We start from the raw sequence: 57,671 nt of genomic DNA, 5'->3' as shown, positions 1-57,671 counted from the left end.
ACTATGAGGGCGCATAATCATGGCGACCAAAGGTGGGTTAGCCCCAAGGTGAATAACCGAGCTTACAATCGACAAGTTGGTATTGCCGAGTAAGTCTTGCGTGCCAATTAAATTAGCGCTTTTAAAACCCGAAAGAGAATTAATTAAATGTGTACGGGTATGTTTTTCAAGTGCGTCTATACGCGCTTTAGTAAAATGCATTAAAAGTCCTTACCACGGTATGGTTGAGCCTTGCCAGTCTAAATAAGCAGGCTCACCGTTTAGTTTTAAATCAGGGTTATTGTTTGTTAATTCAAATAGTTGCTTGGCTACAAATTCAGGGGTAAATAATTTACCTTCAGGTACATTCTTTTGAAAGGGCTTTGAAAGTGCTGTATCGGTAGTGCCAGGGTGAAACAGAATGAGTTTGGTATTTTTAGCACGACGAGCAAGCTCTATAGCAGCGGTTTTAAATAGCATGTTAAGCGCCGCTTTAGATGCGCGGTAAGTATACCAACCACCTAATTTATTGTCGTTTATGCTGCCTACGCGCGCACTTAATGCAGTAATAGTACACTGCGTTTTGTGGGTTAACAGCGGCAAAATACTCTGCAAGCAAAGTAGGGGAGTTAGGGTGTTTGAATTTAGAAGTTGGCTAAAATACTCAGCGTCTAAATCCTCCATCTTTTTTTCAGGCATATGGGTTTCGTTGTGCAGTGTACCATTGAATATAATAACTTGTTGTATATCGGCATTTTGCTCTTTTAGGTAATTAGTAACGCGCGCTAAACTTTGTTTTGTGTAGTCAGTATGCAGGTGGACAACACTTGAGCCAGATTCAATACTTTTTGAACTAATACAAACGATCTGATGAGTAGGCGTGTTTATTTGTAGATGTTCTATATATGCATTTGCTATGGCACTGCTTGCGCCGAATAAAACAATAGTTTTCATTTATCACCTTTTGCTTTTAGTCCACATTGGCCATTACTGCACTGAGTATTTGGCATTAAAAAGCGACTGATGGGGTGCCGATACTTAGCAAATAATAGGTATCCGCAGTCAGCGAAAAAGCGAATTATTGGCAAGCGAAAAATTTTCAACCAGCTGTGTTTACCCACTATTTTCCATGCTTCGTAAGTTACATCAAGCCCATAAATCATTTCACCTGATTGCTTTTGAGCTTGAAGGTAGTTCATTGCTTTGTCTTTATCAATATACGGGTAGCGCTCACTGAAGTCGCTCGCGTTAAGATCTTCAAGCGTAATTAAGTTTTTGTTATCAGCGTGTTTTAGTTGCTGCATTTCGGTGCTACAAAGAGGGCAGTTACCATCGTAAAAAATGATCATGTGAATGCTTTGTGATTATTTTATATATACTTTTTTACGACAAGACATTGCAAATGGATCTATTAAATATCTCTTCATGATGATATTAATAGTGTCCTACGAAAAAATGGAGACTGATAAATGAGTGAACAATACGCCGCCTTGCGAGGTAATGTAAATTTACTAGGGCAACTACTAGGACAAACAATCAAAGATGCCCAAGGTCAAGCGATTTTAGATAAAGTGGAAGAAATTCGTGCTTTATCAAAATCATCTCGCAGTGGTAACGAAGACGACAGACAAGCGCTTATAGATGTTTTACATGCGCTTAGTGATGAAGAGCTTTTACCGGTTGCCCGTTCATTTAATCATTTTTTAAACCTTGCTAATGTAGCAGAGCAATTTCATACCGTTTCGCGTTTTAATGACGTTGGCCTTGGTCAACAAAACCCTCTCACTCAAACATTAAAAACGTTAGCTACAAAAGCAGAACAAGGCCAGTTAGACAGTAATCACTTGGCCGAAACACTCTCAAAACTCCACATAAACTTAGTATTGACCGCTCACCCAACCGAGGTTACGCGCCGTACTATTATTAACAAACACGTTGAACTAAGTGATTGCTTAGCGTCATTAGAGCGAAAAGATAACTTAGTGCAAGAGCGGGACAATATTTTAAATCGTATTGAACAGCTGATTAGCCAAGCTTGGCATACCGACGATATTCGTCGCTCTCGCCCAACGCCAGTTGATGAAGCCAAATGGGGCTATGCAGTAATAGAAAATAGCCTTTGGCATGCCGTTCCGCGCTTTTTACGTGAATTTTCAGCGAATGTTAAAGACCAGTTGAGCTTAGAGTTACCAATAGATTACAGCCCAATTGAGTTTACATCGTGGATGGGTGGAGACCGTGATGGTAATCCATTTGTAACATCGCAGGTAACAAAAGAAGTGCTTGATCATGGTCGTTGGATGGCACTTAACTTATACATTCAAGATTTAAAAACGTTGTGCGCTGAACTCTCTATGTCAGATGCCAGTGATGAGCTTGTTGAGCTTGCAGGGCAAGAGTTTGAACCATACAGAGCGGTGATCAAAAAGCTTAAAAATCAGGTTGCAGAAACAGTGGCGCACTTAGGTGCTAAAATTAAAAATAAGCGCAGCGATTCACAAGATTTAATTACTAATATTAATCAGCTTAAGCACCCAGTTGAAGTGTGCTATCGCTCGTTATTAAAGTGTAATATGAAAGTAGTTGCGGATGGTTTATTACTTGATTTACTGCACCGTATAAATAGCTTTGGTTTACGTTTAGCTAAACTTGATGTGCGCCAAGATTCGTCTCGCCACGGCGATGTGTTTTCAGAACTGACTCGTTATTTAGGTTTAGGCGACTATAACCAATGGCAAGAGCAAGACAAACAAGCATTTTTACTTGCAGAGCTTAACTCGCGCAGACCGCTTATTCCAAAACATTGGCAACCAAGCCCTGATGTACAAGAAGTACTTGATACCTTTGATGTAATTGCCAAGCAAGACGAAGCAACATTTGGTTTGTATATTATTTCGATGGCACGAACAGCGTCAGACATTTTAGCAGTACAACTGTTGCTAAAAGAAAGCGGCTGTAGCTTTGATTTACCAGTAGCACCGTTGTTTGAAACACTCGACGATTTAAACGCAGGCAGTGATGTAATTACCACATTGCTTGATAATGTTTGGTATCGCGGGCACATTAAAAACACCCAAAACGTAATGATTGGTTACTCTGATTCAGCTAAAGATGCCGGCATGATGGCAGCAGGTTGGGCGCAGTACGAAGCAATGGATAAGCTAGTACAGCTTGCTGATGCACGTGGTATTGAGCTTGTTTTATTCCACGGACGTGGTGGTACAGTAGGACGTGGTGGTGCACCCGCTGCACAAGCGCTGCATTCACAACCGCCTGGCTCATTAAAAGGTGGCTTGCGTGTAACCGAGCAAGGCGAGATGATTCGCTTTAAATTTGGTTTACCCGATGTAGCACTGCAAAGCTTAAATATTTACGCAGGCGCAGTTCTGCAAAGTAACTTATTACCGCCACCAGAGCCAAAACCGCAGTGGCGCGAAGTAATGAAGCTAATAAGTGAGGAGTCATGTGAGCATTACCGTAATGTAGTTCGTCATGATGAAAACTTTGTACCTTACTTTAGAATGGCAACACCTGAGCTTGAACTGTCTAAGTTACCGCTTGGCTCGCGTCCTGCAAAACGTAATCCTAATGGTGGCGTTGAAAGTCTACGTGCTATTCCATGGATTTTTGCGTGGAGCCAAAACCGTTTAATGCTTCCTGCATGGCTAGGTGCGTTAACAGGCTTAAAAGCTGCGCTTAATAAGTACGGCGCAGAAACCCTAAACGAAATGAGCTTACAGTGGCCGTTCTTTAGATCGCGCCTAGAAATGCTAGAAATGGTATTTAGTAAAGCCGATTGTTGGTTGAGTGAGCATTATGATAATGCGCTGGTGGAAGATATGTACAAACCACTGGGTGTAACACTTCGTAAAGAGCTTCAAGAAGCCATTAGTTTGGTGCAATCACTTAGCCCGCAAAAAAGCCTACTAGCCGAGCAACCTTGGATTAAGGAGTCGATTAGTTTACGTAACCCGTACACCGATCCACTTAACTTACTACAGGTTGAGCTTTTACGCCGTGCTCGCTCAGAGGAAAAACGCAACGAAGGTGACATTGATAATGCATTAATGATCACGATGACAGGTATTGCAGCAGGTATGCGTAATACCGGCTAACACTTTATTTTGTTAGGTATACCTATTGGTATTAAAAGGGAGCACGCGATGTGCTCCCTTTTTTTGCGTTAAATAGGCTGGTATTTAACATCCTAACCTTTTAAACTACTTAGCCATTGAATAATTAAAAAATGTTATGGCTTCAGCAACTTTTACTGTACAGCAAGATACAGCACTTACAAATTCGCACATCACATTAAACGTAGCGCAAACAGCGTCATTACGTAGTCAATTAAAATCACAACGTGGCATATTAAATTCTAATAATATTAAGCAGTTATGCGCACAACTCAATGTGTCTGATGATGCATTATTACAAGGTTTAGTACCTTTGGCTTCTGAGTATGCTGTTGCGCCGATATCAGATTTTCATGTAGGCGCAATTGTTAAAGCACTTGATGAAAACGATGAGGTAAACTTTTACTTTGGTGCAAATGTAGAGTTTGATCATCAAGCATTGAGTTTAGTGGTTCATGCAGAGCAATCGGCTATAAATAACGCCTGGTTAAACGGCGCCAAAAAAATAGTTAAAATAGCGATTAGCGATGCACCGTGTGGATACTGCCGCCAGTTTATGAACGAACTCGCTGATGCGAAAGAGTTTGATATTTTATTGCCAGAGCAACACTTTAAATTGGCAGAATTACTGCCGCACTCGTTTGGCCCTACCGATTTAGGCAACGCGTTTAGCTTGTTTAATCCAGAGCCTCACCAGCAAGTATTTGCAAATGCTCAACTAGATGAAAAACTAGCAAGTACAGCATTAAACGCATACGTACCCTATAGTAAAAACTTTAGTGCAGTAAAAATTAGTACATTTAAAAATGGTGATTTTTACGGAAGTTACGCAGAAAACGCAGCGTACAGCCCAAGCTTGTCGCCACTACAAAGTGCACTTAGCCAATTATTTATCGCAGGGCTTAGCTTTAACGAAAGTACAGTAAAATCAATTACACTTTTAGAAACTGCAGGCCATGAAAACCAAGCGGGTGTAGCACGTGCTGTACTTGCAAGTTTTAAAAATCTACCGGCAATAGGAGTAATTAGCGCTCAGCTAAAATAACCTCTTAAAAACAATAAAGCACAGCCAGAGCTGTGCTTTATAATTTTATCTATTGAGTTTACTTGGTATTAATCAAGTAATACTTTAGCCGCTTCTAATACTACCGCTACAGATTTACGCTCAATTTCACCATGGTCAACATTTGGTATTTCTTGGCGAGTACGATTAACAAGTACGCCTGCTACACATGCAGCTTGTAAACCAAGGGCTGCACACATAGTAAATAATGTTGCTGATTCCATTTCGTAGTTCATCACGCCCAGTTTTTGCCACTCTTCGCAGCTACCTTGTAGTGATTTAGGAACGTAACCAGAATGCGTATCGTAACGCTCTTGTCCTGGATAAAATGTATCGCTTGATGCAGTAATACCAATATGAAAATCGATATTTAAGTTTTTACATGCTTGTACCATAGCTTGTGTTGCATAAAAGTCAGACACAGCAGGGTAGCTAAGAGGAGCAAAATGCTGGCTTGCACCGTCTAAACGTACAGACGCTTGGCTAATTAAAATTTCGCCTTCGTTGATATGTGGCTGAATCGCACCTGTTGTACCAATACGTAAAAATTTACGCACGCCAAGTTGTGCTAATTCTTCTACTGCAATCGACGTAGATGGACCACCAATACCCGTAGAACAAACAACCACCGAATGGCCGTTTAGTTGACCTAAGTAAACATGAAACTCACGAGTTTGAGCAAGGCAGGTTGGGTTGTCTAGGAATTGTGAAATGCGTGCAGCACGATCTGGATCGCCCGGTACAATCGCAAGTTTTGCACCTTTAAGATCGTCAATACATAGTCCTAAGTGAAATACCTTTTCCATAGCTAAGCCTTTTTATAATAAATTGTGTCAATCTAGCATCATTGCTAGAAACGTTTATCAAGTACAGGACGATTGTCCGTTTTACCTTAACTCCTCCAATTAAGTCTTAATAATTTTAAGGATTAATTTGATTTATTCATCAACTATGAATATTCAATCAAGTGCTTATACAAGTAGCCTTGTTGTGCTGTTGACATGTTCAAGCAGACATAATAAGTATCAACCAAGCGCGTAACTACAATTAAATAGTTTATGGTAAATATTCATTAATATTAAATTAATTCAATGGCTTAAATTTGTATTAAGCACGTAAAAGATAACGTGTTTATTTATATTAGGCACAGACTTATTTAGCAAAGTGGAATTTATTTGAAGTTTAGGCACTTTTGGTGATTTTGCATAACTAATCAAAAGTAATTAGCTACGTACAGAATAAAAATCGAAGGAGTTTATTATGAGCACACAATTTGAAGCATTTAAAAACAAAGTTGAGCACTGTTTGTGCGCACCAGGTGATGGCGTATACACAGTAAATACTGCAAAGGAGCGCAAAGCCGCACTGCGTAATAAACTTTATGGACAAACTGAAAACGTTGATAATTTGTGGCGCGAGTCTTTAAATGAATTACCAAATTCTCCACATAAAGCCGTTATGTTAGGTATTAGCTCAGACTGTGGCGGTGGTATTTTACGCGGTGCAAACTGGGGGCCACTGTTTGTGCGCTCAGCTTTAATTGATCAGCAACCGCAGTGTCACTTGTTTGATTTAGGCGATGTACGTGTAATCCCACATTTACTTCATGATAAATACCTAAATGATGCAACCATTTCTAATTGCCAAAAAGCCCTATACGGTAATGAAGATAACGACTATTACGTAAGTCCGTTATCAATCACAGAGGATGTATGCGACAGCTTTTACGCAACATTTAAAGATAAAGGGATATTTGGTATTGGTGGCGATCACTCAATTAGTTACCCACTTACCAAAGCGTACTTAAAAGCAAAACGTGAGCAAGGTAAGCGTACCGCTATTATTCACTTTGACGCGCATACAGATTTACTTGTTGAGCGCTTAGGCATAGATTTATGTTTTGGCTCGTGGTGTACACATATATTAGAGTTTTTACCTGCGCCGCATCATTTAATACAGTTTGGTATACGCTCAAGTGGCAAGCCTAAAGCGCATTGGGAAAATACTTTTGGTATTAAACAGCACTGGGCACATGAAATCATTGAGCGCGGCGCAGCAGCAGTTGCTTCCGACGCTATTGCACAGTTAAAAGCCGATAACGTTGATGAAGTATACGTAAGCTTTGATATTGATGCGCTTGATGCAGAGTTTGCATCTGCCACAGGTACGCCAGAACATAATGGTTTAACACCACAGCATGCACTTGATATTTTATCAGCCATTGCGGATGAGTTCCCGATTACTGGTGCTGATATGATGGAAATAGCGCCATTTACCGACAGCTCTTTAGTGGGTCAATCAAGCTCTGAAACGACACTTAGAGAAGGCGCTAAAATTTCAGCCTTTTTAATTAGTGCGATGAACAAGTAAGCTGTAGGAGCTATAAATACTAGCACTATCAGCGTATAAGTGTGCATTACATGACTAAAAACTAGCAGTTCATAAAGCCTCAGCTATATTTATTAAATACATATAATGAGTTAGTTGAGGCCTCGCTGAATGAAATTATTGATCTTTTTATTGTTCATTAGCTGTATTAAAGTTGATGCAACTGAAATAACAATAGTAACGGAAGTATTTCCGGACTTTCAGTATCTCAATGAAGATAATAAACTCGTTGGCCGCTCTGTCGATAAAGTTCATAAAGCGCTAGAAGGTACTGGTATAAACTACACTATGTTGGCGCATAGTTGGGCCATATCCTACAATGCAGCGCTACGCGATAAAAATACCTGTATATTTTCAATTGTTCGATTACCTAATAGAGAAAGTAAGTTTAACTGGGTAGGTGAACTGGAAAGCTTTGATTCTGCCATTTATGGTCTCAAGTCCAGAGGTATAAAGTTAAATACTCTCAATGATGCTAAAAAATATAAAATAGCAGTACTGCGTGATAACTTTAGTCATCACTATTTGCTTGAGAGGGGCTTTAGTGAGAACAAGCATTTATTACTCATCGATAGCCTAGATAAAATAGATAAACTCATAAGCACTCGTCACCATATACTTGATTTTGTTATCCTCAACAAAAAGCAATTTAACTACCGAGTTAAAACAGAGCCTAAGCTTGAGTTACTCGAACCATTACTAAATCTAAATACAACTCAGTCTCCGTTATTTTTTGCCTGTAATATAAATATGGATCCGGCTTTAGTTTCTCAATTAAAAGTCGCCTTTAATAAAATTTAAGCACTTTAAATTTGCTGTTTTACCTCTCAACCAATTGAAAATTAATAGCTTAAATATATTTCGTAAATATAAATTGCTGCGTTTAAAAAACCGATTATAATCCAGCTGCTTTTTGTTTAAAAAAGCGCTAACTTATTGGAGCGTTAAATGGGTGATTTAATCGGGATTAGCTTATTGATCTTGATCAGTGCGTTGTTTGCTATGTCAGAAATAGCAATTGCAGCGTCGCGTAAAATAAAACTGCGAGTAATGGCAGATGAAGGGAATATAAAAGCAGCAGCGGTACTAAAGCTACAAGAAAATCCAGGGGCTTTTTTTGCCATGATCCAAATAGCACTCAACGCGATTGCGATATTGGGTGGTATTGTGGGCGAGCAGGCTTTATCGCCTTATGTTGAAAGTGTTTTAGTGCTTTTTTATCAAGGTGCACACTTAGAAAAAATTAGCTTTTTATTCTCGTTTTTTACTATTACATCCTTGTTTATATTGTTCGCCGATTTAATGCCAAAGCGTTTAGCGATGATCATGCCAGAAGCGGTCGCTGTTAGAGTGGTTACAATAATGCGCTGGGTAACCTTTGCCTTAACTCCGCTAGTGATGTTTTTTAATGGGGTAACTAACTTTGTGCTGCGCTTATTTAAAGTGCCCGCTGAGCGAGAAGACAACGTTACAACTGAGGACATTGTTGCCATGATGGAAGCGGGTGCTGCATATGGTAGTTTGCAAAAGCAAGAGTATGAACTCATTGGTAATGTGTTTGACCTAGAAGCGCGGTTTTTATCAAGCGTAATGACGCCACGCGACCAAATTGTCTATTTTGATTTAAACGAATCTAGCCATGATATTGCGACCAAAATTATTGACCACCCTCATAATCACTTTTTAGTAGTGTCAGGAAATTTAGATAAATTGCATGGCTCTGTTGAATCTAAAGATATTTTACGACAAGTACTAAAAGGCGAAGCCGCCAATATAAACGATGAGCTGATTGATAAAGATGTTTTTTACTTACCGGAAACATTAAGCCTATCAGAAGCTTTAAATGCGTTTAAAAGCGCAGCAAAGCCATTTGCTGTTGTCGTAAATGAATATGCGCTTTCGGTGGGTATTGTTACGGTAAAGGATTTAATGAAAGGGTTTATGGGTGATTTAATCACTCACCAAGGCGACGAATTAATCATAGAACGCGATAAAAATTCATGGCTTGTAGATGGTTTAACCCCAATTACCGATTTAGCAAAAGTACTTGATATAGAAGAATTTCCTGATCAGATGCACTATGAAACGGTCGCTGGCTTTTTAATTTACAATATGAAGCGAATACCTAAACGCGCGGAGCATTTAACTTTTTCAGGCTTTAAGTTTGAAGTTGTTGATGTAGAAGGAATTAGGGTAGAGCAGTTGTTAGTTTCAAGGGTTATTAACCCGCAGAGTGCTAATATCCTTTAAAATAAGGTGCGCTTTAGTTTTTATATAAATAGCCAAGCTGTATTTGCTTGGCTTTTTTGTATCTGTTAAAAACTTCGTTTCTAAAATGAGAGATTATTTCAATATGTTAAGTTGTTTTATTTTCATACAGTCTTGATTCTATTTTCATCTAATTAACATTAAATGCAACCTAAGACGTATATTGTACTGAGGAGTGTAAGTTTGTGTAAATTTCTTCTAATTAAGATTCATTATCAGCGCGTTTTAATTTAGAATGATCGTTCACTCTAAACTAAAAGGTATTTAACATGCAGCGTTCCCGCATCGCTTTATTTGTATTGTCAGCCCTCGTCGGTTCTGTTGCTTTAACTGGTTGCGATCAGGCTGCTGAGCAGTCACAAGCTTCAGCTCCTAAAGCTGTACCAGTGGGTGTACTTACATTAAAAAGCCAAGCGCTTACTCTCAAAAAAGAACTTCCTGGTCGTATCAGTGCATTTCAAATTGCTGAAATTCGCCCACAAGTAAGTGGTATTGTGCAATCTCGTTTATTTGTTGAAGGTAAAGAGGTTAAACAAGGCCAGGCTCTGTATCAAATAGACCCTGCGACATTTGAAGCAGACTTAGCAGCAAGTGAAGCAAGCGTAGCACGTGCTCAGGCGAGTATTTCAAGTAGTAAAGCTAAAGCATCTCGTTTTAGCGAGCTTTTAAAAATAAAAGCGGTAAGTCAGCAAGACTTTGATGAAGCAGATGCTGCATATAAACAAGCAAAAGCAGAATTATTAACGGCTAAAGCGCAGTTGAAATCGGCGCAAATTAACCTTGATTATAGCCATGTGTCGTCACCAATTAGTGGTCAAATTAGTAAATCAAGCGTAACTGTAGGTGCATTAGTTAGTGCTAACCAAAGTACTGCACTTGCTACAGTGACTCAGTTAGATCCAATTTATATCGATTTAACACAATCAAGTAATGAGCTTACCAAACTTAAAAAAGCAATATCATCAGGTGCTCTAAGTGTTGATTCGACTAGCCAAACTGACGTTGAACTTATTATGGAAGATGGTTCTGTTTATCCTCATAAAGGCACATTGCAGTTTTCTGAAGTGACAGTTGATCCAAGTACTGGCTCAGTAATACTACGTGCTAAATTTTCAAACCCAGAAAAATTATTACTACCAGGCATGTATGCCCGAGCTTCTATTGTGGAAGGTGTTAAGGCGGGTGCTATTTTAGCTCCGCAACGTGGTGTTAGCCGTAATTCAAAAGGCGAACCAACAGCAATGGTTGTCAGCAAAGACAACACAGTAGAAAGCCGCGTATTAAAAGTAGATAGAACGATTGGTTCTGATTGGCTTGTTACTGATGGCTTAATGGATGGCGATAAGTTAATAGTTGAAGGTTTACAAAAAATCCGCCCTGGTGCACCAGTGAATCCATCTGAAATTCAATCGTCTGCTAAAGCCGATCAAGCGCAATAACGGAGAGTTTTAATGTCACGATTTTTTATCGATAGACCGATATTTGCTTGGGTACTCGCTATTGTAGTGATGCTTGCAGGTATTTTGGCGATTAGGAGTTTACCTATTTCGCAGTATCCTTCAATCGCACCACCTGCAGTGAGTATTACTGCAACGTACCCTGGTGCATCTGCACGTACACTTGAAGATACGGTAACGCAAGTTATTGAGCAAAAAATGAAAGGACTTGATGGCCTGCTTTATATGTCATCTACTTCTGAGTCGAGTGGTTCTGCTACGCTTACACTTTCGTTTAGCGCCGAAACAGACCCTGATATTGCACAAGTTCAAGTGCAAAATAAACTAGCGACAGCGACTCCACTATTACCAGAAGCCGTTCAAAGGCAAGGTGTTGTAGTTGCAAAGTCAGCGCGTAACTTTTTAATGGTTTATGCTTTTGTGTCTAAAGATGGCAGCATGACCAATATTGATATTGGCGATTATGTTTCATCAAACGTGCAAGATATTGTCTCGCGTGTTGAAGGCGTAGGTGAAGTGCAGCTGTTTGGTTCTCAGTACGCGATGCGTATTTGGTTAGACCCTTCAAAGTTACAAAATTATAAGCTGACACCTGCTGATATTAGTGCATCAATTAGTGCGCAAAATGCACAAGTATCTGCCGGTCAACTTGGCGGTATGCCTGCCGTTGATGGTCAGCAACTTAATGCAACAGTAACAGCGCAAAGTCGATTACAAACGCCAGAGCAATTTGAACAAATATTGGTTAAAACTAATCCAGATGGCTCTTTTGTACGTCTAGAGGACGTTGCTAGAGTAGAGCTTGGCGGTGAAAGCTACCGCGTTGTTGCTCGTTACGATGGGCAACCTGCATCAGGGTTAGGTATTAAATTAGCCAGTGGTGCTAACGCACTTGATACTGCCGCTGGAGTTAAAAAAGCAATTGAAGAGCTAAAACCGTTTTTCCCTGAAGGGTTAGATGCTGTTATACCTTACGACACAACGCCGTTTGTATCGTTATCTATCGAAAAAGTTATTCACACCTTAATTGAAGCTGTTGTACTTGTTTTTGTAGTTATGTATTTGTTCCTACAAAACTTTAGGGCAACACTTATACCAACAATAGCAGTGCCAGTGGTTTTACTAGGTACGTTTGGTATTTTGTACACCTTTGGTTATTCAATAAATACGCTAACGATGTTTGCGATGGTACTTGCCATAGGCTTATTGGTAGATGACGCAATCGTTGTGGTAGAAAACGTTGAGCGCTTAATGACCGAGGAAAAACTCTCGGCACTTGAAGCTACGCGTAAATCGATGGATGAAATTAAAGGCGCGCTGGTAGGTATTGCCATGGTGCTTTCTGCGGTATTTATCCCAATGGCATTCTTTAGTGGCTCTACCGGTATTATTTATCGTCAGTTTTCTATAACACTGGTATCGGCGATGGGGTTATCTGTTTTAGTTGCTCTTATTTTAACGCCTGCATTGTGTGCAACGCTTTTAAAACCAAGCCATGTACATAACAATGAGACGTTATTTGGCCGATTTTTTACAGGCTTTAACCGTGGTTTTGATAAAACAAATTCAGGTGCACAAAGCTTTGTAGGCCGTATGCTTACGCACTCTAAACGCTACTTACTTATTTATGGTGTGATTGTGGGCGGTATGGTTTATGTATTCTCAAGCTTGCCAACGGCATTTTTACCTGACGAAGACCAAGGTATTTTGTTTAACCAAGTTTCACTGCCAGCAGGCTCTACAACACAGCAAACGCTTGAGGTTGTTAAAAAGGTAGAAAATCACTTTTTAAACGATCAATCTGAAGCTGTGAATGGTATTTTTACCGTTACTGGTTTTAGTTTTGCAGGCTCTGGCCAAAACTCAGCAATTGCCTTTGTTAACCTTAAACATTGGGATGAGCGCCAGCGTGACGAGTTATCTGTTCAAGGTGTTGCAGGTAAAGCGATGGGCTACTTTTCAACGATAAAAGAAGCGTTTGTGTTTGCATTCCCGCCACCTGCAATTGTTGAACTGGGTACTGCTAATGGCTTCAATATTTTCTTACAAGACCGTGTAGGCCTTGGTCATGACGCACTTTTAGCGGCACGAAATCAGTTATTAGGTTTAGCAAGCCAAAGTCCAATTTTAGCGGGCGTACGTCCAAATGGACAAGAAGATATGCCAGAACTACAACTTGATACAGATTTGGCAAAAGCCGAAGCGCTTGGTGTGTCGCAAAACGATATTAACAGTACACTTTCGACAGCATGGGGTAGTAGTTATGTGAATGACTTTATTGACCGTGGTCGAGTTAAAAAAGTGTATATGCAAGGTGATGCACAATCGCGCATGGTGCCTGAGGATCTAAATAAGTGGTATGTGCGCAATGATAATGGCGATATGGTGCCGTTTTCAGCGTTCGCTAGTGCTTACTGGACGTATGGTTCGCCACGTTTAGAGCGTTACAATGGTTTTTCAGCAATGGAAATTCAAGGTAGCGCAGCGCCGGGTTACAGTACAGGCCAAGCAATGGATGAAATGGAGCGTTTAGTTAAACAATTACCTAATGGTATTTCGTCTGAGTGGACCGGTATTTCATTCCAAGAGCGCTCAAGTAGTGGTCAAGCACCTTTACTATATGGCTTATCGCTATTGTTTGTATTTTTATGTTTAGCTGCACTTTATGAAAGTTGGTCGGTACCGTTTGCGGTAATGATGATTGTGCCACTGGGTATATTTGGTGCAATTATGGCAGCGCTAGGCGGTGGCTTATCTAACGATATTTACTTGCAGGTTGGCTTGTTGACCACCATTGGTTTGGCATCTAAAAATGCGATACTGATTGTAGAGTTTGCGATTCATAAAATGGATGATGGGCTTGGCTTAGTTGATGCGGCTATTGCAGCTGTACGCTTACGATTACGTCCAATACTCATGACTTCGATGGCCTTTATTTGTGGTGTTTTACCACTTGCTATTGCCTCAAGTGCAGGTTCTGGCGCACAAAATGCGTTAGGTATTTCGATTATTGGCGGCACACTCGCATCATCAATATTAGTTGTTGTATTTGTACCGTTGTTCTTTGTGTTAGTTCGCCGTGTATTCCCTGGTAAAACTAACGAGACAACAAAGGAGAGCGCAGAATGAGCATTAAAACATTCAGCCTAAGTGCAATTGCTTTATTGGTGCTAAGTGGTTGTCAATTAGCGCCAGAGCAAAAAGACCTTGCTCTACCAGTATCTGATGCTTATGCATCAGGTACTGAGCAAAGCGCTGCGCAGCAATTAAATTGGCAGCAGTTTTTTAATGATGAAAAACTACAAACCTTAATTACGCAAAGCCTTGAGCATAATAAAGACATGCAAATTGCAGTGCTTAATGTGCAGCGTGTGCGTGGTTTGTATCAAATTGAAGACTCTGCTTTGTATCCGTCGCTTGATTTAAATGCTTCTGGTACGCGCCAGCGTTTACCGGCTGATTTGTCGGGTACTGGCGATGCAGCTATTAGCTCGCAATACAGTGCAACAGTGGGCATTACGTCTTACGAGTTAGATATTTGGGGCAAAGTACGCAACCAATCAGCGCAAGCACTGCAAAATTTATACTCTACAGAGCTTAGCCAATACAGTACGCAGGTGTCTTTAATTTCAGAGTTGGCAAATGCGTGGCTTAGTTACGCGACTGACTTACAACTGCTAGAGCTTGCAAAAGAAACGCTCACCTCTCAGCAAGAATCATTATCGCTTACGCAAAAAAGCTTTGATTTGGGTGCTACGTCTTCAATTACCCTTGAGCAGCTTAGAAGTACAGTTGCTACAGCAAAAGTAGACATAGCAACGTACAAGCGTTTGTTAAAACGTGATAAAAGTGCCCTAGATTTATTAGTGGGTAAATCTGTTTCAGCTGATTTGCTGCCTAGTAAAGACCTGACTAACTTGATCAGCATGCCAGAAGTGCCGGTCGGTTTACCGTCTGACCTGTTATCGCAACGCCCTGATATTAAAGCCGCTGAGCATTTAATGCTTGCTGCAAATGCCAATATTGGTATTGCACGTGCGGCGTTTTATCCAAGTATTAGCTTAACAGCCAATGCCGGATCTGCTTCAAGTGATTTAAGTGGCTTGTTTGATTCAGGCTCAGGTACATGGAGTTTTGTGCCGTCAATTAGCTTACCTATTTTTAATATGGGACGTAACCAAGCAAATCTTGATGTAGCAAAAGCTGATCAAGAAATTGCAGTGGCTACTTATCAGCAAAAAATTCAAAATGCGTTTCGCGAAGTTGCCGATGCACTTGCTGATAGAGAAGGTTACCAAGAGCAATTAAGTGCCCTTGATATGCTTATAAATAGCCGACAAGTCACGTTTGATTTATCAAAAATGCGTTACGAAAAAGGCGCAGATAGCTACTTGCAAGTACTTGATGCTCAGCGTACGTGGTACGGCGCTCAGCAACAATTAATTTCGGGTCAGCAAGCGTATCTTGCAAGCCAAATTAATCTGTACAAAGCGCTTGGTGGCGGATGGAACGTAACCAGTGAAACAGCTCAGGAAGAGAAATAATATTTGCGGCTTTTAAAGCCGCATTACATATTTATATAGCGAGACTATTTATAGCTCTTGCTTTACTGAGTTTATGACTTGGTAGTGGAGTTGAACATGAAGCCTAAAGCAAAAAGGCAAACAGATCCCGCAATAGCACTTGCTAGGCGTGAGCAAATATTAACAGCTGCTGCAGAGTGTTTTCGCCGAAAAGGTTATCACGGTGCAGGTATGGCTGAAATATCTAAAACGGCAGGGATGAGTGCAGGCCATATTTATAATTACTTTGAAAGTAAAGAAGCCATTATAGAAAGCATTATTGAAAAAGACATGGAAGAAATGTTCTCCATCTTTCAAAAGTTTGAAGATCACCCTGGTGATGTTTTAGCGGCTCTTTTAGATGGCTTAAATATTGGTGTGCAAAGGCATATGGATACAGGCTCGTGTGTTATTGATTTAGACATGATGGCAGAAGCAGGTCGAAACATTAAAGTAGCAACTCTCTTGCGTGAAACCGATATTCAAGCAAGAGGGCGCATGAGACAGCTTTTAACAAGCGAGCGAAGTGCGCTCAAAGACATTGATGAGCTTGAACTTGAAAGCCGAATTAACGTTATTTTTTCGATGATGGCGGGGTTATTACTCAGAAAGTTACTCTACCCTGAGCTAACCGAAGAAACGGTACTAATAGCGCTTCGCCCTGCGATGAAAACATTACTGATGCCATTTGATGAAGCCCAGTAACGCTCAAAATAAATAACCAAAAGTAAGCTAGCCAATACTTTGGCTAGCTTTTTTATTTTAGTCTATTTAAAAGCGCTCGATTGACCACTGAAGTGCAATGATTGCGATAGCAACGGAGCCCATTGGCATTAACCACTTTTTATACCAAGTGTAGTGTCGTACATAAATGAGTATTGGTAAGGCTACTAGTAAGATACTAAGTTGACCGATTTCGACGCCTAAATTAAACGCCAATATACTAAGCAGTTGATAGTCGCTCGACAAGCCAAGCTCGCCAAGTACGCTCGCAAATCCCATCCCATGTAGTAAACCAAAAGCAAAAGTAAGCCAACCTAAACGAAGTACCAACGGCCACACATTATTTAATGCTGCAAATAAAACCGATATAGCAATTCCAAGCTCTACCCAGCGGCTATTTGGTGAGACTAAGTTCATAGCTGTTGCGGTAAGCGTAATAGAGTGCGCAAGCGTAAACGCGGTTACTATCCATGCTGTGTGTTTAATAATGTGTTTTTTAGAGCTAATACCTTGCCATGCTTTATCGCTGCGTTTTAAAACACAGGTAAGTAACAGAGCGATTAAAAATAAAATATGATCAATACCAATCCAGATATGTAAAACACCCTGATACACGTATTGATTAAACGTACTTAAATAACTTGTTTGCTCAAAGCTGAATGTTTGCTGTGCCTCGTTTATATTAAATACACGAGATACACCGTTAATATTTACGATGGATTTATGGTTAGCATCAGTCTTAAAAAAAGCAGAATAGGAAAGGGAGATTGCTTCATTGTCATTACAGCTAAACAGCAGCGGAATCACCAAATAAGGCTGGTTAAAATGGTTATCTAGTTGATAGATACCTTCACTTTTTAAAGGGCATGATCGCGCGTTTTGCGTGATATTTAAATTTTCTTCAATGAAGTTATTAATTGAGCTGCGTTTTGCTTTTATTTCTGCCCACGAAATTTGCCCGTTTTTATCTAAGTCCAGAGGCACTGCGTGTTCTAAGTCGGCTATATTAATTTGCCAGGTACCCGTGTATTGGTTTTTGTTGGTGTCGTTATTGTTCTCGCTATTTAAGGTTATATAACTTGTACTTAGTTGATGGGCAAAGCTGTAAGTTGAGAAAATACACAGCATTAAAGTGAGTATAAATAGATAAGGCGTTTTCATAGTGTGTCTCGTTGCATCGCTTTTGCTTGAATAAGTAATTGCTCATCGGTGCTCATTTTAGCCTGTTGCCAATTAATATGAGCCCAGTAAAGTGCTTTTTCGCGATTTGGTTGTACATCAAGGTAATATTTAGCTAAGTCACTTGCATGAAAAGAATCATTACGAAGCTCTCGTAGTGTAACTCTTTGCGCCATTGTATTTTGCCATTTTTTATCGCGTTTATTTAGTTTTTTTTCTGCGATTGAAAGTCTTAGCAAAATAGCATCCTCTAAATTACTTTTATCAGGTAGCAGTACGCTTAATGTATTTAATACTTGTTGCGGTTGATTTAGAGCAATTTGAATATCGGCCCATAAAACTATAAGGCTCACAGGGGCTTGAACTAAATCTACACTTTGTAAGTGAGACATAGCTTGTTTGTAGTTGTTTAAACGGTAGCTCATTTCACTTAAAACATGGTTTGTAGCTAGGCTAGTTTGATTATTATTTATAATTTTTACTAATGCTTGGTAGCTGTCTAAAACGCTTTCATGTTGGCTTTGTACATCGAGTACACAGGTGCTAGCAGTAATAGTGCTTACTTGCCCAATTAAGGCGACGCAGTGTTTTTTTGCTTGTGCAAACTTACCTTGAGTCATAAATATATTGGCTAGCAATAAATGGCTATTACTATGTTTTGGCTCGGCAATCAAAACGTTGTTAGCAATATCAATAGCTTCGTCAAAAAGATGCTCTTTTTGTAAAACGCGAGCATATAAGTAACCAATTTGAGATAAGGGTGTTTGTTTATATAGCTGGGCTAAACGGGTTTTAAGTAGCCCCTGTAAGCGCTCTGTTTGGCCAGCATATTGGCTGTTAGTGACTAATGTATTTATTTCGTCAACAGAGAGAGACGCACTAAGCGTTGAATTACTTTTGGCAATAACTGCATTATCTTTTGGGGTAAAAGGCGCAGCGCTTAATGCAAAGGTCGTTAGGCATAAAGTAATAAATGCGACGGACTTAAAAATTGATAAATGCATTATAAATATCCTTTGAAAAAAGCCTTCCATGGCCTGTCAGCTTAATTACTTGGTTAGTTACCGTTTGTTGAAATTAATCCATCAACATCGGTATCTGTGTTTGTAAACACCCGACCGTTAACAGTTAATGGCTCTGCATTTGGGGCTTGATTAAATGCATCGGTTGCAAATTGAGCAAAGTCGACCTGTAGTGCGTCAATTGTAATGTTTACTGTTGCAGTTACTTGCGAATTAACGCCATCACTTACACCAAACATAAAACTATCTGAACCTGTCACTTCTTTATTTGGTGTATAGGTAAAGTTACCATCGCTATTAAGGGTAACAGTTCCGAGAGTTGGCTCACTTGTTAATGAGTAAGTCAGTGAATCGCCATCATTGTCGGTTGCGCTAAGCATATCGGTAATGCTTACTTCAGTTTGTGTAGTTAGCATTGCATCACTTGCGGTAGGCGCTGTGTTTACAACCGGTGTAGGTTGTTTTTTATCGTCATCGCTACTACATGCTCCCAATGTTAATGCACTGAGGAGAACACAAATATGGGTAGTTTTTAAATTACGCATTATTTTACTCCTTATTTAGAGCCAGCAAGCGGTGTTGCAAGGTATGGGAATGATGAATCCATCATTGTTGCATCAATAGGTGCGCCGTCTGTAAATGGCACTGTGCCCGTATTAGCATCCTCTGGTGCACAAAGTCCTAAATCAGTGTCTTCACCATTTACAGGAATAGGATGACATAAACGACCCATCACAACACGAAGTGCAATATCAACCACATCATCACCCGGGCGACGACCATTTGGGAAGCCGGCTAAATCATTACCCGCTACACCAAATGCAGATTGATCAGCTTGCGCTGTTGCTGCAATGTCTGTATTCAAACGTAGCATTTCTGAAGGTGTTACAGTTGCTTGTTGATTAACGCCTGCAAAACCCGTTAAAAATGCAGTGATTAAATCAGTACGGGGGAAGTTTGTGGGTGCCAGTGTTTCTAAGTTTGCGCCAAGAGTCGTATTAACAGCATCTTTAAACAAAATGTTTAATAACTCTGGTAGTGCTGGATGAGATACATAATCTAAAAATTGTGCATCATCTTTAGGGTGAGCAGTAGAGAATGTGTCTTTGTCTTTAATGCCAATTACAAGCTCGTTTACAAGCGGGCTACCCAAGCGTGAAACTTGTGTTAAAGCACCACCATTGACGGCATTATTAGCAAATTTAGCATTTGGGTTTAATACACGTGCTTGAGGTAAGCTTGCTGTTGTCCATGCACCAATTACTTTGTTACCTTCACCGACAATACAGCTTTTAGGTATTTCGATAGCGATTGATGTTACGTTTTTATCTGCAAGGTCGTCATTACCGGCTGATTGCGTTATACCACCTGGAAAACCACCGCCGTCACCAGCACCAGGGGCGCTATCGCCTTCTACAGGTACATAGTTAACTAAATCAAATGTTTTACCTAGGTTAACTACAAATGGGTCTTTACGTTGTCCTACAAAAACTTGTGCCATGCTTTCACAGTTAGGAATTGAAACCTGATACACAAATTGGTCAGCATAAGTTTGGTAATCGCTCATTGAGCCAAATGTTTTATTGCCGACATAATCAAGCGGTTTAGAAAATGTGCTTGAGTTTGATGCAGTGTTGTTTAATACCGTTGTTTCGCCAGTACGCTGCGCGCCACTAATCATGCTTATTGTGTATGATTCGCTAAAATTTGCAGCGCTGTCATCACCGGCAGATACACCGCCTACATTTTTAAGCGGTACAGACACGGTGCGTTGATTACCTTCAGGTCCAACAGTTAATTGCACACCTTGGTTATCATTAGGGAGCATGCTTTTAAAGTTAAATGCAAATGTAATATCTTCAACGGCATCGCCGTCGTTATCTATATGAATGCTGTAGGTAGCATCTGGGTCCATTGCAAAGTAATTAGGACCGCCGTATGCATCTTGCAGCGGGATATAGTTAGCAATTAATGTTACAAAATCATCACGACCTTGCTCGTAACTATTAAATACATAAAAATCGGTTGAATCTAAAGTCGGGAAACGGCTTATATTTGGCGCTTCTCTGTGGCTTGATGCTTCACTTGGTGCACTTACAAACGTACTACATATTACTACTGCGAGTATTGATGGAGTTAAAGCTTTCATGACTTTGTCCTTTAGTTTTGATTGAAGTCATAGCTAATAACGGGGCAGGATTTAAATTGGATGCAAAAAAGTTAAATTATTTTTATTTTTTGTTAAAAAGTTTAAAAGTAGGTTGGCTGCTTTGTGTAAGCAGCCAACTTTGGTCATTATTGTAGGGTTATAAAAGTACTAGCTCTGTGGTGTAAAGCACTTCAGTAGGAGAGCCATTTGGCGAGCCGCCAATAGGTTCTAAGCTTACGGCAAGCAACGCTATGTCGGTTGCGTTAAAACGGTTATCTTTTAATAATATTTTATTGCCTTGCTTGGGAAGTAAACCCAGTGAAATAGGTGCATCTTGCCCTTTTAAAATCATCCACAACTCATAATCTTTATTAGTTTGAGCAACCAATTGGCTACTGGCTTTAATTGAGAGTCCTTGCTCGTTAACATTAATAAACCACAATGATTGTTTATCTTGATTTTGAACCGAAGCAATTTGTTGAGTGTGCATAACATTGGTACTAGGTTGAATAACTAAAAAGGCTAAAACAATACACGCAGCAGTTGCCACAAAAGACCATGTACGCCAAATTGAAGGCTTGGTATGTATGACTGTTTTACTTGTTTGTGGCCTGTTTTCAATACGTTGTAGTATATTTACCCATACATCGTCACGTGGCGTTTGCGGCGTAATAGCACTCGCTAAGTTGTTTAGGTTTTGCTCCCATAGACTTGTTGCTTCACGTGCTTGATTTGAATTAAGCAACAGACGCTGAAAACGCTTACGGGCAAGCCCTCTAAGTGTGCCAAGCACATACTGCCCAGCAAGCGCGTCTAATAGTTCGGGTTTATTATAATTCATAATGTTAAACACCTTTGTAGCTGCATAAGCCCACGCCTGATCCAGCTTTTAACTGTACCTAATGGCGTTTCTATATGATCCACTAGCTCGCTATGACTCAGCCCCTTATAATAAGCTAAGTGAATAGCTTGTTTTTGTTGCGGCTCAAGCTGTTCGATACAATTAACCAGTTTCGTTTCTTCATCGTAATTAACGTCGATACTTTCATTTTCATTTTCATTTTCATTTTCATATTCGTCATCGCCTAACGACTGCTCTTTTCGTACTTTGTGATAGCGCAGTGAGTCAAGACTTCTGTATCTAACTATACTTATCATCCAACTAATAACGGTGCCTTTAGAGGCGTTGTATTCAGATGCGTTATGCCAAATTTTTATAAAAGCATCTTGTAGTGCCTCTTCCGCATAAGCTCTGTTAGTGAGCATATTTAAACTAATAGCAAAAAGTTTGCCGCTAGTTTGTTGATATAAACTTGAGAAAGCATTTTTGTCTCCTTGTGCTGTTGCGCACAGAAGAGGGAGTAAATCATCGTTATCCATAGGGGTCCTGTTTTTCTTATTATCATTGAGTAAACGGTTGAGAGTGTGATTTGGATGCAAAAAATTTAATTGCTTTTTAGATTAGCTGCTTTATACGTTAGTACAAGCAATAACCGATCAGTGTTTGAAATTTAGACGTGTAAGTATAATTTATTCTCATGTTTGTAAAAAATGCACAAAGAGCAGATTGCACTTAAATTTATTTTATTATTAACATTATATATCAATAGCTTATGATTTTAATTTGAATTTAAAATGCCATTTATATGGCGTGATATTTGCAAAAGAGTACATAAAGCCGTTTAAATTAAAATTAGAAAATCGGAATTATTTACACAAAGGAGAGACTATGTGGGCTGCAATTGGTTATTCACTTTTAGCATTACTACTTATTTTTATTGGTTGGGAAGTAAACTCTGTTTACTTTGCTATTGTTTTTTATTGGACTGCGCTGTCACTTTTATTAGTGAGTACCGCATATATTTTTAATACAGCAAAAATATTTAGAAAACGTGAAAATGGGGTGATCCCATTTTATATACGGTGGGCGTTTGTGCCATTTTTATTTGGTGTGCAAATTTATAATGCCTGGTCACGTAAGCACGATAAAGTGCCGCCAATTCAAAAAATAAATGAGAACCTATTTTTAGCTTGCCGATTATTTCCCTCAGACATAGACACATTAAAAGATAACGGAATTACGGCAATTTTAGACGTTACGTGTGAATTCGACGGACTCGAGTGGAGTTCAACACAAGAGAATATAAATTACTTAAACATTCCGGTGCTCGATCATAGTATTCCTACCCATTCTCAGTTAAATCAGGCTATTAATTGGATACATCATCATATTAAAGAAAACCGTCGCGTAGTTGTACATTGTGCTTTAGGCCGTGGGCGGTCTGTTTTTGTAATGGCGGCTTATTTATTGAGTCAAAACAAAAATGCAGATGTACATGAAGTACTTGCACAAATAAAGGAAACCCGCGAAACCGCAAACTTAAATAAGCATCAGCTTCGTCATTTAGCTAAGCGTCATAAAAAAGGCGAGCTGCTGATTAAAAACAAAGCAGTTTTAATTGCAAATCCAGTATCTGGTACACGATTGTGGCAAGAAAAAGAGCATTTAATTGTTGCGCGGTTATCGGCCTATTACGATTTAAAAGTACTTACTACTTCACAAGACGTAAACGGTATTGAGCTTGCTAAACAAGCAATTGCGCAAAAGCCGGACATTATAATAGCGTGTGGAGGCGATGGTACAGTGGCCGAAGTTGCAAGCGTACTTGTAAATACACAATGTAAGCTAGGTATTATACCAATGGGGACTGCAAACGCACTTGCGCATGTATTGATGGGGATTAGCTCTAAATTTATTCCTGTTGAACAAGCCTGTGATTTAATAATTGATGGTCAAACAAGCACAATAGATACCGCTTATTGTAATAATGAATTAGTACTTTTATTAGCGGGCATTGGTTTTGAGCAATCAATGATTGAAAAAGCAGATAGAGAGTCGAAAAATAAATCGGGGCAACTTGCCTACTTAAATGGTTTTTTTGAAGCATTTGGCGAGCAAAAATCACAGCTACTTAGTGTAAAACTCGATGATAATGAGCCGAAAGAAATATGTACAAATAGCTTTATTGTGGCTAATGCTGCGCCTTTTACAACGTTATTGGCTCAAGGTGGTGGGCAGCCAGATCATAGTGACGGGCTTCTTGATGTAAATTGGCTAACACCAAATAATGAAAATTCTACGACAATATTGAGCATTGCAGAACTGATGTTTAGCAGTTTAACGCAAACACATTTAGCTATAAATTCGCATCATACAAATGCTAAAAGAGTCGAGGTGACAGGCGAAGGAGAGCTTAAGTACGTACTTGACGGTGAAGTTAAAACTGCTCACAAACTCGTTATTACTATTGAGCCGGCCTCATTAAATGTGATTTGCAAAGAGCAATAAATCGCGCTACTTACAATCAAAAAAGGAGCTGAATTAGCTCCTTTTTTACATCATTTTTTAATTGATGGCCAAACAAACCCTGTTGTATCCGGCGCTTGAGAAGATGTTTCTCTCGGCGCACTTTTTGGTCTACGAATAGGTTTGTTATTTATAGTGTGAATATAAAGTGCTTCCACTTTATCGCGAGCCCAAGGCGTTTTACGCAAAAACTTTAAACTCGATTTAATGCTCGGTTGATCAGTAAAGCATTTGATTTTTACTTGCTCGCCAAGTGTTCTCCAGCCAAGTCGCTGTTCTAACTCAACAAGTATTTGTTCTAACGTTACCCTATGTAAAGGGTTTTTAGGTTGATTATCCATAGCCATACTACTTATTTAAACTGCGTGCATTGTAGCTCAAATCAGCTTTTAGCGCTAATTCACAGTGATTGTTTTAGGAGCTGTTGGGTAAATAGCATTACCTTGTTTATCTATTTTAAGCCAAATGAGTTGGCTGTTACTGTGCTGGGGTGTTTTAGCACCGCACAAAAGTGTAAATGAGTGAATTTGTATTAATGCGCCTTCGCTATAGCGTTTGTTGTCGTACCAACAGTTTGATTCTTCATTTACAAACTGGTTTGCATCAATAATTGAATGGGTTTTAAGGGTTGTTGCTTCACTAAGTATTGAATACGATAAGCTGCTAAAACAAAAGCATAGAATTAAAAAGTTACGCATTAGAGGCCTTTAAATAGGGAGGGTTAAAAATAATACATTAAGCTAAAAAACGTGCTAGTGTAAAGTACACAAAGTGATTTTAATTATAAACTTAGTTACTCACAGAACAACTTGGATTCAAATAAAAAGGTGCACACAATGCAATTTAATCAAACAATGATCGAAGAATTCACACTATTAGCAAAATTTCCTCGCGACAGTAAAATGCAGGGTATTAAATTACACTCAGACGCAGAGCCAAGCTTACTTAGTGCAGCGCAACGTTTATTTGAAAAAGGGATTATAGATAGCCCAGATGGCGGATATTTAACTGATCTGGGCTTAGATTTAATTGAGCACATTACGGTTATTCATAGTGCGCTACAAAGCTAGCTAATTTGAACTCTGGTTAGTTACTAAACTAGCTTAATTTGCATCGGGTTGATTTTGCGGTGCAGCATCATTAAATGCAGCTAATTTATTACAGTGTTCGTAAATAGCTGCAATTTTTGGATAAGCGCTCATATCTACGTTAAAACGAATTGCATTAAATACTTGCGGCACTAAACAAATGTCAGCAAGTGTTGGTTGGTTACCAAAACAGTAGTCATCATTTTCGTTTAGCATCAGTTCTATTTTTTCAAAACCAACTTCTATCCAATGTCGATACCACTTATTTTTAGCCTCGTTATCAACACCTAATTCGTTCGATAAATACTTCAGCACGCGTAAATTATTAACAGGATGAATATCGCAAGCAATGGCAAAGCTTAAATTTCTTATTTGCGACTTTTGCCACGCAGTTCCTGTAATTAATGGCGATTGCGGATAAGTTTCATCAAGCCATTCCAGTATTGCAAGTGATTGTGCTAAAACACCATTATCGGTTTCAAGTGCAGGTAGTAACCCTTGCGGATTAGTCGCTAAGTATTCTTTCCCAAGCTGCTCCGATTTTAAAAGGTTAACAATAGCAAGTTCATGATCAATTGCTTTTAAGTTAAGCGCTATACGTACCCTATAGGCCGCTGATGAGCGAAAGTAGCTGTATAATTTCATAATTAATCCTGTGAACCTGTAAATTGTTTTTTAATAGTACGCCAGCAATCGGTGTAGTTTGGTTGGCGTTCCCTACCTTCTAATGCATATTTTGTCGGTGAAATTATATAGCGCGACTCAAACATAAAAGCGAGTGTATTTTCGTATTTTTGTGGTGTAAGTTCAGCGTTTGAGGCTTTTTCAAATACGTCGGCTTCAGGTCCATGTGGCGACATACAATTGTGTAAACTTGCACCACCAGGTACAAAACCATGCTCTTTTGCATCATACACACCTTCAATTAAGCCCATAAATTCACTCATAATATTGCGGTGATAATACGGCGGGCGAAATGTATTTTCGGCTACCATCCAACGCGGTGGAAATATCACAAAATCGACATTTGCCATACCCTCAGTAGCAGAAGGAGAGGTTAGTACAGTGAATATAGAAGGATCGGGGTGATCAAAGCTCACTGTATTCATTACATTAAAACGCGATAAGTCGTATTTATAGGGCGCACTATTACCCGTCCATGCAACTACATCAAAAGGAGAGTGCTTAATTTCACAGCTAAATAAATTACCGTTAAATTTAGAAACAAGCTCAAAGTCACCCTCTTTATCTTCAAAGGCCGCTACAGGGTATTGAAAGTCTCTGTCGTTGGCATAACCGTTTGCACCAACAGGTCCTCGCTCTGCAAGCTCTAACGCATGGCCATAATTTTCACAAATATAACCACGGGCTGTATCATCAATTAAATCAACAGCGAACTTAATTCCTCTGGGAATTACAGCAATTTCACCCGGTTTAATGCTTAACTTACCGCACTCGGTGTGAATTAATAACTCACCTTGCTGAGGGACAAACAACATTTCGCCATCGGCATTACAAAAGTAACGCCCTTGCATTGACTGATTAGCGACATATACATGAATGCCAATACCAGATTGCCCATTAGCACTGCCATTAGCTGCCATAGTTACTAACCCATCAATAAAATCAGTAGGCTGTGAAGGCATATCAATAGGATTCCAACGTAGCATTGTTGGTGGTGTTACGGCTTCAGTGATTGGGGCTGTTCTTATTAGGCCGTTATCAATTGCTTGGTAATCACCTTGCACTACAGACGGACGAAGGCGGTAAAACCAAGTGCGACGATTTGAAGCGCGAGGAGCCGTAAATGCAGTCGAACTAAATTGCTCTGTGTATAAATCGTATTTAACTTTTTGTGGGCTAAATTGTCCTATTGGCAGTGCACCGGGTAGCGCTTGTGTTTCAAATTCATTACCAAAACCGGTCATATAACTTAATTGTGTCGCCATTACTGACTCCTGTGAGAGGGGGTTGGTTTAATATTATTTTTATTTCAGTTAAGATACTCTCAAGTGAGACTAATATCAAATGTGCAACTACGCATCCGTGTAAATATTAATGAACACTAAAGTAAGCCTTATAAAGCTGGGATAACTAAAAATGAAAATTGATTTAGCAACGTTTTTACCTTATCAATTAACGAATGTAGCAACACGTGTAAGTAATGACTTTGCCGAGGTTTATCAAACTAAATACGGTTTAAATATTCCGCAGTGGCGAATACTTGCTAATTTAGCGCAGTATGGTCAGAGCAACGCAAAGGATTTATGCACGCAAGCAAATATGGACAAGTCGACAGTGTCGCGTGCGGTAAAAGTTTTAATAGATAAAGGTTTAGTGAAAAGTGAGTTAAATGCACAAGATAAACGCGCAGCATTACTTGTGCTGAGCCAAGTAGGGCAAAACTTATATGAAAATATAGCGCCCGATGCACTAAATTGGGAAAAACAGTTACTGAGCACTTTAACCAACGAAGAATACGAAGTGCTAGTGAGTATTTTTGAAAAGTTAAATAACAAATTAAAGGCATAAAAAAGCCCACCAAAGTGGGCTTTTAAAAGATGTTTTAGGTTACAGTTCTAAATTAGAAAGTGTAACGAACACCTACACGCATTTGCCATACAGATGCATCAGTTTGTACTGATGTATTTGCATTATTTCCGTTAAAGCCTGAGTAAACGTAACGGCCTTGATCATCAAGTGATGTTTTGATCATGCTAGCGCCTACGAAAGGACCTTTCTTAAGTACGCCCCAATCATCGTTTAACAGGTTAGTAAGGTTATCAATTACGAAGAACGCTTCACCTTTGTGACCTTCCATAAAACCAGGAAGCTCTTGTGTCATTTTAAAGTTAAACTTAACAAACCAATCAGAGTTTTCTGCGTTACGGCTAGTCGTTTGACCACGTTCTAAACCATTTGATGCAATAAATTCATTGAATTCATTGATATCAGCAGCACTCATGTCGTAAACAACGTTAGGATCGTTTTCAAGTGGAACATACAATAGTTGGCGGTTGCCATTCCAGTTGTTGTCACCGAAGGTACCATCACTGCCATCGAATGTGTAGCTGTAAGGTAGGCCTTTATATGCTTCACCGAATAGATTAAAGCGAGTAGCAAACCCATCAACAAACTCATGGCTATAACCAAGAGTCATAGTAAAACGATGTGGAATTTCGTAATCAGATGAAGCAACACCTGGGTTACCTGGATCAGTTAGTGCAATGTTACCGTAGTTTGAACCAGCTACAGAGCTTGTCATTGGGTTAACATCATCAGAATCTGTGTAGGCATAACCAAAGTTAACGCTTACACCATTATCAAACATCTTGCTAACCGCTAATGAGATAACAGATGAATCACCGCTATCACCACTTACATTTGTTAGTAAGTATTCGTTAGAACGACCTTCAATTGATTCGTAAATAGGGCGGCCGTCAAACGTAGTTGTACCTGTATCTTGAAGTGCGATGTCACGCATTAACGCAGCATCTTTTTTCTTCGAGTATAAGTAATCAAGAGAGATTACATATTCATTTTCTGTTGTGTACGTTGCACCAAGTGAGTATTTCCACTCTGATGGGATTTCAAAGTCTGGGTCAACAGCGTTTGCTTGTGAATCGCCTGAGCCGATTACAGTGTCAGCTACTGCATCAAATTGAGACTGAGGAACTTCAAATCCTGGAGTACCATTATTTACATTAGGTGTTGCGAACAAGTCGATAGAACCAAACTGGTTTGCACTAATGTTAGTAATGCCGTCGTTTGAGTAAGAGTTAGATAGCCAAACGTTAGGGTTACCGCCTGAGAACAAGCCAACACCTGCACGTACTTCAAGTGCATCTGTCGCGTACCATTGGAAGCCTACACGAGGTTGAATTAAATCAATACCATCAAATGTACTTTGGTTACTGTAGCCATAGCGATCAGTAAAGTTTTGATTTAAGTTAGGTACATCATCACTGGTGTATTTATCGTAACGTAAACCAAACGTAATATTTGCGTCTAAGTCAGTAAACGAATACTCGTCTTGCACGTAAAATGTATGCTGAGCGTACGAAAAACTCGCAGCAGCATCGTTTGGATCATTTGTAGCAGCAGCATTGTTGTAGTAAACAGCACTTGCAATACCATTTTCAAAATCATCAACATTGTTGAAACGGTATTCACCTTCAGTATGCTGAACGAATAAGTTAAATACATCTAACTCTTCAAACTCGTAACCAGCAGTAATTGTGTGCTGATCAAGGTAGTAAGTACCTGCAACTTTAAATGTAGTTGTATCGTAGTCTAAGTCATTAGATTGACGTGAGTCATCTGGACCAATATAAACTGTACCACCATCTTCGGTACGAATTTGCATTTCACCAAAGCTGCTTGCTGCATCTAGTGATTGTACTGTTGCATCTAGCTCAGACTTACCAATACGAACTTCAGTAGAGAAGTCATCTGACCAATCAGAGTAAACAGATGCAATGATTGAAGTGAATTCTGCACTTTGGTCATAAAAGTGATTAGATAGTGATACACGGCTAGAGCCAGTATCTGACTGTGAAACAGTATTACCATCGTTGTAGTTATAGATTAAGTTTGCACGATGATCTTCGTTGATGTTCCAATCTAGTTTAACTAAGATTTTTTCATCTTCAACAGGCATACTTGAAGGCATTCCGCCTACATCGTAACCATATACAGTTTGAGCAACGCTTGTGATACGCGAGATATCATCAGCAGTTACACTGCCGCTGCTTAAACCATCGTAGTTAAACTGTTGAACACCTTCAAGTTTTTCATATGAAGTAAATAAAAATAGTTTATCTTCAATTAGTGGAAGACCTACGTTGAAGCCGTAACGTTTTTCGGTGTAATTACCGTTATCAACGTCATCACCTTCAATTTTATCACCCTTGAAAGAGTCACTAGTGTAATCGTAGAAAACAGCGCCATGAACATCATTGCCACCAGATTTGGTTACTGCGTTGATGTTACACGATGTAAAACCACCGTATTGAACGTCAAACGGTGCAAGTTCAGCTGAAACTTGTTCAATTGAATCAAAAGAGAAAGGGGCGCGAATAGTAGGGTAACCATTTGAGCTTAAGCCGAAGTTATCGTTCATACGAACGCCGTCTAGCGTTAAACTGTTGTAGCGAGGGTTACCACCACCACAGTTAATTGAACCACGGCTGTCATCAATTGTGATACGCGGGTCGATACGAATAATGTCTTTTAAATCACGGTTAATAGCTGGCGTATTTTCAAGATCAGTTAGCGTAAATGTAGACGCCGGACCAGTACCACCAGACATAGAGCTAATTGGCGCGCCAGAAACTACAATTTGTTCCATGCTTGATTGTGACTCAAGAGAAACGTTTACTGGGTAATCGTTACCAATATTAAGAATAATGTTATTGAATTCTTGGTCTGCATATACATCTGAATCAACAACCACTTTATAAGGACCGCCAACTCGCAGGCCTTTAGCTGTGAAATAACCAGCGTCATTTACTTCAGTTGTTTTTACTGATCCAGAAGGCACGTGTAAAATTGTTACTTTAGTGCCGGCTGCTGGGTTGCCGTTAGGCCCCATTACTTGACCTTTAATTGCTGAGGTCGTTTCGTTAGCCATTGCAGCGCCACTTACACCAACACATGCTGCAATAGCAAGTGAAAGAGCTGTTTTGCGTAATTGAGTTTTCATTTAATTTTCCCGTGTAGTTATTAATTAAATTTTTATATTTTTATTTTAAAATTTTGCAAAATAAACAGTTGAAGTTCATTTATTCAAAATCCGTTACTAGTGTACCTTATTTATTCGTTACAAATAAAATACAACTGCAATATATTTTTAATAAATAGTACTATTTTTGTCTATTTGAGTGTTTTTTCGAGCAATAACTCTATATCGGGGTATATATTACGTGGGCTTTATGACAAACATGTGAAATTGGGGTGTGAAAAACAAAAAACCCATTACAATTTTGCAATGGGTTTTGTTAACAAATAACTTAATGTGTTATTACTTACCTATTAAGACTTAAAACTTGTAGCTAATACCAACTTTAGCCTGCCAAGCTGATGACGATGAACTGATTTGCGAGTAATTACGCACATCCGCACCGCCAAAACTGTTGTCTATTTTATATCTACCTTGATCATCAAGACCACCAAAGTCATAAATAGTTTGGTTAGAGTAACCTAAGCGTTTTTCTACACCCCAATCGCTGTTTAGAAGGTTTGCGAAATTATCAATCATTAGATAAACCTCACCAGTGTGACCTTCAGCAAAGCCAGGTATTTCTTGCTTAATGCTAACGTCCATTGTAGTAACCCAAGGTTGCGTTGCTGTATTTTTACCTAAGATCCCACCACGTTGAGATATACCAGCACGCTCTAATAACGGTTCTAACTCAGCCCAAGTCATTTTAGAATCAGCCCAATTTACATTCGGATCATCAGCACCTGTAGGGATATAAGGTAAGTAAGCACCATTAGTGAATAAAGAGCTAGTATCACCTAAGTCTTCATCTTTATACATATTCATTGTGTAACTAAATGGGCGACCTGAACGACGTTCAAAATAAACATTGAACTTGGTTGCATATCCTTCAAAAAATTCAGTGTTATACGCTAAGTTAATTTTAAAGCTGTGCTCAACTTCGTAAAAGCCACGTGCTGCAATATCTTCATTACGATTTACTGTAATATTGTGCTTATAGTTACCTTCTGCCTGAGAAGCTGAACCTGCTGATGATTCTGTAACATCTTGGTGAGCATAGCTTGCCGATACAAACAGGCCATTGTCCCATTGTTTAGCAATACCCGTTGAAATAATAATTGAACGACCATCATCCGATGAATTAGTCATTTCTATGTCAACATTATCGCCACTGTAAATACTTTGATTGATAACACGTTCGCCGTCCGCAGCTAAGCCTACTGGGTTAATAGACGAATTATGCCATACCGCTTCATTCTCTTTTTTATGGTAAGCAATTTCTGCTTGCCATTTAAAGCCATCACCTAATAGTTCAGAATCAAACTCATATTCAAAACCTATTTGAGTACGAATGCTTGAAGGCAATTTAAAATCAGGGTCGATATACGCAACGCTACCAGCACCTTGCTCTAATGTATTTTTTATTTCATCAGGAACCTGAGTAATATCAGCTGTGTTATTTGCATAGTAATCATTAATTACATCGTTTTGTGCTGATACTAAAGTAATGCCATCACTTTGGAATGAATTGTTATACCAAACATTTGGAATGCCGCCTTGGAAACGACCAATACCACCATTAATAGTAAGCGCTTCTGTTACGTAGTACTTAAAGCCAACACGAGGAAGTATAATGTCTAGGCCATCAAGATTTTCTTGGTTAGTAAAGCCATACGTATTAGCAAAGTTTTCATTTAGAGTTGGTTTATCATCAGATGACAAACGCTCATAACGAACACCTGCTGTAACTTCTAAATCATCACCTACATAAAAAGTATCTTCTATGTAAAGCGCTAGCTGGTTACGTCTTACATCATATGCTGTATCAGCTGAATCATTAGTGTAAGCATTTTGATAAGAAAAATCATAAGAACCAATTTTACGGTTTTCAAAATTTTCTAAGCTATCAAATTTCCACGTTCCAAGAGAGTTTTGAGCAAACAAGTTATATAAACGAAGTGACTCGTACTGAGCTCCAAAGTTTATTTCATGCTCATCCATTAAATACGTAGCGTCTAACGTAAAAGTTAGGTTTTGTGTTTCTGAACGGTTTGCATGGCGGTATTGATCTGTACCAAAGTTGTAAGAAGGACCATTTCGACCGTCTTCCTCAACAGTAATGCTTCCTAAGTTAGAGCGAGTTGCGCTATCAGAGGTAACATCTTTATACGACACACCAATTTCTGTTGAAAAGTTTTCAGTCCAATCAGAGTAAAGCTTAGATGAAAAGTTATTAAACTTAGTTACGTATGCATAAGTACTTGAAACTAAGGCTATATTATCACCGCCTGTGCTAGAATTACGCTCATCTTGGTCGTCTTGCCATTGATAAGTGAAATCTAAACGATGGTCATCACTTGCGTTCCAGCTTAATTTAACAAGCAAGTTTTTGTTTGTATCTTCTGGCGCACCGGCTAATGAATCAGTTAAGCCATATTCATTATTTAAGATAGAAATGAAACGATTATAGTTAGCTTCAGAAGTATTAAATTCATTTGAAGCACCAGAACCGTCAAAGCCGTAATCTAGATCTAATTCACTTGACCATTCTGCATAGTTAACGAAATAAAACAGTTCGTCTTTAACAATTGCGCCACCAACGTTAAAACCAAATCTTTCTTCAGTTTTAATCGGCTCTACTTTATTTGTAGAATAAGTTTTATGACCTAGCTCATCAAGATCGTCTTCTTGTACAATATTATCAACATCGCCAGCTATCTCAGGAGTCGATATTTCATAAAAGCCAGAGAATTTAAACTCATTCGTACCAGACTTTGTTACTGCGTTAATAGTACCGCCACCAAAGTTACCTTTAGAAGCTGAGAAAGGAGATACATCAACAGAAACTTGTTCAATAGCGTCAAGTGCTACAGGAGGCTGAGAAGTAGGGTAGCCACCAAAGTTCAAGCCAAAGTCATCATTTTGACCAATACCGTCAACTGTTAAACCGTTGGTACGAGGGTTACTACCTGCAAACGTTAGCTCACCATTACCATTAATACTGGCAAGTGGGTTTAAGCGCGCAATATCTTTAATGTCGCGATTAAAGCTTGGCATATTTTCAATAGTGTCAGAGCCAAATGTACTGCTAGAGCCACCTGATTGTTGAACAATCTTATAACCAGACACTTCAATCTTTTCGATGTTTAGCGGAGCAAGCTGCGAGCTTAAACGGTAAGTTTCACCAAGGTTCAAGTAGATATTTTCAACAGTGGTATCGTTAAACGTATCAGAATCAATGATAACCATGTAAGGACCACCTACACGTAAACCATTAGCGATAAACGTACCACTTTCGTTTGTAGTTAGTTCGCTAATAGTTCCCGTTGGTTGGTGAATTACTTTGATTTTAACGTTTGCAGCACTGCCACCTGAAGGCGTTGTAATTTTACCACGCATTGCAGATGAAGTATCAGCAGCCATTGCGCTTGTAGAAACACCTAGAGCTAAAATTACCGCTCCAGTTAATTTCGAAAGGCGAAGCTTAGTCATAATGTTGATTTCCCGTGTGTAGGTTATATAAATTTAATACAGTTTATTTGTCAGTCGTCATTTTCAGTGCCGTTTCTAACTCTTTTGCAGAAGGGTCAAATAAGGCATTTAGTAATCCAGCTAATCGAATACCCGCTTGTTGTAAGCGTGTCTTTATAATTGGAGTATTGTTATATATGTAGCTATAACCAATTTCGTTGTTGGTATATTTATAAATTTTTGTGGCTAAATTATGAGATTCTTCAACCCATGTCATAGGTGAGCTTTGTAAATACTCAGCAATTAACTCGCTGTTATTTGTATCAATAAATTGTGCGTACTCAGTAAACGATAAATTCTCGTTCTCAACTAACTTTGTATCCCAAAGGCTGTGAAGATTTGTTTCTTCGTTAAAAAATGAAACCTTAATACGGTTGCCACCTCTATCTTCACTTCGACCAGCATGAAATGGTTGGTGACTATCGCCCACCAAATGTACTAAAAAACGTAAACTGAACTGTTTAGCATCTAAGGTGCTATTTTTATCAGTGAGCGTTTGCATTGAATAGTGAATGCCTTCTAGGATATTACTTACAGATTCTTTGTTTTTAGTGTGATCGTGATTGAAGCTGAAAGATTTTCCTGGTGCTGCATTAATATAATGCCAACGAGATGATTGCTTTTGCCAAAACTCGCCAGGGGCAGAGCGCATTTCATCAGGCCACGTTGATATTTGTGCAAGTGATTCACCATCAAGGTAGGGTTGTATTGCCGCTTTAGTTGTTTCGCTTATATGAGATTCTGCAATCTTACCTACAATGCGGTGGCCATTTTGACCCCAAGCATGTGAGTCAGTGCTTGTAAATATTGCACTAATCAAAAGCGCAGAAGATATCGAGTACTTTATATTGCTATGCATTAGAACTTCCTTAATGAATATTTCATGGCGTTGCTACAGGCTAATGCGGTCAATTGTCCTTACTTTTGGTGTTGATAGGAAGGACTCATTAAAATTCATAGTTTCTTATTCACATTACTTTTAAATCAATGGTTTATGTTTAACAGGTAAAATTACTTGTTGTAATAAGTAAGCGAAATTGTTCAAATGCACTATATAGTCTATTTTTGAGTGGCATTGCTTTGAATTTTAAAAATATCGTGTTGCACAAAATGTTAATTGTTACATTTTTGTTTCTATTGTTGGTCGTTACGTGGGTTTGCGGTCAAGTTAGTGTATACAATGATGAATTACACTTTCCAGTTATGATCGAAACCTCAACAGAGTGTCAAACAACTGCAACAAGTAACAAAGGCCAATTAATTGTTTTTACGCAATCAAAAAAAATAGCTAAGTTATTAACACAAAAGTTATGCTCTGATAACGTGGTGGCTAAGCAATATGGCTCTGTAAAAGGGTATTGGGGGTATAGAACGGCAGACAGCTTTGAGTTTGTGGGTAAAGGAATTGCTGACTTAATTTTGGCTAAAAACAATATTATGGCAGCCTTTAAAGCAGAGTCGACATATAACTACCAACCCGTTGTTGGTTTTTCTGACTACACGGCTTTTTTTATATCTTCTAAAGAAAAACCTCGAGTCACTAAACAATACTTTTTAGATAAGCGCATAGGTTTGCTTGATTATCCGACCAGCCGATCAGGGCATATTTTACCAAAGCAAACGTTTAAAGAGTTGGATATTAATTTAGCCAATTTGAAAATCACTTATGCTAGCTCTCATAACGAATTACGTGATTTACTCGCTAATGGAAAAGTAGATATTATTGCTTCGTTTTGGAAAGAGAGCGACGAAAAACGTTTTTCAAAAAACTATATTACGCCATTGAGTAATAATATTTCTGGAACAAGATGGTATTTAAAAATGCAGCAAAACAACACTGATTTATTATGCGCAGTGCAGGAAAATTTGCTTGATATGTCTAAAGATCAAAGTTTGCATTACTATCAAAACGTCCAGCCATTTTGGCGCTGTGGCGCCAGCTTAGTAGGCTTAAAAGAGGAGGCTGGTGATGAGTAAGTATAAGCAATTACTTGTTATTATAAGTTTGTTTTTTATTTTGTCGTCTGTCTTTTATATTTCTGTAACTCAAAAAAGCCAGCAAGTAGCTAAACAAAAAATTACGCAGATAGAAAGGCAAATAGCACTCGACTTACCATTACTCGATTTATCGAATGAGCTGCTAAAGCATTCAGGTAATAAAGATGCAGTTAACAGCTACATTAAAACTTTAAACAGCTACATTAATTCGAACGAGCTCAAAGTTGTTGCTATTGCACCAAAAAACGAGATGGTAACACCTGTAAACTCACACCAAATAATACGTAGTTTGAGCACTAGTAATGGGTTTGTATTAGTTGTATTTAACGTCCAACAAACCCACTTTGCATTGAGTCATTTTATTTACTATTTTATATTTTTAGTGTTAAGTGTGTTGATTAGTTTTTGGGTGAAATTTGCGTTTATTAAACAGAGCAATAAGCAGTTTAATAATGCACAGCATCAATCAATTGCAGAGCCTACGCCGTTGATACTTATTGTTGACCTTAATGATAAAACATTATCAAGTAGTTGTAATACAGAACAAAAAATGTGTTTAGCCAATAAGCCATTGTGCTTTTATTTAGCACTTGTAGAGTATTGTACAAATAACGATGATGTAGCGCTTAGTCATAATAAAGATGTGCCAGAGGAGCTGCTAGAGCTTGCTAACAAGTATTTTTATAGGTTGGTCGAACTCGGCCATACAGTTAGAAAAAGGCCTAACTTTAATAATAGCCTAGAAAAAACCCTGAGCGAAGTACGTGCTGCATTAGATGAAGTACTCAGCGAGTATCCCGAAGAAAAAGAGTTATATTATCCACCTAAAGCATACGGGGAGGGTTCTCGCTCTCGTCTGCATAGTTACGGGCTGACAAATATTAGAAAAGGCAATATTGAAATAATAGGAAAGTAACACAGTTACTTTCCTATTATTATCTTCATTTATTTAGGGGTAAATTCAGCCGCTTTAAGAGGGCTGTTTTTTGATATAAAGTCTTGAAGTGCTTGGGCATCTGTTTCGTCTGTACTAACAAAGCCTTTTTTATTTGTAAGCGTAGGATAACCATCACCGCCTGATGCGTTATAGCTATTTAAGCTCATACGGTAAGTTTTATTTTTGTTCAAAGGTTGGCCGTTAATAACAACATTAACTAACTGATTATTTTTACGCTCAAACGATAGTTTATGGTATTGCAAATAAGCGCCAGCATCCGGTGGGAAGCTCGTTACTGTATTTAAATAGTCCCATAAATCACTGCCTTGCCAATCCATGTAAGTAATACGATTTTTAAAAGGATGTACTTTTAAAATATCTTTATAGCTCACTTCACCAGCCTCTATTGAGCTGCGAATACCACCACCACTTATTAGTCCAAAGTCTGCACCCACTACATCCATTTGAGCTTGAATAATTACGCGTGCAAGATTTGTTTGTTGGTAGCGAACTTTGTTTCTGTCACCTTCTAAGCGAGCATCTACTTCACCAATGGTACCTTCAATTTGTTTAGCGCCTTTAGCTTGGTATACCGCTAAATAAGATTCAAGTTTTGAGTCTGGTTTAATGTACTCGTTTGCTAATACTTCTTTAGTTGAGCCATCAGCTTGTACTTTATCTACATACAAATTAACTGGCATCAGTTTGTAGTCTAGTAACGTTAATTTTCCGTTTTCAAGCTTAAACTCAGCTTTACCAACATACTTACCCCATTCATGGGCTTGCATAATGTAAGTACCGTTTTGTTGGTCTGGTTTACAGGCAAGACCTGGTTTAAAGCTATCGTCATTTACATTTGTATCGCTCATGCATACAGGTTCTTGAGAGTGGCCACCAATTATCATATCAAGGGTGTTTGCAGGAAGTGAGCGAGCGAGTGTTACATCACCGGGTGCGTTAATACCAAAGCTAGCATCAACATAATGACCCATATGAGTCAGGGCGATTGTAATGTCAGGGTTATACTTAGCTTTTATTTCTTTAGCTAGTTTTGCTGTAACGTCAACAGGGTCTTTAAACTCTAAGTGCCCAATATACTGAGGATTACCAATTTTAGCTGTGTCGGTTGTTGTTAAACCAATAACAGCAATAGTTAATCCATTCTTTTTGAATATTTTATAGCTATCAAACGCGTGTTCGCCTGATTCCTTTTCAAATATATTGGCTGATAGAAAAGGAAAGTTCACCCATTTTTGCTGTTGCTTCAATACATCAATAGGGTTGTCGAATTCGTGATTACCCAATGCCATTGCATCGTAACCAATCAGCGACATACCTTTAAAGTCAGGCTCTGCTTTTTGTAAGTCTGACTCAGGAATACCTGTATTTATATCACCACCAGAGAGTAGTAATACTGCATGACCTTGCTTTTGAGCTTTATTGCGTAAAGAGTCAATTAACGTTTTGCGAGCGGCCATACCGTATTCGCCTTTTTCGTTTTGCCAAAAACGCCCGTGGTTATCATTAGTATGAAGAACAGTTAAATATTTAGTCGGGGTAGCGCTAAACACGGATTCAGGAGCAGGAGATGTGCATCCGAGTACACTAAAAATAACCGAAAATAAAATAATTATACGCATAAAATACCTATGGATTAAGGTCTACTTAATTTATCAGGCAGCTAGTTTAAACTAGTTCCATGCTAAAAAAACGTACTTATTTACATTTTATTTGGAAGGGGCTGTTAATTGGTTTGTGGCAGCACGTTCACGACGCTTCAACTCCGTATTCGCATACTCTCGCTTGTGGTGATTAGTACCTATCATCCAGGTTAAAAAGCTTGCTGGCAGTTTTGTATAGGGTTCGCCTTTGTGTAAACCAAAGTCGCAAATTGCATGTTTAGTGTGTGACATTATAAGATCCTGTTGTTTTGTGTTTTTTAAAGGTAACAAAAAGTAGCCATACTCTTAAGATGATTTAATTTTAAATAATTAGATTTATATAGCTAAAAAGAATATAAGTAATGGTATATGTAATTAATTTGTTATCAACACGGTCTAATTTGTATCAACTCGCACTTTAGAATCGATTTTAATCGCCTATGGCATTAATGTGTTAACGCATTAACAATTATCTAAAAATATAACAACAGGAATACAACATGAAAAAACTTTTACTTGGCTCAGTACTCGCCGCAGCAAGCTTTACAAGTGCTGCCACTATTGTCGAAATGAACACGAGCCAAGGTGTCATAGAAATTAACTTGTTTGATCAACAAACACCTAAAACAGTTGCAAATTTTTTAAGTTACGTTCAAGACGATTCATATAACGAAACAGTAATTCACCGCTCTGTTAGTAACTTTGTTATTCAAGGGGGAGGATTTACATTTTCTGACTCGCTAGATGCGATTACCACAAAGCCTGCTGTAGAAAATGAGCCTGTTTTTTCTAATGTTAAGGGCACCATTGCGATGGCTAAACTATCGGGTGATGCTAATAGCGCAACAAGCCAGTGGTTTTTTAATATTACAGACAATAGTGCAGCACTTGATACGCAAAACGGTGGCTTTACTGTGTTTGGACAAATTACTGCAGCAAGCCAATCAACGTTAGATAAAATTGCAGCTTTAGTACACTGTGGTGAAACACCCGTTGTTGGTATTACTGCTGAACAATGTGCAAGCACTGATGTAACAATTAGCAGTGCTAATTTAGTGACTATTCAAAACGTGGCGGTAATGGATGATGATCCTAATTCAGCCGCAGGTCTTACTGTTACTGAAAATACGCTAATTGATTCTGACACATCAACAGATTCAGGTAGCAGTTCTGGCGGCGGATTAATTTGGCTTTTAGGTGCTTTTTTACTTGCGGTTCCTCGTTTAAAACGTGCTAAATAATTAAAATTAACGGTAATGTGGATGGCGTAAACCAGCCGCCCACATTATTATTAAACTTTGCTGTTTAAAGTAATACTCGCCAAACCATCGCAAGCCAAATTGAAAACACACAAGCACAACCTAGTAAAAACACTTTAAAACGTGCGCGTACGTTATTTTCACCTAAATGAATAACACTATGCACAATACGTGTTGCTACAAATAAACAGGCCAGTATAGCCACAAGTGTACTGGCGCTATTTAGCTGTAGTGCAAGTAAACACCCCGCGTAAAAAAGCACAGGTATTTCAAACTGATTTGAAAAGTTTCTATCTGCAACCCTAATAGTGTCGCCAGCCTTATCTAATTGCATTGTTTTAAAATCGCTTAAATCTAATTGTTTGTTTTTAGCTGCTGCAAAGCGCCTTTTACCCATAATGAGCATGACAACCAGTGAAAGCGTAACTTGTGCAAACATGGCAAGTATGATGATTTTTTCCATTGTTTTTCCTTATTATTATTTAGAATTTGCGTATTTTTTGATATTGAATGATTTTTAATCTCGAAGGTTGGCAGACTCGCAACTAATAACCGATTATGAAGACATTTTTCACAATGTGTTACACAAAATAGCGTTATTTTGTAGAAAGTTATTAATTGAAAATGTTAGTTTAGCTTAACTATATTGCTTTGAATTGGCGCACGCTATTTTGCGCAATACTTTTTAATGGAAAACAAAAATGAAAAAGATTATTGGTTTTAGTGCTATCGCACTTGCAGTTTTAAGTGGTTGTTCAAATACAGCTTCGGTTTCTGTGGCGCCTCCGGCCTCTTTATTATCAGACACGTTAGTTGTAAGCCCTAACGATAACCGCGAATATAAAACACTTAAATTAGCAAACGACATTGAAGTTATTTTAGTGTCTGATCCGAGCGCGGAAAAATCGGCAGCGGCACTAAGTGTAGGTGTAGGTTTACTACACGACCCGATGTCGCAACAGGGTATGGCGCATTATTTAGAACACATGCTGTTTTTAGGCACTGATCGTTACCCAGATACAAAAGGGTATTCTGATTTTATGACCAAAAATGGTGGCGCGCACAATGCATATACTTGGCTCGATATTACTAATTACATGTTTAAAATTAATAACGACGCGTTTGATGAAGGGCTAGACCGTTTTGCCGACTTTTTTAAAGCACCTAAATTATACCCTGAATACACAGACAAAGAAAAAAATGCAGTAAACGCAGAGTGGTCAATGCGTCGCGAAATGGACTTTTTTGGTCAATTTAAACTAGCGCGTAAAATGATGGGCGATCACCCAGCTAATCGCTTTTTAATTGGTAATCTAGAAACACTTGGTGATAAAGAAAACAGTTCGCTTCATAAAGAAACGGTTGATTTTTATAATAAATATTATTCTTCAAATGTCATGAAAGTAGCGCTTATTTCTAATTTATCTATTGCTGAAATGGAGCAAAAAGCACAAAAATACTTTGCTGATATAAAAAATAAAAACATCGAAAAACCAACAGTAACTGCAAAACTTGATTTTGATAACGCTGGCGGAAAACGCGTGTTTTATGCACCAAATGAAGATGTAAAACAGCTACAACTTGATTTCACCATTGCTAATAATAATAGCGAATTTGCCCTTAAACCAAACCGATTTGTAGCGTATTTACTAAGTAATGAAATGCCGGGCAGCCCAGCGCAATTGCTTCGTGACAAAGGGTGGGTATCTCAGTTGTCAGCTTCAGCTGCACCAAATCAATATGGTAACTACGGGTCATTAAACGTAAACGCAGAGCTTACAGATGAAGGCATGAAAAATCGTGACGAAATAGTTGCGACTATTATGCAGTACATCGATTTAATTAAAAAAGAGGGCGTTGATAGCAAGTACTTCAACGAAATTCGTACATCACTAAATAACCAATTTAAGTTTTTAGAAAAAGGTGATGAATTTAATTATGTAAGCTCACTTACACAAAGCATGCAAGATTACCCGTTAAATCACGCCATTAATGCACCTTATTATTATGCAAAGTTTGATGCTAATGCGGTAAATAAAGTACTTGAGCAGTTAAATGCCGATACTCTTCGTATTTGGTATGTATCGCAGCAAGAAGAGACAGACTCACAACTACACTTTTACGACGGTAAATACCGCATCAGTGACATTAGCGAACAAGAGATTGCAAGCTGGAAAAAACCAAGCGAATTTAAGTTAGCACTACCGACGGTAAACAATTTATTGCCTGAAAATTTTGCAATAAAAACTCAAGCATTTAAAGAGCAAAAACACCCAGAACTTGCTTACGATAAAAATGGTGTAAAAGTATGGCGCCAAGCAAGTCAAAAATTTGCAGAGCAGCCAAAAGGGCTTGTCGAAGTTTATATAAATACTCAACCAGGTTTGAACGATATTAAAGCAGAAGTACTTTATTCTGTTTGGGCTGATTTATACAATATTCAACAAAGTCAGTTAAGTACCGAAGCAGCAATCGCTGGTATGAGTGTAAGCCTTGCGCCGAGTAATGGCCTTGTTTTATCTATGAGTGGTTTTACAGATAAACAAGATGTATTGCTTAAACAAGCTTTAACCGGATTAAAAGCCGATGAAACAGCACAAGCATTTAGCCAAGCAGTTGATCGCTTTAAACGTAATTTACTAAACCAACAAAAACAGTTTCCGTATGCACAAGCATTTGGCGAGTATTCAAAACTAACGCGTACAGGTGGTTTTGATACAGACGCGCTTATTAAAGCCGCTGACTCAGTGAGTGTTGCCGACTTAGCACAATTAAAAACAGCTACGTTTGCACAAAACGATTTACGCGTATTTAGTTACGGTAACTACAATCAGCAAGATATAGACGCGATTGCAGACGAATTAAGTGCAACGCTACCAAGCAACCATAAACGCAGTGAATTTGCGCGCAGCAAAGCGTGGTTGCCTCAACTGGGCGAAACGCTGGTACTGCAAAAAGATATAGATGTAGCTGATGTAGCGGTGGTTGATATGACCGTTCACCCTGTTGCGGGTTACAAACAAAAAGCAGAAGCGGCTGTATTACAAAGCCACTTTAGAACAGTTGCGTTTGATAAAATGCGTACTGAGGAGCAACTTGCATACGCAGTAGGTGCATTAGCTCGCCCAATCGAGGATTACTCAGCAATTGGTTTGTATATTCAAACACCGGTTAAAGGTCCTAAAGAAATACAAGCTCGTTTTGATAAGTTTAAAAAAGAATACGCAGTTGAACTTGATAACATGAGCGAAGAGACTTTTGAGCAGCTTAAAAATTCAACCCTAGTATCGCTTAAAGAGCAGCCTAAAAACTTAAGTGACGAAATGAGCCCACTTATAAACGATTGGTACCGTGAAAATTTTACCTTTGATTCTAAGCAAAAGCTGATTGATGAAGTTGAAAAAGTAACGCTTGCAGATATAAAAGACTACTACAAGCAAACAATGCTTAATCCTAATGCGGCACGTTTAAATGTGCAATTACGCGGGACTAAGTTTATAGAAAGTGACTTTGCCGATTTACCAAATCAAACTAAAATCACAACGCTTGATGCCTATTACAATGGTATTAAACTACAAAAATAAGCTTTATTTATACAGCTAAAAATAAACCCCAATGTATTGCTACATTGGGGTTTTTATTTAAGCAAATTTAAGCCATTATTAAAAAGCCTATAACAGCTAATGCCGCAGCAATTAGCGTGTAAGGCAATTGTGTAACGGCATGGCTCATTAAATTACAACCAGAGCCTTGCGCTGCGAGTACGGTTGAATCTGAGTAAAAACACGCTTGGCTACCAAAAGAAGAAGCCGATAATAGCGCACCAATGACCAGTGGTATGTTTGCATCAACCGCATTTGCCAGTGGCATAACAATCGGAATTGATACAGCAAAAATACCCCAGCTAGACCCTGTTGCAAACGCTAAAATAGCCATTGAAATAAATACCACGGCTGGTAAATATGCAGCAGTCATATAAGGGCTTAAGCTGCCAATAACAAACTGAGGTAAACCAATTAAGTCGCATACATCTTTGAATATAAACGCCGCTATAACAGTACCAATAGCGGGGATCATACTTTTAAAGCCATCAAGCATGCGCTCAATCATTTCACTTACGCTCATTAATTTTTGTAGCGCATAAAACGGGAGAGTGACCGCCATTGTTGCTAGTAAGCCTTTGTATACGTCTATTTCAAAGTAAACAGTAAATGCAACCAGTAAAATAATCGGCACCAAAAAGTTACGTAATTTACCTTTAGGATCAGCATCTTCAAAGTTTTCTTCAGCTGCTTTTACTGCATATTCATCCGCTGTTTGAACATTATTGTATTGAGCAGGGTCGACTTGAGCTTGCTCAATTTGTGCCATTTGTTCTGCTTTTTTCATTGGACCAATCGCAGGAATAATACCCAGCACAACAAGTAAAACAACAAGCACTGCAAACCACGCATAAAACATATACGGTATGGCTTGGATATAAACTGCAATCCCTTTGCCTTCTTCAGCAATACCGTTATCTACGAGTAAGCCACCAAAAAAAACCGCCCAGGTAGATAAAGGGACAAGTACACAAATTGGTGCCGCAGTTGAGTCAACAACGTAAGCAAGCATCTCACGGCTAACTTTAAATTTATCGGTAATGCGTTTCATGGTTTCACCCACAGTAAGCGCATTTAAGTAGTCATCAATAAAAATAACCACACCTAAACAAAAGGTCATGAACAACGATGAACGCTTACCTTTGGTGTACTTAAGAGCTAGCTTGCCAAAAGCTGATGCGCCACCTGTGCGTACTAACAGTGCGATTAAAGCGCCAAAACCACCACATACAAGTATTAGCCAGCCGATGGTTTCGTCTGTCATTACTTTTAGCGATGTACTCGCAAAGTTAGTAAGTACCTGTGCAGGATCGGCTATAACTAAACCAACTAAAGCACCAATAAGTAAAGATAAAATAGGGCGGCGTAATACAACAGCCAATACAACCACCACTAACGGTGGTAGTAAACTCAACGCAGAAGGTTCAAGCATTTAAGTATTCACAAAATTAAAAGCATGTATAAAAATTACAATAGTATTAATTTTTAAACTGCTTATACAAAAACAAAGAAGATGATAAGTTTGTTGTAAAATCACCTTCCAAGTCACTGCTTTTGTACGCGAGGGAGGGACACATAAACAGTTATGTTAAATAGCGGCTTAAGTGAAACGCGTTGGCTTTGGCGCCAGACGGTGCAAGGAGTGCAAACCGCTATTGTTGTGCCTGTAAAAACATCGGCGCAAAAATAATCCGCTTTTTAATTTCAGTCAACAAAAAGTTACATGCAAAACAAAGTTTTTTAGAGGAGCTTACATTGAACGCTGTATTTAAAACAAATCGACTGTTGTTGCGCCATGCAAATGAGTTTGATGCAGCTGTTTTACTTAAGCTAGTTAATCAGGCGAGTTTCATAGAGCATATTGGTGATAAAGCAATCTATACCCTTGATGATGCCAAGTCGTATATTATAGGGCCTGTTTATCTTTCGAGGTTAAATTTGCAGCAGTATGTTTGGTATTTAGGCAAGGCAGAGCCTATGTAGTGTGGTTATTCCCCATAAATAGGCGATAACACAGCATAAATGCCAAACATGCGCTGCCCGAAGGGTTCTACCTAGGGGCAATTAACTCTTTGTTGCTCGGTTTTTACTTAGCCCACTAGGTTACAAACCTCACGCCGCGATTAAATCGCCCCTAGATTGAACAAATTTTAATCCTGAAAGGTCAACAGGCCCTAGTCATTTATTGCTTCTCATAAATACCAAGGCTTTGGGCCTTACGTTATTACTTTGCATAATGCTGAAGTGGTTGGCGTTGTTGGGTTTTATAAGCGAGCAGCGTTACAACAACCTGATTTAGGTTTTGCTCTTGTAAGTGGTTTTGAAAAAAAAGGCTATGTTTTTGAAGCGGCCAGCGCACTTTTGCGCCATAAGCATGAATTTGGAATTACAAAACTGTGTGCAATAACATCACCAGATAATAGGGCATCGCAGAATGTGTTGTTAAATTGGGCTTTAAAATAGAGGGCAAGGCGGTTATCAATAATGATAAAACCGCCGTAATTATATTTTCACTTAATGATTAAAGTCTTGCTTGTTCTATTTGTTTTGCAACATTTAGGTTTATATTTAGCCATATTGCTTCAAGTGTCGAAACCAGGCCGTCGTATCCATCATCATCAATAGGGACCAATTGCGAAAAGTTATGAATACTTATAAGGCGTCGGCCTGTTTCTGGGTGTGTGTAATATAAACGCCAAAGCCCAGAGATATCAGCATTACCTTTCATATCGCCATTAAAGTGGTGAATTTCGTATTCCAGTTCATAAAACGTTTGTTGATCGAGTTCAGTAATGACCGGTAAGCCCTTTATTACCATCCAATTTGGCATAGCATTAAAAAGAGCTTGCTGGGCTGTTGTAGTAAGCATTACATCCGGCGATTCGCCCCACAAGTTGTAATTAGCAGCATGAATTTGGTTGCTATCTATTTTCATAGCAATACCTAAATTATTTAGAGCACCTCTAAGTACAACTGTTTGTATTCTTAATTGTGCGTCTGTGTCTGTCACATTTCGAGACGATGCACCAATAGGCTGCTCAAACTGGTAATACTGTGTCGCAGTTTGTATTGATGAACTACAACCTGCCAATAGTAATAATAAACTTGCAGTTAAAAATAACGATTTCATTATTGCTTCCTTGGTTTTGGATCTGCTGGTAATGATTTATCAAAAATTAGCATATTAGGTTGTTCGTTTAATCCGCGAGTTAGAGGCTGTAGGCCCTCACTTAAACGTTTAAACTCTTTTAATGTTTGCTGTATTTGATGATGAAGTTCAGAACCTGCTTGGTAACTGGCCATGGTTTTATCAAATTGGCGCATAGTTACTTCAAACTGCTCCATACTTTTTGTCATCTTTTCGAAGTTACGATTAAAGTCGCCTGGTAAGTTTTGTGTATCTTTTTGGCTTAGCAGCTCTCGCATTTCATTAGCAAGCGCTCGGTAATCGGTAAATGTGGCTTGCATTTGTTCTAAGCTATCTTCAACTTTTAAGTTATTTACTTTATTAAGTACGTCAGAGACTTGGTCTGCTAATACGGTTATGCCGCTAGAAATACTCGGAAAAACATCATACTGCACAAGTTTACCTAGGTGCGCTTGCGGTGCATCTGGGTATATATCAAAATCAACGTACACTGCACCCGTTAATAAATTACCAGGCTTTAACGAGGCGCGCATACCACTTTCAATCCAGCCTTTTAAACTACCTTGCCAATACTCTTTAGCTGAGGCACTGTCGTGATACAAGCGTCCGTATTCTACTTTTATAAGTACTGGAACCGCCGTATTATGGTTTCTAAAGTGGGCAGGTTTACCGTCAATAATTACATTGGCAGGGGTTTCAACAACAGTACCTACACGCATACCTCTATATTCGACAGGAGCACCTGTGCGTAGTCCTCGAACTGATTGTTCAAATTCAATGAGGTAGTAATCAAAATCGTAAAAGCGCTCTTCTAGCGCTTCTTTATAGCTTTGACTTAATGAAAAGCTATGCCCATCTTGTGCTATTTCACCCGGGGCCTGTTGTTCAGGTAAGCCAACCGAAATACCGCCTTTTAAAAGTTTACTTAAAGAGCCCGTATTAATATTGATGCCATCGGCAGATAGGTCAATTTCAATCCCTGCGTTCACCCAAAAAATAGAGTTCATGGTGATGAGATTTTGATAAGGTTCTTTAATAAATACGCCGTACTTCATTGCTTGGTTTTCCCAATCAAAAGTGGCTGTTTCAATTTGCCCTATTTTATAATTTTTGAAAAATATACCGGTACTCACATCAAGCACTTCAGCGTTGTAACTCATTAATTTGAAACGGCCACCTTTCACATCTTTACCAATGAGGGCGGGTTCGTCTTGTAATTTAAAACGCTCTTTTAGCTCTTTACTTTCACCGGGTGAAAACTCTAAATATACACCAGACAATAGCGTACTCATTCCGCTAATACCCGTTTCATCAATGCGTGGCTTTACGACCCAAATTTTGGCATCGTCAGTTAATAGGTTATTGTAGTTTTTGTCTATTTGCGCACGGGCAATAACGCTGTCTTGGGTGTCTGATAGTCGAACATGATCAATTTGACCTATTTTTACACTGCGCACTTTTATTTCAGTTTTACCTGCAATAATGCCCTCGGCTTGTGGCATTTCGATAAAAATTGTAGGGCCTTTATTAGCTTGGTATTGGTATAACATCCACATGCCCACTAACAGCGCAATTGCCGGAATGATCCAGATAGCGGAAATTTTCGGTTCTTTTGTTATTTCGGCAGTTTCGGTCATGCTTTGTTCTCTGATTTTTTGTTTTTAGGGGAATCCCACAACAAGCGTGGGTCAAAGGCATGGGCAGCCATCATTTGGCATATTACCATAACTGTAAAAAATACAATGCCTAATCCTGGTGTTACTGACATTAAATTACCCAGTTGAACTAAGGCAACTAAAATAGCAACCACGAATACATCTATCATCGACCATTTTCCAATAAACTCAGTCAGTTGATAAATTCGGGTGTAACTTTTTGTATGTCTATTGGCAGGTCTCGTTACCATAAAGCATAAAAAGCTCAATACAAAAGCTTTAGCAAGTGGCACCACAACGCTGGCTAAAAATATAATAGCGGCAATAGGGTAGGAGCCACTTTTCCAAAGTGTAATTACGCCACCAATTAAAGTTGAAGGGGATTCATCCCCAAGACTAGTGGTATGCATAATAGGCAAAACATTAGCTGGAATATAACAAACAACAGAGGTAATTAGCCAAGCTGCTGCTTTTTGTACGCTGTAAGGGTTTCTGACATGTGTTTTAGTATGGCAACGCTGGCATACATTACCTGTACAAAGTTGATGGCACACATGGCAAGCTTTAATATTTTCATCTATTGCACGTTTAGCATGCTCTGCGCCTTCGAGTACTTTTACAGGCTTTATTTGAGCCCATAAGCGTGGGCGATTTAAGTGAACAAGCGCGGCTATGTATAAAATAACAAACCCCACATAAGCCCAAAAACTCGTGCCAAAGCTAATATCAGCCAGCGACATGATTTTAACCATACTAACAAGTACGCCAATTAAAAATATTTCCGACATAATCCAGGGCTCTAACGCAAGGGTGAACTTTAGTAGTCGCCTTGCTATGCCCTCTGGTAATGTTTTTAAAAGCCCAAGATGCAAAGGAATTAAAATAAGAAGCAAACCCATAGGCAGAGCAATAATGCTCAAATCAATAAATAAGCCAAGCAGTTCACTATCGTAATTAAATAAAATTCGAGCCGCGTCGGGCAGAGTAATAGTTTGAGTAATACCACTACTGCTAAAAGAAATAAAAGGGTAAAACATACTGCTCAGCAGCATTAATAGTGCGCTAAAGCTTAGTGCAACTATACGACTATCGTGATTAACATCGGCTTCGCAAAGTTTATGGTGGCAATGTGGGCATATCGCCATTTGTTTTGCGATTATGCGAGGTATATCTATGATCAGATCGCAGCAGGGGCATACAGTTTGCAATTTAATACCAAGCAAGAAGAATATTTCTTCAATTTTGCTATATTTAATACATTAATACAACGCGTTCTGCTATCAAGCTGTTCGTTATATAAAGGAAGCGTGTGAAATATTATTTTTACTACATATTAATGTGGCTCTTTATTTGCTCGAAAAATGCTGTGGCTATTAATAAAGAGCGAGAGGTAATGATCGCTGCGAGCGCATCAATTCCACCCTATGTTTTTGTAAAAACAGACTCGGGTATACACCTAAATTTAATAAAAGCCGCGTTAAAGGCCAATGGATTTGCCAATATTAATGTGCAATATATGTCGAATAAACGCGCTGAGCATCAATTACATAATAAAGGAGTAGATATACTTTTAAATTATGCTGGAGGAATTAGTGCGGGTATTTATCCAAGTAAAACGGTACTTAGTTATGAAAATGTGGCCATTACACTCAAGCGAAATAAATATAACATTGATAAAATAGAAGGCATGTTTAATAAAAACGTTCTTGCTTTTCAAAATGCAACGGCATATCTGCCTCCTATATTCAAAAGGAATGTTAAACACTTTAGCTCATATCAAGAGGTTATTAATCAAAAAGCGCAGGTAGATAAGCTGTTAAAAGGTTGGGTTGATGTAATTGTGTTAGATAAGCGTATTTTTTACTATTACTACAATCAACATAAATCCCCCGAAGCTGTGCAAATTTACACTTTATTTCCAAAAGCAGATCGACCTGCTTATTTTAACAACTTCTCTTTAGCTACTGAGTTTGATATTGGTTTGGCGCTCATCAAGCAAAATGGTACTTATAAAAGGATTGTTGATGAAGGCCAAACCCATTCATCAATCAAATAAAGCCACTGTTTGACGTGTAAGCGCTATTAGCTCACCCGACTGCGACCATATACAGCCATCCTCTAAACCGTAACCATCTTTTGAATGATGAGTGATTGCTTCAAAGCCAAGCCATTCTCCAGGTGTTAAGTTTGGCTCTTGCACAAATTCTAAATACCACGACATGCTACTTGCTGGAGCGGGTTGTTTAAACATTTGTAAAAGTGTTGGCGGCCATGCATCAGTAAGTGCAATCACATGGGCTTCAGTTATTTGTTCGGGGGTGTGCTTAAAGCGCATCCAACCACCTAAATGAGACGTTTCTGCACTACTAAATGGCATACCCCCTTGCTGTGGGCATAAATCAACATGTTGGAAAAATTCAGGCATCTGACCTTTTATAAAAGGTAACGTGTGGCGCTCATCTACTGGCTTTAAACCCAAAGACTTCGAAACAGGCACATTAATACCCGACTCTCTACTTTTAGCAAAACACGCTTGTACAATTACGCACACTTGTTCATTTTGAATCGCTTTGGCAAGTACCTGTGTACTGCTTTTACCTTGGCGCAGTATTTCAACAGACAATGAAAAAGAGGTATCGGCAAGTAATGGCCCTACAAAATTAGTACTGAGTGAAAGTAAGCGACGATCATCCGTTACCTTGCCTCTGATTGCTTGATATAACAGCGCAGCCGAAAGCCCACCAAAAGCAGTTCTGCCCTGACACCAGTTTTCTGGGAATTGCATTGTGCTAGTTGATTGTTCGGTATTGTCTGAATTTCCAATTTTTGAAGCTTGCTGAAGTAATTGTTCAAAATGCATAGAAGATATCCTTTTATAGTGCGATTTAATAAATTTATAACACAATCAAACTAGTCAGACCAGTAATTAAAAGCGACTCCAGCGGTGTAAAAATCATCATTCCTTACAATTATTAGGGTTATTTTGTAAATAAATCACAAAAAATGAATTTTTTTTCATTTTTACAGTTGAAATAAGTTTGGAGCAACCCTATTTACTAGTCATCGAACGTTTAACGAATATTGAAGTTGGAGAGATTTCATGGGTAAAATTATTGGAATAGATTTAGGTACTACAAACTCTTGTGTTGCAGTACTTGATGGTGGCAAAGCACGTGTTATTGAAAACGCGGAAGGCGATCGCACAACCCCGTCTATTATTGCTTATACGCAAGACGGCGAAACATTAGTAGGTCAATCTGCTAAGCGTCAAGCGGTTACTAACCCGACAAACACATTATTTGCAATTAAGCGTTTAATTGGTCGTCGTTTTGAAGACGAAGAAGTACAACGCGATATCGGCATCATGCCGTTTAAAATTGTTAAAGCTGATAACGGCGATGCATGGGTAGAAGCGGGCGGCGAAAAACGCGCTGCACCACAAATTTCTGCTGAAGTACTGAAAAAAATGAAGAAAACAGCTGAAGACTTCTTAGGTGAAGAAGTAACTGAAGCCGTAATCACAGTACCTGCATACTTTAATGATTCACAACGTCAAGCTACGAAAGATGCTGGTCGTATTGCGGGTCTTGAAGTTAAACGTATTATCAATGAGCCAACGGCTGCGGCACTTGCTTACGGTATGGATAAAAACCGTGGCGAAAACGTAGTTGCAGTATATGACTTAGGTGGCGGTACTTTCGATTTATCAATCATTGAAATTGATGAAGTTGAAGGCGAGCACACTTTTGAAGTACTTGCTACAAACGGCGACACTCACTTAGGTGGTGAAGATTTCGATAACCGCGTAATCAACTACTTAGTAGCTGAATTCAAGAAAGATCAAGGCTTAGACCTTAAAAATGATCCGCTTGCAATGCAACGTGTTAAAGAAGCTGCTGAAAAAGCAAAAATTGAACTTTCATCTGCACAGTCTACAGAAGTAAACCTTCCGTATGTAACTGCTGATGCATCTGGTCCTAAGCACATGAACGTGAAACTAACACGTGCTAAGCTTGAGTCACTAGTTGAAGATTTAGTAACTAAAACAATTGAGCCACTTAAACGTGCACTTGCTGATGCTGATTTATCAGTAAGCGACATCAACGACATTATTCTTGTTGGTGGTCAAACACGTATGCCTTTAGTACAAAAAATCGTTGCAGAGTTCTTCGGTAAAGAACCTCGTAAAGATGTTAACCCTGATGAAGCAGTAGCCGTAGGCGCAGCGATTCAAGGTGGTGTACTTGCTGGTGACGTTAAAGATGTACTATTACTAGACGTTTCTCCATTATCTCTAGGTATTGAGACAATGGGTTCAGTAATGACTGCACTGATTGAGAAAAACACAACGATTCCTACTAAGAAATCGCAAACGTTCTCAACAGCTGAAGATAATCAATCTGCTGTAACAATCCATGTACTTCAAGGTGAGCGTAAACGTTCAAGCGACAATAAATCTCTAGGTCAATTTAACCTAGAAGGTATTCGTCCAGCACAACGTGGTACACCGCAAATCGAAGTAACATTTGATGTTGATGCCGATGGTATCTTACATGTATCTGCTAAAGATAAAGATACAGGTAAAGAGCAAAAAATTACGATTCAAGCATCTTCAGGCTTAAGCGATGACGAAATTGAAGCGATGGTTCGTGATGCAGAAGCACATGCTGAAGACGATAAAAAGTTTGAAGAGCTTGTAGCTGCTCGTAACCAAGCTGACGCTTTAGTTCACGGTACACGTAAGCAAGTTGAAGAAGCTGGCGATGCATTACCAAACGAAGACAAAGAAGCAATTGAAGCTGCTGTTGTAGATTTAGAAGCTGCAATTAAGAGCGACAATAAAGAAGAGATTGAAGCTAAAACTCAAGCTCTTGCTGAAAAGTCTCAAAAACTAATGGAAATTGCTCAAGCGAAAGCACAGCAAGGTTCAGCAGACGCTGGCGAACAACAGTCAACTAAGCAAGACGACGACGTTGTTGATGCAGAGTTCGAAGAAGTGAAAGACGACAAGTAATTGTTGCTACCGCTTCTCGCTAGCCAAAAACACTTAACTCAGTTAGGTGTTTAGGCTAGGATGAACAATTGAGGCGCGCGAGCAATAGCTTGTCGCGCCTTTTGCATGTATTCAAGGTTTAAAAATTCAATGATAAATCGATGCGATTTATCGATTTATCCTGCAGCTTACGCTGTAAACAGAAAAGAGTAGTGTGATAGATATGTCAAAACGCGATTATTACGAAGTCCTCGGCGTAAGCAAAGATGCGAGTGAGCGAGACATAAAAAAAGCGTATAAACGCTTAGCGATGAAATATCATCCAGATCGTACCGCAGGCGATAAAGATCTCGAAATAAAATTTAAAGAAGTTAAAGAAGCGTACGAAATACTAACCGATGATCAAAAACGTCAAATGTATGACCAACATGGTCACGCAGCCTTTGAACAAGGTGGTGGCGGTGGTCACGGTGGTTTTGGTGGCGGACATGGCGACTTTGGTGATGTATTTGGCGATGTATTTGGCGATATTTTTGGTGGCGGCGGTGGTCGACGTCAATCTCGTCAACAACGTGGATCTGATTTACGTTACAACATGGACTTAAGCTTAGAAGAAGCTGTTCGTGGTAAAGAAGTTGAAATTAAAGTACCTACATGGGTTGGTTGTGAGCCATGTGATGGCAGTGGTGCTAAAGCGGGTTCTAAACCTAAAACATGTACTACATGTCATGGTGCTGGCCAGGTGCAAATGCGCCAAGGTTTCTTTGCTGTTCAGCAAACGTGTCCAACGTGTCAGGGACAAGGTCAAATTATTTCAGATCCTTGTAACAGCTGTCATGGACAAGGCCGCGTAGAAAAAACTAAAACGCTTTCAGTTAAAATTCCAGCTGGCGTTGATACAGGCGACCGTATTCGCTTAACGGGTGAAGGCGAAGCCGGAATGCATGGCGCGCCATCGGGCGACTTGTATGTGCAAGTATCGGTTCGTGAACATGAAATATTTGTACGTGAAGCGAATAATTTATATTGTGAAGTACCAATTAGCTTTACTACAGCAGGCCTAGGTGGCGAAATTCAGGTGCCAACACTTGATGGTCGTGCAAAACTTAAAATACCGTCTGAAACTCAAACGGGCAAAATGTTCCGTATGCGTGGCAAAGGTGTTAAGTCTGTACGCAGTGGTGCCCAAGGCGATCTAATTTGTAAAGTGGTAATCGAAACGCCAGTTAATCTTAACGAGCGTCAACGTGAACTACTTCAAGAGTTAGATGAAAGCATGGGCACAGATAGCTCTAAAAACCGTCCTAAAGAGCAAGGCTTTTTTGACGGTGTTAAAAAGTTTTTTGATGATTTAACTAAATAAATTTAAATTATTATGAACAAAAAAACGACGCTTTTAGCGTCGTTTTTTTTGCTTTAAACTTAATTTTTGTTACTGTGAATAAAAAAGATGAAACAGCATGACACCAGCAATAGATCTGCTTAAAAAGCAAAAAAAAACCTTTGAAGTACTCAGTTATGAGCACGATAAGAATAATAGTCATTACGGGCTTGAAGCCGTTGAAAAGTTAAATTTAGACAGTGCACAAGTATTTAAAACCTTAGTACTTGAAACACATGAAGGGCATCTGATTGTTGCTGTAACGCCTGTATCTCAACAAGTTAATTTAAAACAGTTAGCTAAATTATGTGGGGCTAAAAAAGTAATTATGGCTGCCCCACAAAAAGTACAAGTTAGTACCGGTTATATTTTAGGAGGGGTGAGTCCGCTTGGACAAAAAAAACGTCTAGCTACGTTTATTCATAGCAGTGCTTCTCTCTTTGACACTATTTATGTGAGCGCCGGAAAAAGAGGCTTAGAAATAGCACTCTCGCCAACTGATTTAGCCTTATTGACCAATGCAAAATTTGGCGATTTATAAATTTTATTTTTATAATTACCTTCTATACCAAAAATTAATTTAAGTTAGGCCATTTGCTCAATCCCCTATTTATAACTACATTGGGAGTATCTTTATACCGTTAATATTTAATACCAAACGGTATTACACTTTTTGTATATGGCTGTTTGTATGAACCTTTTAGATGTTGATTATTTTGCGATACTAGTGGCTGCACTGTCTTCTTTTATGCTTGGTGGTATATGGTATTCAAAAGCTCTCTTTAAAAATGCATGGCTAGAAAGTATTGGCTTAACTGATCTGGATTTACAATCGGCTAACCCTAAGTTGATATTTGGTGGCAGTTTTTTTTTAGTTTTTATAGCGGCTTTAATGCTATCTCTTTTTTTAGGTAAGGATGCAAGCGTAGGTGAAAGTATAGGAACCGGCTTTGTGATCGGCTTTTTTTGGATCAGTAGTTCATTTGGATTGAGTTATATATTTGAGCAACGCCCTCTAAAGCTTTTTTTAATTAACGGGGGGTACCATATTTTACAGTTTTCGTTAATGGGGCTCATTTTAGGAATATGGCCGTAAGATTTAAATAATCAGCAAATCCAAATTTGATCCTTATCTACGAGTAGAGTAGTTTTATATAATCCCATTTATACAATTTGGTAAAGAAACTAATGAAAATATTAGTTGTTGATGATATGCCACTCATGCGACACGTATTAATTAATATGCTTAGAAAACTAGAGTATAGCAATATCGTTGAAGCAACTGATGGATTGCAAGCTTTGGTATTTCTGCGCAACCAGCATTTCGATTTGGTTATTACTGACCTTCATATGCCAAAAATGGATGGCGTTAGTTTACTTACTAACATTCGAAAAGATAAAGAACTCGCTGATATTCCCGTTTTAATGGTTACTTGTGAAGACAGTACAGATAAAGTTAAGCAAGTTATTGCAGCTAAGGTATCAGGGTTTATAGTCAAACCTTTTAATATGAATGTATTGTCATCTCAGTTAAACCGCTTCTTTTTTAAAGATTAGAATGTGTTTATTTTATAAGGGCTATATTTTAATGGGCCTTTATAGATTAAGTCTGCCGTATCTAAATTCTAAGTCAGAGGTGGTAACCTTTACCCATCTAAACTGATATAATTGCTAATTACTCTTTATATAATACCGCAGGACGTAATGGCAAAACCCAACAAAAAAGGCCCTACTAAAACGGTTGATATTTTTTGCTCTGCTTGTAAAGCCTCTTTATTTAAATATCGAAAAGGGGGGAAAGGAGCATTAGTTAAGTGCTTTAAAGAGCGTATTAGCCAAGACTTTACAACAGAGGCTTGTATTTGCCCTAACTGTAGCCGGCCATTTGCCCGAGAAGCGATTATTCGCGGTGCGCCTGCCTATAAAATAATTGGCGGCAAAGTAACCTTTAAATAAGGTATATGAAGTAATACTAAACCGCAATAATACTTAATTAAGCGAATAAGTATAAAGCCTTGTGCATGCGGACATATGGCCTTGTTAGAATTTACCATATTGATAGAATCGCCCGGTTTGCTGTTTCAATGAATGAAAAAATACCCTCCCCATGGATCGGGCCAGTTTATTGGGTTATTTAAAAATGGATAAAGGATAGTTTCGTGATAGCACTCTTATTTGACATCATAGGCATGACAGGTACTTTTTTAGTAGTTGGTTCATTTTTTTTACTGCAGCTAGGTAAAACATCTCCAGCTAGCTTAACGTATAATATGATGAATTTAACAGGGGCAATTTTACTGTTAATTAGCCTTTGTTATAACTTTAATTTAGCGAGCTTTGTAATCGAGATATTTTGGATTGCAGCGTCGTTAATTGGCTTATATAAATATGTTAAAAATAGATCAA

51 protein-coding genes (1 of these 51 running past the window's edge) are annotated in these 57,671 nt (G+C 38.8%); 26 read left to right on the top strand and 25 right to left on the bottom strand.

Annotation, left to right across the window (positions count from 1 at the left end; all coding sequences use genetic code 11):
• The 3 genes in view from CXF76_RS10120 to CXF76_RS10110 are tightly spaced (at most 9 nt apart) and all read right to left on the bottom strand, a layout consistent with a single transcriptional unit that may run on beyond the window.
• Window positions 1–201 carry the 5' portion of a flavin reductase family protein gene (locus CXF76_RS10120; protein WP_010553976.1) on the bottom strand. 408 nt of this gene lie to the left of the window's left edge, so only the first 201 of its 609 coding nucleotides appear in the window; the start codon lies at window positions 199–201; the stop codon falls past the left edge of the window.
• A 9-nt stretch (window positions 202–210) separates the two neighbouring features.
• Window positions 211–933 carry an SDR family NAD(P)-dependent oxidoreductase gene (locus CXF76_RS10115; protein WP_101163585.1) on the bottom strand — a complete coding sequence of 241 codons (723 nt, stop codon included), beginning with the start codon at window positions 931–933 and terminating at the stop codon, window positions 211–213.
• A complete protein-coding gene (locus tag CXF76_RS10110; RefSeq protein ID WP_010553974.1) occupies window positions 930–1,328 on the bottom strand; it encodes a thiol-disulfide oxidoreductase DCC family protein in 399 nt (132 codons plus the stop codon). Before CXF76_RS10110 ends, CXF76_RS10115 begins: the two co-directional genes overlap by 4 nt.
• A 120-nt stretch (window positions 1,329–1,448) precedes the next feature.
• On the opposite strand from CXF76_RS10110, the gene ppc reads away from it, so the two are divergent.
• Together ppc and cdd are read left to right on the top strand one after the other, a co-directional pair.
• Entirely contained in the window at window positions 1,449–4,094 is a 2,646-nt protein-coding gene (gene ppc / locus CXF76_RS10105; RefSeq protein WP_007582382.1) for a phosphoenolpyruvate carboxylase, read from the top strand.
• A 136-nt stretch (window positions 4,095–4,230) separates the two neighbouring features.
• Complete coding sequence (cdd, locus tag CXF76_RS10100; protein WP_101163584.1) at window positions 4,231–5,157, top strand: cytidine deaminase; 927 nt, start codon at window positions 4,231–4,233, stop codon at window positions 5,155–5,157.
• A gap of 68 nt (window positions 5,158–5,225) precedes the next feature.
• On the opposite strand, the gene udp is transcribed toward cdd, so the two are convergent.
• A complete protein-coding gene (gene udp, locus CXF76_RS10095; RefSeq protein ID WP_007582384.1) occupies window positions 5,226–5,981 on the bottom strand; it encodes a uridine phosphorylase in 756 nt (251 codons plus the stop codon).
• A gap of 454 nt (window positions 5,982–6,435) precedes the next feature.
• On the opposite strand from udp, the gene CXF76_RS10090 reads away from it, so the two are divergent.
• From CXF76_RS10090 to CXF76_RS10060, 7 genes are all read left to right on the top strand, one after another.
• Window positions 6,436–7,545, top strand: coding sequence for an arginase family protein (locus CXF76_RS10090; RefSeq protein WP_101163583.1), 1,110 nt, complete (start codon window positions 6,436–6,438; stop codon window positions 7,543–7,545).
• A gap of 129 nt (window positions 7,546–7,674) precedes the next feature.
• A complete protein-coding gene (locus tag CXF76_RS10085; protein ID WP_101163582.1) occupies window positions 7,675–8,364 on the top strand; it encodes a transporter substrate-binding domain-containing protein in 690 nt (229 codons plus the stop codon).
• Between the two features lie 147 nt (window positions 8,365–8,511).
• Window positions 8,512–9,813: a hemolysin family protein gene (locus CXF76_RS10080; RefSeq protein ID WP_101163581.1), complete on the top strand. Its 1,302-nt coding sequence runs from the start codon at window positions 8,512–8,514 to the stop codon at window positions 9,811–9,813.
• Between the two features lie 287 nt (window positions 9,814–10,100).
• Window positions 10,101–11,270 carry an efflux RND transporter periplasmic adaptor subunit gene (locus tag CXF76_RS10075; protein ID WP_007582389.1) on the top strand — a complete coding sequence of 390 codons (1,170 nt, stop codon included), beginning with the start codon at window positions 10,101–10,103 and terminating at the stop codon, window positions 11,268–11,270.
• A 12-nt stretch (window positions 11,271–11,282) separates the two neighbouring features.
• Entirely contained in the window at window positions 11,283–14,417 is a 3,135-nt protein-coding gene (locus CXF76_RS10070; RefSeq protein WP_007582390.1) for an efflux RND transporter permease subunit, read from the top strand.
• Entirely contained in the window at window positions 14,414–15,832 is a 1,419-nt protein-coding gene (locus tag CXF76_RS10065; protein ID WP_101163580.1) for an efflux transporter outer membrane subunit, read from the top strand. Before CXF76_RS10070 ends, CXF76_RS10065 begins: the two co-directional genes overlap by 4 nt.
• 96 nt (window positions 15,833–15,928) lie before the next feature.
• On the top strand, window positions 15,929–16,555 hold the full coding sequence (locus tag CXF76_RS10060; protein WP_101163579.1) for a TetR/AcrR family transcriptional regulator: 627 nt from the start codon (window positions 15,929–15,931) through the stop codon (window positions 16,553–16,555).
• Between the two features lie 66 nt (window positions 16,556–16,621).
• On the opposite strand, the gene CXF76_RS10055 is transcribed toward CXF76_RS10060, so the two are convergent.
• The 6 genes from CXF76_RS10055 to CXF76_RS10030 form a co-directional block, all read right to left on the bottom strand.
• On the bottom strand, window positions 16,622–17,734 hold the full coding sequence (locus tag CXF76_RS10055; RefSeq protein ID WP_101163578.1) for a HupE/UreJ family protein: 1,113 nt from the start codon (window positions 17,732–17,734) through the stop codon (window positions 16,622–16,624).
• The gene (locus CXF76_RS10050; RefSeq protein ID WP_101163577.1) at window positions 17,731–18,756 is read right to left on the bottom strand and encodes a hypothetical protein; all 1,026 of its coding nucleotides are present in this window, start codon (window positions 18,754–18,756) and stop codon (window positions 17,731–17,733) included. The genes CXF76_RS10055 and CXF76_RS10050 overlap by 4 nt, the downstream gene beginning before the upstream one ends.
• 53 nt (window positions 18,757–18,809) lie before the next feature.
• Window positions 18,810–19,319, bottom strand: coding sequence for an Ig-like domain-containing protein (locus CXF76_RS10045; protein ID WP_024607522.1), 510 nt, complete (start codon window positions 19,317–19,319; stop codon window positions 18,810–18,812).
• Between the two features lie 11 nt (window positions 19,320–19,330).
• Window positions 19,331–20,923 (bottom strand): DUF4331 domain-containing protein, encoded by a 1,593-nt coding sequence (locus tag CXF76_RS10040; protein WP_101163576.1) that lies wholly within the window; start codon window positions 20,921–20,923, stop codon window positions 19,331–19,333.
• A 157-nt stretch (window positions 20,924–21,080) separates the two neighbouring features.
• Window positions 21,081–21,764, bottom strand: coding sequence for an anti-sigma factor (locus CXF76_RS10035; protein ID WP_101163575.1), 684 nt, complete (start codon window positions 21,762–21,764; stop codon window positions 21,081–21,083).
• Complete coding sequence (locus tag CXF76_RS10030; protein WP_101163574.1) at window positions 21,761–22,303, bottom strand: sigma-70 family RNA polymerase sigma factor; 543 nt, start codon at window positions 22,301–22,303, stop codon at window positions 21,761–21,763. Before CXF76_RS10030 ends, CXF76_RS10035 begins: the two co-directional genes overlap by 4 nt.
• A gap of 349 nt (window positions 22,304–22,652) precedes the next feature.
• Between CXF76_RS10030 and CXF76_RS10025 the strand changes: the two genes are divergently transcribed.
• Entirely contained in the window at window positions 22,653–24,272 is a 1,620-nt protein-coding gene (locus CXF76_RS10025; RefSeq protein ID WP_101163573.1) for a diacylglycerol kinase family protein, read from the top strand.
• Window positions 24,273–24,322: 50 nt separating this feature from the next.
• Here the strand turns inward: CXF76_RS10025 and CXF76_RS10020 are convergent, their stop codons facing one another.
• Window positions 24,323–24,631, bottom strand: coding sequence for a VF530 family DNA-binding protein (locus CXF76_RS10020; protein WP_101163588.1), 309 nt, complete (start codon window positions 24,629–24,631; stop codon window positions 24,323–24,325).
• 54 nt (window positions 24,632–24,685) lie between these two features.
• On the bottom strand, window positions 24,686–24,988 hold the full coding sequence (locus tag CXF76_RS10015; protein ID WP_008134362.1) for a DUF1496 domain-containing protein: 303 nt from the start codon (window positions 24,986–24,988) through the stop codon (window positions 24,686–24,688).
• 138 nt (window positions 24,989–25,126) lie between these two features.
• Between CXF76_RS10015 and CXF76_RS10010 the strand changes: the two genes are divergently transcribed.
• Window positions 25,127–25,360, top strand: coding sequence for a TIGR02647 family protein (locus tag CXF76_RS10010; protein ID WP_007582405.1), 234 nt, complete (start codon window positions 25,127–25,129; stop codon window positions 25,358–25,360).
• A gap of 33 nt (window positions 25,361–25,393) precedes the next feature.
• Here CXF76_RS10010 and maiA read toward each other — a convergent pair whose 3' ends face one another.
• Together maiA and hmgA are read right to left on the bottom strand one after the other, a co-directional pair.
• On the bottom strand, window positions 25,394–26,023 hold the full coding sequence (gene maiA / locus CXF76_RS10005; RefSeq protein ID WP_101163572.1) for a maleylacetoacetate isomerase: 630 nt from the start codon (window positions 26,021–26,023) through the stop codon (window positions 25,394–25,396).
• A 2-nt stretch (window positions 26,024–26,025) separates the two neighbouring features.
• Window positions 26,026–27,327, bottom strand: coding sequence for a homogentisate 1,2-dioxygenase (hmgA, locus tag CXF76_RS10000; RefSeq protein ID WP_101163571.1), 1,302 nt, complete (start codon window positions 27,325–27,327; stop codon window positions 26,026–26,028).
• A 151-nt stretch (window positions 27,328–27,478) separates the two neighbouring features.
• Here hmgA and CXF76_RS09995 point away from each other — a divergent pair, with 151 nt between their 5' ends.
• Complete coding sequence (locus CXF76_RS09995; protein WP_002959044.1) at window positions 27,479–27,910, top strand: MarR family winged helix-turn-helix transcriptional regulator; 432 nt, start codon at window positions 27,479–27,481, stop codon at window positions 27,908–27,910.
• 52 nt (window positions 27,911–27,962) lie between these two features.
• Here CXF76_RS09995 and CXF76_RS09990 read toward each other — a convergent pair whose 3' ends face one another.
• From CXF76_RS09990 to CXF76_RS09980, 3 genes are all read right to left on the bottom strand, one after another.
• The gene (locus CXF76_RS09990) at window positions 27,963–31,082 is read right to left on the bottom strand and encodes a TonB-dependent receptor (protein ID WP_101163570.1); all 3,120 of its coding nucleotides are present in this window, start codon (window positions 31,080–31,082) and stop codon (window positions 27,963–27,965) included.
• 336 nt (window positions 31,083–31,418) lie between these two features.
• Window positions 31,419–34,592, bottom strand: a complete 3,174-nt coding sequence (locus CXF76_RS09985; RefSeq protein ID WP_101163569.1) for a TonB-dependent receptor — start codon at window positions 34,590–34,592, stop codon at window positions 31,419–31,421.
• A 43-nt stretch (window positions 34,593–34,635) separates the two neighbouring features.
• Window positions 34,636–35,490 carry a S1/P1 nuclease gene (locus CXF76_RS09980; protein ID WP_007582418.1) on the bottom strand — a complete coding sequence of 285 codons (855 nt, stop codon included), beginning with the start codon at window positions 35,488–35,490 and terminating at the stop codon, window positions 34,636–34,638.
• A gap of 251 nt (window positions 35,491–35,741) precedes the next feature.
• Here CXF76_RS09980 and CXF76_RS09975 point away from each other — a divergent pair, with 251 nt between their 5' ends.
• Entirely contained in the window at window positions 35,742–36,608 is an 867-nt protein-coding gene (locus CXF76_RS09975; RefSeq protein WP_029751213.1) for a hypothetical protein, read from the top strand.
• Window positions 36,601–37,545, top strand: a complete 945-nt coding sequence (locus CXF76_RS09970) for a hypothetical protein (RefSeq protein WP_101163568.1) — start codon at window positions 36,601–36,603, stop codon at window positions 37,543–37,545. Before CXF76_RS09975 ends, CXF76_RS09970 begins: the two co-directional genes overlap by 8 nt.
• Before the next feature lie 29 nt (window positions 37,546–37,574).
• Here the strand turns inward: CXF76_RS09970 and ushA are convergent, their stop codons facing one another.
• Together ushA and CXF76_RS09960 are read right to left on the bottom strand one after the other, a co-directional pair.
• Window positions 37,575–39,206: a bifunctional UDP-sugar hydrolase/5'-nucleotidase UshA gene (gene ushA / locus CXF76_RS09965; protein ID WP_101163567.1), complete on the bottom strand. Its 1,632-nt coding sequence runs from the start codon at window positions 39,204–39,206 to the stop codon at window positions 37,575–37,577.
• Window positions 39,207–39,293: 87 nt separating this feature from the next.
• Window positions 39,294–39,479, bottom strand: coding sequence for a hypothetical protein (locus CXF76_RS09960; protein WP_101163566.1), 186 nt, complete (start codon window positions 39,477–39,479; stop codon window positions 39,294–39,296).
• A gap of 248 nt (window positions 39,480–39,727) precedes the next feature.
• Between CXF76_RS09960 and CXF76_RS09955 the strand changes: the two genes are divergently transcribed.
• Entirely contained in the window at window positions 39,728–40,468 is a 741-nt protein-coding gene (locus tag CXF76_RS09955; protein ID WP_101163565.1) for a peptidylprolyl isomerase, read from the top strand.
• Window positions 40,469–40,532: 64 nt separating this feature from the next.
• Here the strand turns inward: CXF76_RS09955 and CXF76_RS09950 are convergent, their stop codons facing one another.
• Window positions 40,533–40,949, bottom strand: coding sequence for an MAPEG family protein (locus tag CXF76_RS09950; RefSeq protein ID WP_024593147.1), 417 nt, complete (start codon window positions 40,947–40,949; stop codon window positions 40,533–40,535).
• 238 nt (window positions 40,950–41,187) lie between these two features.
• Between CXF76_RS09950 and CXF76_RS09945 the strand changes: the two genes are divergently transcribed.
• Complete coding sequence (locus CXF76_RS09945; protein ID WP_101163564.1) at window positions 41,188–44,070, top strand: insulinase family protein; 2,883 nt, start codon at window positions 41,188–41,190, stop codon at window positions 44,068–44,070.
• A gap of 67 nt (window positions 44,071–44,137) precedes the next feature.
• Here the strand turns inward: CXF76_RS09945 and CXF76_RS09940 are convergent, their stop codons facing one another.
• Window positions 44,138–45,520: a Na+/H+ antiporter NhaC family protein gene (locus tag CXF76_RS09940; RefSeq protein ID WP_101163563.1), complete on the bottom strand. Its 1,383-nt coding sequence runs from the start codon at window positions 45,518–45,520 to the stop codon at window positions 44,138–44,140.
• Between the two features lie 323 nt (window positions 45,521–45,843).
• Between CXF76_RS09940 and CXF76_RS09935 the strand changes: the two genes are divergently transcribed.
• Both CXF76_RS09935 and CXF76_RS09930 read left to right on the top strand, forming a co-directional pair.
• Complete coding sequence (locus tag CXF76_RS09935; RefSeq protein ID WP_442960169.1) at window positions 45,844–46,071, top strand: hypothetical protein; 228 nt, start codon at window positions 45,844–45,846, stop codon at window positions 46,069–46,071.
• A gap of 246 nt (window positions 46,072–46,317) precedes the next feature.
• Window positions 46,318–46,551: a GNAT family N-acetyltransferase gene (locus tag CXF76_RS09930; RefSeq protein ID WP_232785115.1), complete on the top strand. Its 234-nt coding sequence runs from the start codon at window positions 46,318–46,320 to the stop codon at window positions 46,549–46,551.
• A 58-nt stretch (window positions 46,552–46,609) separates the two neighbouring features.
• Here CXF76_RS09930 and CXF76_RS09925 read toward each other — a convergent pair whose 3' ends face one another.
• The 3 genes from CXF76_RS09925 to CXF76_RS09915 are packed head-to-tail and all read right to left on the bottom strand — an operon-like array spanning window position 46,610 to window position 50,036.
• Window positions 46,610–47,218, bottom strand: a complete 609-nt coding sequence (locus CXF76_RS09925) for a PqiC family protein (RefSeq protein ID WP_024591806.1) — start codon at window positions 47,216–47,218, stop codon at window positions 46,610–46,612.
• Window positions 47,218–48,873 (bottom strand): intermembrane transport protein PqiB, encoded by a 1,656-nt coding sequence (gene pqiB / locus CXF76_RS09920; RefSeq protein WP_007582433.1) that lies wholly within the window; start codon window positions 48,871–48,873, stop codon window positions 47,218–47,220. The genes CXF76_RS09925 and pqiB overlap by 1 nt, the downstream gene beginning before the upstream one ends.
• A complete protein-coding gene (locus tag CXF76_RS09915) occupies window positions 48,870–50,036 on the bottom strand; it encodes a paraquat-inducible protein A (RefSeq protein WP_024593151.1) in 1,167 nt (388 codons plus the stop codon). Before CXF76_RS09915 ends, pqiB begins: the two co-directional genes overlap by 4 nt.
• Window positions 50,037–50,284: 248 nt before the next feature.
• On the opposite strand from CXF76_RS09915, the gene CXF76_RS09910 reads away from it, so the two are divergent.
• On the top strand, window positions 50,285–50,947 hold the full coding sequence (locus CXF76_RS09910; protein ID WP_225305806.1) for a substrate-binding periplasmic protein: 663 nt from the start codon (window positions 50,285–50,287) through the stop codon (window positions 50,945–50,947).
• On the opposite strand, the gene CXF76_RS09905 is transcribed toward CXF76_RS09910, so the two are convergent.
• Window positions 50,936–51,751: a thioesterase family protein gene (locus tag CXF76_RS09905; protein WP_101163562.1), complete on the bottom strand. Its 816-nt coding sequence runs from the start codon at window positions 51,749–51,751 to the stop codon at window positions 50,936–50,938. The genes CXF76_RS09910 and CXF76_RS09905 overlap by 12 nt on opposite strands.
• A gap of 240 nt (window positions 51,752–51,991) precedes the next feature.
• Here CXF76_RS09905 and dnaK point away from each other — a divergent pair, with 240 nt between their 5' ends.
• From dnaK to CXF76_RS09870, 7 genes are all read left to right on the top strand, one after another.
• Window positions 51,992–53,905, top strand: a complete 1,914-nt coding sequence (gene dnaK / locus CXF76_RS09900; protein ID WP_024591803.1) for a molecular chaperone DnaK — start codon at window positions 51,992–51,994, stop codon at window positions 53,903–53,905.
• Window positions 53,906–54,107: 202 nt separating this feature from the next.
• Window positions 54,108–55,247, top strand: coding sequence for a molecular chaperone DnaJ (gene dnaJ / locus CXF76_RS09895; RefSeq protein ID WP_010553942.1), 1,140 nt, complete (start codon window positions 54,108–54,110; stop codon window positions 55,245–55,247).
• 97 nt (window positions 55,248–55,344) lie between these two features.
• A complete protein-coding gene (gene ybaK, locus CXF76_RS09890) occupies window positions 55,345–55,806 on the top strand; it encodes a Cys-tRNA(Pro) deacylase (RefSeq protein WP_024591802.1) in 462 nt (153 codons plus the stop codon).
• Between the two features lie 150 nt (window positions 55,807–55,956).
• The gene (locus tag CXF76_RS09885; RefSeq protein WP_024591801.1) at window positions 55,957–56,361 is read left to right on the top strand and encodes a DUF1761 domain-containing protein; all 405 of its coding nucleotides are present in this window, start codon (window positions 55,957–55,959) and stop codon (window positions 56,359–56,361) included.
• Window positions 56,362–56,453: 92 nt separating this feature from the next.
• A complete protein-coding gene (locus tag CXF76_RS09880) occupies window positions 56,454–56,822 on the top strand; it encodes a response regulator (protein ID WP_010553939.1) in 369 nt (122 codons plus the stop codon).
• A 147-nt stretch (window positions 56,823–56,969) separates the two neighbouring features.
• Entirely contained in the window at window positions 56,970–57,221 is a 252-nt protein-coding gene (locus tag CXF76_RS09875) for a hypothetical protein (RefSeq protein ID WP_007585454.1), read from the top strand.
• Between the two features lie 203 nt (window positions 57,222–57,424).
• Window positions 57,425–57,671: CBU_0592 family membrane protein (locus CXF76_RS09870; RefSeq protein WP_101163561.1), on the top strand; the 247-nt coding region annotated here is incomplete at its 3' end.

This window comes from Pseudoalteromonas sp. 78C3, assembly GCF_002836695.1.
Classification (GTDB): Bacteria; Pseudomonadota; Gammaproteobacteria; order Enterobacterales; family Alteromonadaceae; genus Pseudoalteromonas; species Pseudoalteromonas arctica.
This window is presented reverse-complemented; position numbering and strand designations above follow the sequence as displayed.

Excerpts from the sequence above, each read along its gene's own strand:
- CXF76_RS10115 (WP_101163585.1), bottom strand. The coding sequence starts at position 933 with ATGAAAACTATTGTTTTATTCGGCGCAAGCAGTGCCATAGCAAATGCA.
- CXF76_RS10110 (WP_010553974.1), bottom strand. The coding sequence starts at position 1,328 with ATGATCATTTTTTACGATGGTAACTGCCCTCTTTGTAGCACCGAAATG.
- ppc (WP_007582382.1), top strand. The coding sequence starts at position 1,449 with ATGAGTGAACAATACGCCGCCTTGCGAGGTAATGTAAATTTACTAGGG.
- cdd (WP_101163584.1), top strand. The coding sequence starts at position 4,231 with ATGGCTTCAGCAACTTTTACTGTACAGCAAGATACAGCACTTACAAAT.
- udp (WP_007582384.1), bottom strand. The coding sequence starts at position 5,981 with ATGGAAAAGGTATTTCACTTAGGACTATGTATTGACGATCTTAAAGGT.
- CXF76_RS10090 (WP_101163583.1), top strand. The coding sequence starts at position 6,436 with ATGAGCACACAATTTGAAGCATTTAAAAACAAAGTTGAGCACTGTTTG.
- CXF76_RS10085 (WP_101163582.1), top strand. The coding sequence starts at position 7,675 with ATGAAATTATTGATCTTTTTATTGTTCATTAGCTGTATTAAAGTTGAT.
- CXF76_RS10080 (WP_101163581.1), top strand. The coding sequence starts at position 8,512 with ATGGGTGATTTAATCGGGATTAGCTTATTGATCTTGATCAGTGCGTTG.
- CXF76_RS10075 (WP_007582389.1), top strand. The coding sequence starts at position 10,101 with ATGCAGCGTTCCCGCATCGCTTTATTTGTATTGTCAGCCCTCGTCGGT.
- CXF76_RS10070 (WP_007582390.1), top strand. The coding sequence starts at position 11,283 with ATGTCACGATTTTTTATCGATAGACCGATATTTGCTTGGGTACTCGCT.
- CXF76_RS10065 (WP_101163580.1), top strand. The coding sequence starts at position 14,414 with ATGAGCATTAAAACATTCAGCCTAAGTGCAATTGCTTTATTGGTGCTA.
- CXF76_RS10060 (WP_101163579.1), top strand. The coding sequence starts at position 15,929 with ATGAAGCCTAAAGCAAAAAGGCAAACAGATCCCGCAATAGCACTTGCT.
- CXF76_RS10055 (WP_101163578.1), bottom strand. The coding sequence starts at position 17,734 with ATGAAAACGCCTTATCTATTTATACTCACTTTAATGCTGTGTATTTTC.
- CXF76_RS10050 (WP_101163577.1), bottom strand. The coding sequence starts at position 18,756 with ATGCATTTATCAATTTTTAAGTCCGTCGCATTTATTACTTTATGCCTA.
- CXF76_RS10045 (WP_024607522.1), bottom strand. The coding sequence starts at position 19,319 with ATGCGTAATTTAAAAACTACCCATATTTGTGTTCTCCTCAGTGCATTA.
- CXF76_RS10040 (WP_101163576.1), bottom strand. The coding sequence starts at position 20,923 with ATGAAAGCTTTAACTCCATCAATACTCGCAGTAGTAATATGTAGTACG.
- CXF76_RS10035 (WP_101163575.1), bottom strand. The coding sequence starts at position 21,764 with ATGAATTATAATAAACCCGAACTATTAGACGCGCTTGCTGGGCAGTAT.
- CXF76_RS10030 (WP_101163574.1), bottom strand. The coding sequence starts at position 22,303 with ATGGATAACGATGATTTACTCCCTCTTCTGTGCGCAACAGCACAAGGA.
- CXF76_RS10025 (WP_101163573.1), top strand. The coding sequence starts at position 22,653 with ATGTGGGCTGCAATTGGTTATTCACTTTTAGCATTACTACTTATTTTT.
- CXF76_RS10020 (WP_101163588.1), bottom strand. The coding sequence starts at position 24,631 with ATGGATAATCAACCTAAAAACCCTTTACATAGGGTAACGTTAGAACAA.
- CXF76_RS10015 (WP_008134362.1), bottom strand. The coding sequence starts at position 24,988 with ATGCGTAACTTTTTAATTCTATGCTTTTGTTTTAGCAGCTTATCGTAT.
- CXF76_RS10010 (WP_007582405.1), top strand. The coding sequence starts at position 25,127 with ATGCAATTTAATCAAACAATGATCGAAGAATTCACACTATTAGCAAAA.
- maiA (WP_101163572.1), bottom strand. The coding sequence starts at position 26,023 with ATGAAATTATACAGCTACTTTCGCTCATCAGCGGCCTATAGGGTACGT.
- hmgA (WP_101163571.1), bottom strand. The coding sequence starts at position 27,327 with ATGGCGACACAATTAAGTTATATGACCGGTTTTGGTAATGAATTTGAA.
- CXF76_RS09995 (WP_002959044.1), top strand. The coding sequence starts at position 27,479 with ATGAAAATTGATTTAGCAACGTTTTTACCTTATCAATTAACGAATGTA.
- CXF76_RS09990 (WP_101163570.1), bottom strand. The coding sequence starts at position 31,082 with ATGAAAACTCAATTACGCAAAACAGCTCTTTCACTTGCTATTGCAGCA.
- CXF76_RS09985 (WP_101163569.1), bottom strand. The coding sequence starts at position 34,592 with ATGACTAAGCTTCGCCTTTCGAAATTAACTGGAGCGGTAATTTTAGCT.
- CXF76_RS09980 (WP_007582418.1), bottom strand. The coding sequence starts at position 35,490 with ATGCATAGCAATATAAAGTACTCGATATCTTCTGCGCTTTTGATTAGT.
- CXF76_RS09975 (WP_029751213.1), top strand. The coding sequence starts at position 35,742 with ATGTTAATTGTTACATTTTTGTTTCTATTGTTGGTCGTTACGTGGGTT.
- CXF76_RS09970 (WP_101163568.1), top strand. The coding sequence starts at position 36,601 with ATGAGTAAGTATAAGCAATTACTTGTTATTATAAGTTTGTTTTTTATT.
- ushA (WP_101163567.1), bottom strand. The coding sequence starts at position 39,206 with ATGCGTATAATTATTTTATTTTCGGTTATTTTTAGTGTACTCGGATGC.
- CXF76_RS09960 (WP_101163566.1), bottom strand. The coding sequence starts at position 39,479 with ATGTCACACACTAAACATGCAATTTGCGACTTTGGTTTACACAAAGGC.
- CXF76_RS09955 (WP_101163565.1), top strand. The coding sequence starts at position 39,728 with ATGAAAAAACTTTTACTTGGCTCAGTACTCGCCGCAGCAAGCTTTACA.
- CXF76_RS09950 (WP_024593147.1), bottom strand. The coding sequence starts at position 40,949 with ATGGAAAAAATCATCATACTTGCCATGTTTGCACAAGTTACGCTTTCA.
- CXF76_RS09945 (WP_101163564.1), top strand. The coding sequence starts at position 41,188 with ATGAAAAAGATTATTGGTTTTAGTGCTATCGCACTTGCAGTTTTAAGT.
- CXF76_RS09940 (WP_101163563.1), bottom strand. The coding sequence starts at position 45,520 with ATGCTTGAACCTTCTGCGTTGAGTTTACTACCACCGTTAGTGGTGGTT.
- CXF76_RS09925 (WP_024591806.1), bottom strand. The coding sequence starts at position 47,218 with ATGAAATCGTTATTTTTAACTGCAAGTTTATTATTACTATTGGCAGGT.
- pqiB (WP_007582433.1), bottom strand. The coding sequence starts at position 48,873 with ATGACCGAAACTGCCGAAATAACAAAAGAACCGAAAATTTCCGCTATC.
- CXF76_RS09915 (WP_024593151.1), bottom strand. The coding sequence starts at position 50,036 with ATGGCGATATGCCCACATTGCCACCATAAACTTTGCGAAGCCGATGTT.
- CXF76_RS09910 (WP_225305806.1), top strand. The coding sequence starts at position 50,285 with ATGATCGCTGCGAGCGCATCAATTCCACCCTATGTTTTTGTAAAAACA.
- CXF76_RS09905 (WP_101163562.1), bottom strand. The coding sequence starts at position 51,751 with ATGCATTTTGAACAATTACTTCAGCAAGCTTCAAAAATTGGAAATTCA.
- dnaK (WP_024591803.1), top strand. The coding sequence starts at position 51,992 with ATGGGTAAAATTATTGGAATAGATTTAGGTACTACAAACTCTTGTGTT.
- dnaJ (WP_010553942.1), top strand. The coding sequence starts at position 54,108 with ATGTCAAAACGCGATTATTACGAAGTCCTCGGCGTAAGCAAAGATGCG.
- ybaK (WP_024591802.1), top strand. The coding sequence starts at position 55,345 with ATGACACCAGCAATAGATCTGCTTAAAAAGCAAAAAAAAACCTTTGAA.
- CXF76_RS09885 (WP_024591801.1), top strand. The coding sequence starts at position 55,957 with ATGAACCTTTTAGATGTTGATTATTTTGCGATACTAGTGGCTGCACTG.
- CXF76_RS09880 (WP_010553939.1), top strand. The coding sequence starts at position 56,454 with ATGAAAATATTAGTTGTTGATGATATGCCACTCATGCGACACGTATTA.
- CXF76_RS09875 (WP_007585454.1), top strand. The coding sequence starts at position 56,970 with ATGGCAAAACCCAACAAAAAAGGCCCTACTAAAACGGTTGATATTTTT.